The following is a 51,070-nucleotide window of genomic DNA, read 5'->3' as shown; positions in this document are numbered from 1 at the left end:
TACCTCCGGCAGTCCTGCCAGAGACGTAAGCAGGGATACCACCCCGGCCAGTGCTGCGGTTCCCAGAACCACCTGCCAGTCCACCGCTCCTATGGTGGCCGCCGCGGGAATCAGGGCCACCGCGCTCTGTGCCATGGTCTTGACTGCCCGGACCGCTGCCGCTTTCATCCATTCAATCTGTTTTCTGTTTTTCATACCATTTTCCTTTCTTATAAAATCATCAAAATTGCTGTTACTGAAGCACCCACAATCGCGCTTACCAAAGTTGTAACAATTGCAACTTTTATCTGGTTAAAAGTTTCTACAGGCTCGTCCTCTAATGCTTCCAGACGCTCTCCCTGTTTTTTGAGTTCTTCCACCACATTTCCCATACTGACTGCCATTTTCTCTACAGAAATGGTAATGTCATTTATGTGATTAATACTGCCTTCCAGAATATCAAGTCTTCTATTCTGTCTCCTGTCTTCCTCTGTCATCCGCTCTGCAAACTCTTTATGAAACCTGTCATGCTCCATTCTTGTTAATTCTTCCATAGGCACTTCTCCAAAAATTCATTTTTATTGATTATAGAACATTTCTCAACACCATTTGTACCATTTTAAAATTCACTAAACACGGATTTGAGCGGGATGATTGAAGGAGTCTATCAGAATGTAGATTTTCCCACCAGTTCTGAACGTGTTAAGATAAAAAATCTATATATCGCAAATGAACCATGCTTTGTTGTTGCATCTGCCTCGCAGGTGTATTATAACGCTCCTGCAAAAACTATAGAACTTAAGGCAGGCTCTAATATATATATTTCTGGTGGAGTTGATGGATTTGCGTCTGTAGCCGGAGTATTTTTTTTGGAAAAAGGAGAAGCCATTGAACTTTATGCAAGCTCAGAAAATGCTGGCCCTGGGCTTTTTAACCATATTGAATACCGTATTTTAAAATTTAAAGTTTAGCTCCGTTTCAGAGGATATTGGATAGTAAACGGTTCACCGGCATTCAAAGCAGCATCCAGCCATACATAAGCAGTCCCATTCTCTTTTATGCCGATACTTAATACTTTATTCAATATATCATTCCTGTTTACAGCAACGCTTATTGTGGTATAAGTTGTTGTGCGTGGTGCGTATTTTGATGGCAGAGAAAATAAACTTGTAAGTTCCGTTGGTGTATTTTTCATAACACTGGATGAAATAAACACTGTCCCATTTTCAATATAAGCTATACATGGAGTCCCCGGAAATAAAATAGTAACCTCGCTGGAAATATCCCTATAACCTAAATCCGTGTTTAACTTACTGACCGCCCCAGTCAGCGTCCCGTCTGCCAGCCCGGAAATGTCATTTGTCCCACACAGTTTCCACAGGTACCGGACATTCTTTGCAAGCAGCGAAACCTTCCGCCAGAGGCTGCTCTGCTTCTCTCCGCTTTTTATGGTATCGAAATCTGTATATCCGGTCGGTTCTTTTACATCTTCACTGGTGAATTTCATGGAAAAATCTTCAATATTTCTGCTTGTCTGAATTTCTTCCCATGACGTATAACCTGTATATTCACTTCCGGTTCTCATAAATTCTCTGCATATTCCATTTTCTTCCAAAATAGCAGTCTGCGCTTTGGAAGATAAATTTCCTGTTTCGTCGACATGTTCTGTTTTCAAAATAAAAGTGTAAGGAGTTTCATTTGATAATGGTAACTCTCCCCCTTCTATGTTGGAAGAATCACATATGCAGACATTATTTTTCGATATAGTGTCTATGTTTCCGGTAAAATATCCGGTTCCGATTTTTTCCTGGTATGTATCGGCTATATTATTTCCACTTCCATCATTTACTGCTCTTGAAGATTCAATAGCCCTTTCACAAGTTCCCTTTATAACGTCTTTTAATACCATAAAGTCACTCCTTAAAATATTTTTAAAAACGATATGATTATATCAGCATACACATTTTTATTTGAAATGTAATGATTAAAACATGCCTGCAGGCATGTCTCTTTGTTTTGATTTCCTCTGGTTCTTATAAAAAAACGAAGATCATCTGGGGTCTCTCCAGAAAAATTTAAAACCACTTCTTCTGTAAGATTGTAACCCATGACACTCTTCCAGCTCATGATTCCGGAATATATGCTTTTAAATTCCGTCTGAGCATAAAGACCTTCCGGGACATGAATACTGACAAAAGCCTTCACTGCATAGGCTCCGTCTTTTAAAAAAATTCCGGAACTTCCAGTGTCTTCCCATATGTTATCCAGAGTTTTTGTCAGGTTTATTTCTGTGATACTTCCTGATAAAATTTCTCCCGCTCTGTCTGCACTTTCTTTTGCCTGCCTGGCATACTCCATAGCGTTGTCCAGATCTTCTCCCGGCCTTGTCCCGGTACCTCCCCTGGCCCAGCTTTCTGCCTCTGCAGCACTGGAAGCAGCTCTTTCAGATTCTATATGTATATCTGCGAGATAATCCGGTCGCAGGTGCCTTTCCCCGATACTTCCCTCTTTAATAATAGCCGACACATACCCTTCGGCGCCGACGGAAAAAGCTATTGTGTCGCTGTCCAAAAACTCAAACTCTGTAATCAGACGTGATAAATCAACCCCCATGGTTGTCCCGTCAATCAGTGGCAACGTCAGCATTTCTGTCACCGGGTCATAGTAAATTCCTGTCTGTATTTTTTCCATTGGTGTGTCAATCGTGACGGTTGCTCCATTTTTTCGGGTAAATGTAATGATTCCAGTCTGATCATCATAAGACACATCCTTAAAAAGTGGAGACACCTCAATCTTCGTTGCTTTTGTGCTGTCAAGGACAATGACCCGGTTATCTATTTCGTCCAGAGCAACATCCCCTTTGTCTAAGTTGTATTTGTTTAATGGTGTTTTATCGCTGGGATAGTTTTCCCAACCATTTCCGTTATTTATACGATTGTATGCTTTGTTCATAGATATACCTCATTAAAATCTGAAAAAATCAAATCTGAATTCTATGCTTGTGGCAGATGGATTCGGATTGCTTTCCGTCGCTGATATATTTACTCCGGAATCACTTGCATTTCTTGCAACAAACTTTCCTTCCTGGTCCAAAACAAATACAAATGTTCTTTTTCCATAATAACCAACTGTTCTGACACTGTGAGAATTCGGGATAAATAAATCTTCTGATGTCCCAACCACAATACTTTTTGATTCTCCGGCAGGATGTGAAAAAGCATGGTACGACCCGTACACGCTGACAAATACGCCAGAAGTTCTGACTTTAAAATTTATCCATTCAGAACCATTTGTTATCGTTTCAAACTCTTTATATGTCTGCTGAAGGCTTTTGATAAAAGCGTGTTCTATCAATGCACCATTGGGGAAAAATGGAGTATCCTTTAAATAAAATCCATCATTCTGCTCACTGTATTGTCCAAGCCCAATCAGAATACACGGAGTTCCTCTCGGAGAATATATATTTACAAACCCATCGCCTGATATGCCGCCACCGGACGGGTTTTCATCCCCAGATTTTGCGAAAAGAAATCTTTTTATCGTATTCGGCCTTGTGGAACGATCTGTGTACTGTAAATAAAGACCGTCTTTTGCTGTTATGACAGCTCCCGTTATTTCTCCCCCTACTATTTTCTGACCATTTATTTCCCCTCCATTCAGGAGGCTGCAGTTTATTTCCCCGGTAGTAATATTATTGCCATTTATTATTGTCTGTCCACCGGTTTCGAGATTCGTAAACGAAACAAGCCCGGTAAGGTCTATCTTATCTGCCTTAACTTCATACTGCGTGCCTCCTTCATCCGTAACAAGAAGTTTTACTTCTGCTGTTTTCCCGGTTCTGTCATTTGAAACAGACATGGATACACTTTTTACAGTCTGCTCTATCCGTGAGGAAAGACCAGACTCCACGTCCTTTATTTCTGACCTTGTTTCTTCAACATTTCTCTCAAGAATGTTTGTTTTCCCTTTAAGCTGGATAATGGAATTCTGAACACCATTTACTTTTTCTGAGTATTTACGAACTCCGCTGGATGAAAAATTATCACGAAGCGCCTGTGTACCTTTTAGGGTTCGTTGCAGGACATAACTTTCCACAATATTATGAACTGTCAGAAATCTAACCGGGTCTCCAACCTCGAAACACGGATTGCCCATCACATCTGCTTCAAATGGGCGATAGGAAATATTGCAGATTTTTCCGTATAAATTTTTTGCAATAATGCGAAGTTCCTCTGCAGATTTTCCATATATCAGAAAATTATTTTCGATAACATAACAGTTTTCTTCCTGTTTTTTATCTCCTTCCGGCCATACCTGACCTATATCATTTTCTTCCTGGCGTATCTGAAGCCTGTCTATTGATTTTGTAATAAAATTCTCATAATTGCATTCTATATACTTACTTTTATCAATCCGGAATGATTTCGGATCCTGCGGATACAGATGTCCTGTTTTTGCCTGGGGAAGATAATCCGGTGCGTGATCTGGAAATAAATCATCTGACGGATAAAGTCCCTGCATATTTTTCTGAAGGTAAATATACTGAAACATTCCATCACGGCTGATATGACCGAAACATCCATTAATTTCACAGATTGCAGTTATAACATCAAGTCCGCTAAGGGAAGAATCTCTCAGTATACTGACCTGTTCCGTATCGTTGTCAATATTCACATCTTCTCCAACCTGGATTGTCTTTTCCACAATCATATCGTCATTTACCAGTGTTACTTCCTTTTGCTGCAATCCGAAATAATTCATAAAACTGTCCCGGAACTGACGCATTGTAACTTTACTGTCTTTTTCGGGAAGAATTGTATTATACCAGGTAATTACACTTGAATTTATAACATCGTACATTGCATCATAAGCTGTAATTTCTCTGTATTTTCTGTCTGCAGAAAGGTTGTCTGAATTAACCTTATATTTTCCGATAACAAATGGCATATCAGAATTTTCATTTATCACCATTTTTACATCCAGCCATTTTCTAATCATTGGAGTGAAAATATCAGAAATTTTAAATTTGAGAATCCCTGCCTCGCAGGAGCCAAAACGAAGCTCGCTTTCTGAGCACAGACTTTCTTCCAGTGCCATTTCCTGATTATATAAATCTTCATTGGTTAAAATCACATTATCAAATGAAATTATTATTTTTTTTGAAACACTGTCTTTAAAAAATAAATCTGAATATTCGTAATCAATCATGGAAGCCCTCCTAATACTCAATCAGTTCCACTGAAAAGGAATTGTATTCTATGTCTTTTGCGGCTTCATCCACGGTATGTATGGAATATGTGATGTCCGGCATGTACATAATTGCCGTTTTATAGTCCAGTTCCTCATCGTTCCAGTAAGTCACCGTCACCCTCCGCTGCCTTTTGCTTGTTATTTCTAATGTTGCCAGCCCTATCACGTTCTTGAATGCCGTCATTTCCGCCAAGTTCATGGAGCGGATATTGAGCGTCAAAGAAGTTTTAAAGTTTTCGCTTGTTTCTCTGTGAAGCAATACGTTTGCATCCCTGTATGCGTCTATTTCAATTCTTTGATTCGGTACAGACTCCCATCCATCTGCCAGAATGAAGCTGTTTGGGAGTACAACGTCTCCGAATTTTATCAGCCATCCGTTAAACATTTTCCTCCCCTCCTAATATGCAAATAACCCTTTCCCGGTTTTTTTGAAATATGTATCTGCCTCTGCCTTTACTGCTTTTGTTATGTCTTTTTCCCCAAGATAAACACGCACATTTATATCGCCGCCCATTCCGCCGCTTTCTTCCATGGCCTGCTTAAATGCTTTTAACATTACAGGAAGCGGTGTCTCAATGTTTGTCTGTCCGCGCCTCTGGTCTCCAAGAACCGCCATAAACGGGTCACCGCCTCGGATTACCGCACCGGAAGCCAGATATGGTATCTGAGGAACCTTTATGGTCGGAATCCAGGTAAACGGGCTTAATCCGAGAATATTCACAGACCTGAGCCTGTTAAGGGCGTCGTTAAGACCATTAAACGGAAGTGATATGGCTTTGTTTATTCCGCCGATAATAGCGTTTATAACTGCCTTTAGCCCGTTCAGAATTCCATCTTTGATACCGTCAAAAATCTGTCCGCCTGTGGAAAAGACATTCTTGACAGCCTGCCATGCTGCGGAAAACTTGCTTTGAAACCATCCGGAAATATTTCCAAATGCATTCTGTATCCCGCTCCATACCCCTGAGAAAAACTGCTTTGCCCCGGAAAAAGCATTCTTTATATTTTTGTAAGCGTCCTGGAATTTTCCCTGGAACCAGCCTGGAATATCACTGAGAGCGCTTTTTATTCCAGACCATACCCCGACAATGTGGGATTTTATCTGATTGAAAATATCTGAAATAACATTTTTAATTCCGTTGAATATACTGGAAGCCAGTGACTTCATCCCATTCCATACAGTAGATACAATGTTTTTTATCAAATCCCATATGGTGGAAGTTAATGACTTAATTCCATTCCATGCAGCACTGACTGTGTTTTTAACAAAATCGACACCGTTTTTTACAAGATTTTTCAGTATTTCCCATACTCCGGAAAAAACGTCTTTTATGGCATTCCATATACTGCTGAATATTTTTTTTATCCCGTCCCATGCTTTTTGCCAGTCTCCGGTAAACACACCTGTTACAAAGTCTATTACTCCACTGAGAACATCTGCTATGTCTCCTATCACTTTTGTAATCGTTTCAATAGCTGTTAAAGCTATATTTCCAATAAAGTCAAAAATTGGTGTAAGAACCGGAATAATATTGTCTGCTATCCAGGCGATAAACGGTACCAGGGCTTCTTCCCAGAGAAGTTTTACTGCGTTTGTCAGTTTTCCGATAAATTCTGAAATCTTGCCTATTGTCTCTCCGAACGGTCCTTCCATAATTTCTTTGAACCTGTCTCCAAGCCCCTGCAAAACCGGAACGATATAGGTGTTATATCCGTCCATTATTTTTCCAACAATTGTTGATATTCCATCTGCTACGGAATCAAATAGTGGTTTTAAATGATTGTCATAAACATCTGAAACAGCGTCACGAACGGTCTGTACTGCAATGAGAAGACCATCAGTAAAAGGTTTGATGGCTTCCAGGGTTCCGGCTATTGCGTCTTTTATTTTGTCCTTATTGTTAATGATTGGCTGAGTAATCATATTCAGGATATCCCGGCCAAGTTTTGCAGCATTTTCAGATATTAACATTCCAACTTCTGCAAAAATTCCAATCAGGTTTCCAGTTATCTGCTGTGCTGTATCGCTGCCAAATGCGGAAAAAATGTCTGCCAGAGCAACAGAAAAATTTCCGATTATTGCTGCTATTTCTGTTCCAATATCAAACATGGACACGATGTACTGCTTAATTCGCTCTTTATTTTGTGTCAGGTACTTTTCTATACCACCAATAAGATTCTGCGCTATAGTAAGCCCAATTCTTGCCATAGAACCAACAACCTGTCCCAGCGAATACGCCAACTGGTCCGCCAGCCTGTTTGCAGCTGCAATTACTTCCGGGTCTGTAAATATTTCTTTCAAAGTCTGACCAATAGATATCAGGTCTTTTTTTAATTCCGCAAAAATAGGTTTGTAGTCTCCGAGGCCTTCGAAAAATCCATTTACAAACAAATCCTTTAATTCCCTAAGCCTGTTAAGAACTCCATCAAGTGCGCTTCCGAGAGAGTCCGCCCCTTCTGTTTCTTCATTAAAGGAAAGTTCAGGAAGTTCAAATCCACTGCCTGCCGCTCCTCCACTACCTGAGCCGGAACCACCGCCACCGCCCGATTCCTTGCTCAGAACATTTAACTTATCAAACGGAGCCAGCGCCTTTCTTGCAGCTTTTCCGGCTTTTTCTGCCGCTGAACCGGCCGCGTCCATACCGTCTGCAAGCTCATCTGCTCCACCTGCCGCTGACGATAAATCCTGTGCAAACTGCCCGGAATCTGCGGTTGGAAGTGAAATTCCAAATAATTTTGAAAGCACAGAACCTATCTGCTTTGCAATGGCTATCAGGATAGAAAGAACTGTGTTTAAAAATTTAATAACAGGGGTTAATACGGTTATCAGACCGGAACCAATAACGGACAGAAGCTCTTTGAACTGTTCTGACAGGATTCTTGTCTGGTTTGCCCAGCTATCGGAAGTCCTGGCAAAATCTCCGGCCGAAAGCGCGGTCTGCTGCATGACATATGCATACTGTAATTCTACTTTTTCAGCCTGCGTCATGGCCTGTATGCTCTTGTTAATACCCTGCTGCCTTGCAAACTCCTGCATATTTACCTGTGTCATAACAACGCCATATTCTTTTAATGACTCTGTTTCCCCGGTATATATGGATTTTAAGGCATAAGAGGTTTCCTCTACGCTTTTGTTATAGAAGCTGGCCATATCAGCCGCACGAGCCGTCAGATTTATTGCCATATCGCTGGCTTCTTCTATGTTATCAAGCATGGAAGCGCCCATAGCCATAAATGTGGAGCCCAACTGTTTTGCAGATAACTGTGAAATTCCAAACTGTTTTACAGAGTTTCTGGCAAATTCCTCCATCTTATACGACATGCTTCCGAAAGCTGTATCAACGACATTTTGGACTTCCTGTATGTCGCTGGCAGTATCAATCGCCTGTTTTCCTAACGAAATAAGACCGGCAATCCCAAGGCCGAAACCAAGAGACCCGATAATTCCTCTTAGGCTTCCACCAATTCTTTCCATGCCGGAAAGAAGCCCTCTGGCACCTCTTTCAAATCCTCTTGTATCAAGCTGTGTATTTATCCGTATACTTCCATCGTATCCTGCCATATAAAAAGACACCTCCACATAGCAGAGATGTCTCTATTCCCTGCCCGTAGCTTTTTCAGGTTAGCGACACGCTCTGTTTGCGTGTCGGTGAATAATTATTTCTTTTTCTTTTCTTCAAATTCATCTATCTTTCTCTGGATAGTTGAACGTTTCATTCCTTTGCGAACTCCCTTAATTCCCATAGATTTTGCCTTTGACAGCAAATCATTATAAGATTTTGCACCAGACTCGAATCTTTTCTGCCTGTTCTGTGCATATTCTTTTTCTCTTTGGGTCATGCCAGAACCGAATTTTTTACCTTTGGAATCCTGCCAGGACATTACATAAGAACCTTCCTGGTCCTGTTTCTGTCCCTCAATCCATCTTGATGGTCTTCCATCTTCTGTAAGCTGAGATTTTGGAATCCAAACCTTTTTGGAATATTCTGCCCCTGTATCTCTCCGTTGAAAATTAGCCTGCAACTGAACCGCTTTTTCTGATTCCTTAAAATATGATGGCTTGCTCGCTTTGGCAGAACCTCCGCTCTTCATTCCGCTTTTTCCACCACTTCCTCCCATATTTGTACACATCAGCCATACACCTCCTTTAATTCCCTGAGCCAATTTACATATTCTTCATTGTTTTCCATCATTTCTGCAAAACTCCTGCTTTTTATTTGGTTATACCATTCCGTAGTCTGCCTTACACTCCTGAATGGCCTTGCAGTGGAGGGACGATTCATTGCTTCTGTTGGAATCGGAAAATTTACATCATAAGCCATGTGTGGCAAATTGTATTTATTTGGAATAAACCTGCCAAGCCCTGACGTTCCACAACAGGTCAAATCATCCCCAAGAAATTGCAGTCTGGTTTCACCACAAAAGAATTTAAGACCACATTTATGTGCCTCATTTTTTATTTCTTTAAAATTTTCCGAAAGAAGCTCAACCGGATACTGGTACCTGCTCCCGTTATATTCCATACCTTCTTTGCACTTATTTTTTCTTCTTGTAGAAAATCCCTCTATTATAATTCCATATGCCCCTGCTTCGGAAAAAACTTTAAGATTTTCTTTAATTTCAGAAAAATACATAGGGAAATATGGTTGAATCCTTATGTTTATTCTTTTTGCCTTATCTCTTAGTTTTTTAATTGCTTTTATGCGTTCTTCAAATTCTGGCGCGCCCATTTCCATTATGTCATATTCTTTGCAGGCAGCAGAAATTTGAACAACGCACTCACATTCCGAAATAAGGCTTATATAAGGTTCTTCTGCAATCAGCGTCCCCTTTGTACTGATGATGAACGGATATTTTGTTTCTGCAAGCAATTTCAGACATTCAAGGGTTTTGCACTCCGTCTTTTCTATCGGTTGGAATGGGTCGCTCGTCGAACCCCAGTGTATGGGTATACTCCAGTCGCAGAACCTCGTTTCACTTGTCCGTTTGCCACTGATAAATAGACGCAAAGCGTTAATTCCTCCGTTTGTAGGTGCAACAATGTTTTTATTCGGCTTTTCGTTTGCAAAGCAGTATGAACACGCAAAAGAGCATCCGGTGTATGTATCAAAGTGTATCGGATAATCACACCCGGTGCACTGTGTTCCACATTGCATGGTATATATTCCGTTTTTTTTATCTTTCAATGTCCCTTTACTCCCTTCGCATATCTCATAAATGCGTCATACTCTTCCTGTTCCTGTGCCGACATCTGCATATCTTCCACACTTTCAAGCGCATACCATTCTTTTACTTTTTTAAGTTCTGCCTTATCAGAAGGTTTCATCTTCGGGTCTATCTTTTTTGTTCGTATGTCCACAATTCTGGTAAATGCGCAATCTTCCAGTGTAGACAGCAACCCCATGAATACCCAGAAATGCATATCAGCAGTATTCAGATTTATACCGAACTGTGTCAGAAAAGCGGAATATATACGCCACTGGTCTATATCATAGTCCATATCTTTTTTGCGCTCTTTCTCGCTTCTGACAGGATTATCCATGTACCATCCAAACAAAAACCACCGGATACCTTCCTGCATGGTTGCAATGTCAGGGTATTCAGTCACGCTATCAACACCAAACAGCATTTCACAGGATACAGACACTTTTTCCATTTCCGACAGTTCACTGTCTTCAATAATCTGAAATATCTGTATCCCTATTCGAAAATCGCTGTTAATTGGATAACCTCTATATTCAGTTGGCAGCCTGTCCAGCATGATATTAAACATCAGCTTTTCGCGCCTTTCCGGTTTTTATTATACTTTTTACTGATGGTCTGATTTCGCTCTTTTGCATATTTCTCAATAAACGGAGAGATTTTCTCAAAAAACTCAGCAATTGAAAACATATCCGGGATAATTTTGCCAAAAATCTTTTCAGAAGCAAAATCTCCAAAAATATTATCAATTTTTTTACAAACTTCTTTGCTTAAATTTTCACGAATTATTACGACATTTCTCAGTGTTTCGTAATTTATCTCTTTTCCATCATATGAAACAACTTCATTTCCCTGTTCTTCTGCTTCTTTTATTTCCTGCTGTGTTTTCTGGTCGTCAAACCACTGCAATAATTCAGAAAATCCTTTAAAAAATCCTCCGTCTGATACAGAAAACTCTATGCAATCTCCGTTGTCATTTACCTCGATTTTTCTAATACCATTATCAACTCTTAAACTGTCCATACATCCCCCCTGTTTAATCGCTCAGTGCTTTGCTTCGTGAAGGTGCAGGAGCTCCCTCCGGCGTAAATTTCTTTGTTTCTGCATTAAAAGTTCCCTGGATTCCATCGCCTCGGCCCCCAAGTGTGATGGAGTTTGTAACATTGCTTCCAGCGTCCCCTCCGGTATTTCCAACAGTGATTGCGCACATCCGCTGTACTGCCGGATAAGACGGGCCAGCTCCTTTAATTCTCACACGGACGTAAGAGGTAACTGCCTTGCTGCCAGTTGGTAATGTGTCAATAAGGTTATTTATCCAGTCAACCAGGTCTGTATCGTCCTGGTCCACGTCCTGTATTTCGAGGGAAATGGAAGGGGTATACGATTTCACATCCGTCGTTCCGTTTTGCTGGTTAATCCACTGCTCCGATTCTTCTTCAGCGTTAAATTCCTCTGTCAGGGAAGTTATTCCTTCCCCAAGAAGGTGATAGCTCGGATTTGACATGGTCTTATCGTTGTTTATATCTACAAAATGCTGCAATTCATGTCTTTTCATTTTTACGCTCCTTTCTTTCGATATTCCATTACCACATTCGATACATATACAGTTGATTTGTCATTTCCGACTTCTTCAACAGCCGAAAAACTGTCGCCTGTGGTAAATTTCGTTATTTTTCTGTTTCCGGTCAGCTCTGGCAAATTTTCCACATCTTCCAGCCATCCGGCAATATTATCCAAAACCGCCTGCGCATTTATCATCTGTCCGTTTCCGGTCGGAAAGCTCTGGTAGGCAATCTGAATATTTAACTCTGCTGTGAATCCTCCTGAGATGTCCCATTTCTTTATCCCTCCGCCGCCGGATATGATATACACACACTTTCCAACATCTTTAGAGTTGTACTTAATCTTTGTGCCCTCCGGAATATACGGACACTCTGCAATCAGTTCCAGCAGCATTTCCCCGACTTTATCATATTCCGTTTTCGGTAATCTCTCTTTTATCTCCTCTGCCATAACTTACACCTTTAACAGTTCTACAGGAATTTCTCCCGTAGTGATTTTATATTCCCTCTTATCGCCTGTCTGTTCAATGTGTCTTAACTTTTCAAAATCTATCTTTCTAAAGTCCAAATTAAATCCCGTTTTTGACAGGCGTTCTTTGATTTCTTCGGGCATAGGCTAAATCCTTACTGCGCCAGAAGAAATAGAACTGGCAGAAATACAGCCATTTGAAACAAAATAGCTGTTCTCCATCTTGCTTTTCATCATGTGATACAAATTCACATACATTTCAGCCGGAAGTTTCAGAAGTTCCTTGTGCAGTTCATCAACATTTGCAGATAACTTCTCTCCGTTCTCAGGTATAATAAGTTTAATCTCTTTCATCTTCTTATCTTCCTCCAATCTCAAACCTCGGTATCAGCGTATAAATGTACTACTCATTTATCACTTCTCCGCCATATGTACCAAGCAAATCAGAAAAACCATTACGCCCATCATCACACTTGTGCCAGTTATATGGAGAGAAAAAAATTGGTGTTTATGTTTTCGCTTCGCATATCATCACATTTTTCTTCTTCAAATTGCATTCCACACAATCGGCATTTGTAAATATTCTTAGCCCTGATAAACACTATCTTCCTCCTATTTCAAATCTTGGTATTAAGGTATAAACGTCCACCGTATCAACGCTGAATGCATATCCGTACTTGGTTTTGATATACTCAAAAAAGCCGCCGGGGTACTTGGTTTCGTCTTGGTCTATCAGCCCGATAGGAACGTCAATGTCAATGCCTAATTCCGCTTTCTTCACAATTACGAAGAAATTTTTCCCCTCGGTGTCAAGCGTGAAACTCTCAAGCATATCCTCCGTTGTGAGGTCATTCCACACTTCCGGCGCTTTGTACGGCTTCGGCAGATTGCCATTGTTCGGGATTTTCACCACGCATACGCTGGCGTTTTCCATGCCGCTTGCCTTTTGGTTCGCCCCCTGCGTCAGTTCCACACGCACATTGTCAAACCGTGTGCCGAAATATGTTTCTGTTTCCATAAGTCCGTTTATGTACCGATTGTAGACAATCACGCTGTCAACATAGCCTATTCCCACGCAATCACCCCATTTCTGCAAATAAAAAGAAACTACCAACTGGATAGCTGATAGTTTCTGAATTTCTGTTATTTTCTTAGTTCTGCCGGAAACTCTTGTATGAGTGGTTCGCCCCATATATCCGCAAGGCTTGACTTCATAAAGATTGGGATGCCGTATTTTCTGCAATCTTCCACAATTTGTTCAATCCATTCTCTTTTAGGAATTACCTTGTCTTTTCTTCTTCCTGTTTCTGCGCCCACAATAAGCCATTTGCAACGTGGTACGTCTATTGGTTCTAAAATCGGCTCTACACTTGCGAATATGTTATAATCAGGATTCCACCATTGTTTACTTTCTTTTTCAGTGTAAGAATATCCGAACCACATATTCCCTTTTGTCTTTACAAAAAAATCTGTATTGTTTATCAGTTCGACATACCTCGCCGGATTCTTCGTCAGAAACAGATAATTATGCTGTGGTGCTTTCCCGCAAGCCTCAAACACTTCCTGAATCCATTCATCCGGCACCCACTTCCCAAACAAATCGGACATAGAGCACACAAAGATATTTCTGCCCTGCTTTCCTATGTAGTCATTCAATCGGTATCTGTGGAACGTAGGACTAAAGCTGTGAGGATATGCAAGTGCTTTTCCGTCACTTCCTCTTATCGGCTCCGATTCATCAAAAATATTTGCATACTTCTGTTTTCCTCCAAACCTTTCAGCAATACCCCTTGCATAGCAGTATTCGCAATCGTGAAAACACCCAGTAACCGGATTCCATGTTGAATCACACCAATCAATTTTTGTTTTGTTCATGCAAATTCCCTCCACAATTTATTTGATATGTATATTTTATCATGGAAAGAATCAGCGTTTGTACCAACTTAAACGCCACAGAACCCCACAAACTATCAGCTATTCAGTTGTCAATGTGCAATTCTTTTTAGCTTTCCTCCGGCTCCGTTGGCTTTTCCACTGGCTTATCCTCCGGCGGTCTGCTTATCGGGGCATTGCGGCGTGGGTAGGGGATTCCGGCATACAGAAGGTTCACACCGTTTGAATCCGGCACGAGTGAGAGATATTCTCTTACAGTATCGCGGTATAGCTTTTCACGCTTTTCAGGGTCTCTCGCCGCTTCGTCAATTTCTGTGGACTGCTCTGCCTTTGCTGTGTACGATATGGATTCAGAGCCGGAGGAAACAGAAGATACTACTTTACCGCGAAGCGCGCCGGATTCGTCCGTGATGTACCCCTGTCCCTCTGTCACACGCTTGTTTGCCGCTTCAATCTGCCCGGCAATCTCAATCAGCTTGCAGACGCACCGCCGGACGGCTTCTGCATCGTCCTCGTTGGTGGGAAATGCGAATTTCAGCTTATTTAGCGTAAGAGCGTCCACTTTCCGGCAAGCCTCCCATGACAGCCGGTTAAAGTCGGTTTCTGGTATAGAATCCTCGCCGTATATGCTTTTGTAGTAGTCGTAGGTTACATATCCCATAGTTACTCTGCTACCTCATAGGTCTTTTCAAATATGTCTGGCTTGTAAGGGTACAGTTCGCCATTTACACCCTTGATGATAAAATCACCAACAGAAGCGGTCATATCTCCCTCTAAAGTGTGGATAATCATTTCAAAAGGCTCTTTCACGCCCTTAATTGTCGCTTTATCTCCGACAAAAAGGCTCATGTTCCTGTCAAATTGTCCTGTCCATTGCATAGCCTCAATTACAACGGGTTTCTTTCTATACTTCATACTTCCTCCAATCTTTTTTCCGGCATGAAATACTTTACATATCCCATGCCGGTTTAATTCTTACTCCCCGGTCAGCTTACTTCCACCTTTCTTCTGCCCGGAATCTTTACCTTTTTCAGCAGCTTCACTTTTAGCAGAATCAGATTCTTTATATCCTCTCAATTCTGCTTCCAGTTCAGCGATCCGCTTATTGGCTGCTTTCAGTTCTTCTTCAACAGCGTGTTTGGTTTTTGTGCCTTTTTCCAGCACAGTGCCGTCCTCGTCGATTACACTGTAGCCCTTTTTCAGGTATTCATCTTTATTTGCTGGGGAAATCAGTGTTTCCTGATTCCCCTTTAATACTCTAAGCATATTTCCTACTGCCATGCTGCACCTCCTATGATGATAATCCGCCGGTTCCCTCGGTGACAAACCGCAGTCCGGCAATCCGCTGATTCAGGATGAACACATCACCATAGGATTCCTCATAGTACAGCCACTTGCCCTTGCTTTTTGCGTCCGGGGCAGACAGTCCAACGAAATCATACTTTTCCGGCGTAATCACGCAGGACGGGTGAACCAGAAACATCTGAATCTGTTTTGCGCTTGCTCCGACCTTGGAGCCAGTAGTGAAGTCATAAGCGGTTTTCATGTGCTTAGAAGGAACCTTTTCAATATTCACCTCGTCAAGCCTGGCAATCAGCCGGTTAATCTCTTCATCGTTCTGCCCATTGACGGAAATGCTGCGGCCAATCTTCTCCGCATTTTTCAGCATTTTGTAAGTCTTAGGATTGACGTATAACAGTCTGCCCGTTGCTGGAACGTCTCCCTCGTCCATATCCATCATCAACGTGTCGAACACTTCAAGGATATTTGCTGTTGTGAGTTCCGTGGTAATATCCTCGCCGCCAGCGTCCACCCAGTCAGAGTGCAGTTTAGACACCAGATAGTCGTCCATCTCCGGGAATTTCTGCTGCTCGTTGAATGTTCGGGTGATATTGGTGATAGACGCTACCTGATTCGTTTCGTCAATATCCATCGGGTGAACCAGGGTTGACCACTCACGATGGAATGTCAGGGTCTTGTCCTCCCAGTCATTTTCAAAGTTCCGGGAAAATCCCGTGATTTCGTCCCGGCTGGCATTTGTCCTGCCAGTGGTGGACAGAATCGGGATATGGATTGTCTTGGCGTTCAGGAACGTATAACGGCTGTCATTCTCCGTGCTGCGAAGTGCCGCAAAATGAAGCTGCTGCGGATATGCGTTTGCCAACGCCTGCTCATATTTTTCTGCATAGTTCAATGGTTCTGCCATTATTAATCTCCTTTCTTAACCTCCCTTATCGGGGTGAATCCGAAATTGAAAGTGGGCTTGTCATCGCCCCCAGCAGGTTTCCCGGTAGTGGGAGCCGTGAACTGTCCTTTCGGCGCACTGCCGGCAGCTTTCTCCTTGGCTTCGGCTTCTGCCTTTTCCGCTTCGGTCTGATAGAAATGGTCTTTTTCATTCTCCTTTGCCAGATAGTCCGACAGCCCCATAAATGCGCCGTCCTTCCACTTCAAGCCGTCCTCGCCCATGATTTCACGCATAAGCGAATCCCTGACACGTCCTGATTTGATGCCCAGATTGTCAAACTCACCTTTCAGATAATCCCTCTGGTCACGCTCCAAAATCTGTTTCGTAGCCATGTCCTGCGCTTCTTTCGCCGCCTGCTTATACTTCTGAATCTCCTCTGCCTGCTTCTCCGGGTCGATGTCCTTGAACTTTTCCAGGGTTTCATTCGCCGTGTCAAGCTGCCCTTTGTAATTGTCCCGGTCTGCTTCTGCTGCCGTCAGCTTCTTAGCCTGCTTGTCAAACTCTGCAATGGTCTTGTAGTTCTCCGTCACCGCAGCATTGACCGCCACTTTCTGTTCGTCCGTAACCTCGATTCCTGTTTCTTTCAAAATCTGTTCAATGTTTTTCATGTGTCATATCCTCCTAACATGGTTTTTAACAGCGTGTCCGCTGTATGGATTTAGGCAGATGAACCACTGCCGGGGTAATTCTTCACAGCGGAATCGAACCGCGCTTACTGCCAACGCCCCTACCTTTTCAAGATACTTTCGCTGCGCATCACGATTTTTCTGTCAAGGCGACTGGATTTGAACCAGATATGAAGAACTTGGCGCGTCTGCCAAACAGGAGATGAAGGAATCGAACCCTCGTACCGTAGATTTGGAGTCTAGGCGATTTCCAGTTATCATTAATCTCCCAGGAGTGCGCCCACCCACAAGGGGCAGACGCTAGGATAAGGGAAATACCGCCTGTCACGGTCAGCACTCCACAAAGTAACTGGGTTGATTTTCACATAATGCACCCATGCGGAATTGAACCGCCTTTACAGCACCATTACTGACGGATGCACCCTCATGAAAGGAGAGTTAGGAAATTTATCAAAAATTAGATAATGTCAAAATAAAAATGCCAGCAAACACGATTTCTCGTATCTACTGGCTCTTGCGTCAATGCGTCTTGGCTCTAAATTATCTACATCTTATCTTTTTACCTGAAAAGAAGTTCCTTAACGGTCTCTTTCCTATCTCTTTTGCCTGTTCTTCGCTTTCCCATGGTGCTATAATTTTATATGGACAGTTTTTACAGCTTTTACATTCATAATGGCGTTTTTCTGCCGAAGAAACATATTTTAACGGCTTTCCTATTGCCATGCAAGTTTTCAATTCTATCATTTTGCTTTTTCCACTTTCCCGTCCTTAATATCCACTACAACCTCATTCTTGCACAACCGACACAAAATAGGTAGGTTTTTCGCCTCGGTGTCCGGTCTGATTTTCGTTCGGGTTTTTCCTCCGCAGATGGGGCAGAGTACAAATTTTTCTGTCATGGTCGATTGTTCCATTCTTCAACAGCTCTCTTTCTATCATCATACAGCGGATTTATTCCTCCACTGCCTGTCAAGGAAAACTCAACTTTATACCTATTTGGCAATTTTACACCGCAGTCCTCACATTTGATTTCAAAATCAAATCCAACTCCATGATGTGCTGACGAATTACTGACCGTATTAAACACCGCTTTTCCGCCACAAAACGGACAGTTTTTCAATTCTTCCATTTCCCTATCCCTCCCGATTTCTATATAATAAAAAACATTAGTACCGCAGGAAACGCTTCACATTTGTTCCTGTCTTTGATTATATTCAGTGCCTACATATCGGTCTTACCTTATGTCGCGCCCATTTCTTAATGCTCTTTACTGCTTATATTGTACCGCAGTTTGGCGGGGGAGTTGTACCAAGTTAAAGGCTATTTCTTTTTGGAATCTCCGAAAATAGCATAGAAAATCAGAGTAAGCATTATGCCAATACTCCAAATCAAAACAACTGTTCCGCTGAACACCCAAAAACTGCTAAATATGTACTTCAAAATCTCCAACATTCCCATATCCTCCCTTTTGCGGTTTCCGACAGGGGAAAACTCCCCTATCAGAATGGAATCTTTGACAGTTTTACGTCCACCTTGCCATGCGGACGAGCCTTGTCCTACTGCCGGGTCACGCCCGTAGGTTAGTCAAGAGTCGTCATCTGACTTGACACAATCAGTTCCGTTCCTGCCCGGAACACCCCGTCGCACCTGTCCTCTGCTATTGAGACGGAATCGAACCGTCCTTAATCTGCATATCGGAATCGAACCGATAATAGTACGGAATCGCTTTTGGTTATTGCTGACCGTTTTCTCCCAGTGCAGAACCCATTTTCTTGTTGAAATGGATAGTCAATTCTGATTTTCAAGCCAAACAGTTTCCAAAACTCCGGTTTCTCTTTCTTTGATATGCTCTCCATATCTGCCTGAACAAGAAAACCTTAAAAAGAAATAGGCTCATGGATAGGCAGGAATCAAACCTGCATATTAGGCACACTATAGCCACGGAGATTTGCACTCCTTTTCGTTTCGGATTGCCCCCTACTCCGGCTCTTCCAATTAAGTTACTATCCACTGTCCATTTTCTGTCTGCAAGGACTGTGCAAGATTTTATGTCTTTACTGACAAATTTTCTCGATCTATTTTGTTTTTGTACGCCATATCTGCAATGTTTGATAGTTTTGTGGGTTCATTCCGATCATAATATTTTATACTTCTTGCAGATATGGCTTTCGCGGAACTTCATGCCTTGCCGGAATTGCATTGTATGAAAACCCTAACATACAACTGCATTTCCTTAAAACCGCTTCACTGGATTTTGAGACTATGGCAATCCGTTCCACGAGCTGAAAAACAACTATTCCATACATGGTAATAATCATCAAAACTCCCTCGCTTCTTTGGATTGCTTACATGATACCACAGCTTCAAAAATTATTTGTACCAAAGTTATACGCAAAAGAGCGGCATCACTGCCGCCCCTTTTTATCGTTGGATATTTTCAAGGTTCTTCGTCAAATATATTTCTATTACTTCGTAACCATTCAAGAAATGGCAAGCTGTGATATTCCAAAGAATCGTTGTCCCTTAATTTGTGTAAGTTATTGAAGATATATCCGCAAATCAAATCTGCCATTTCGTATTCGTCTTCACAATTTTTAATTCGGTCGAAATTTCTCATAAAACACCTCCTGAATTATATTATACACTTTCTTTCACCGCTGCCCCTTGTCATTGGAGATTTTTTCTTCGATTGCCTGAACAATATAAGCGTTCATACTTTTATCGTCCATTTCTGCATACTGCTTTATTTCGTCACGTTTCCCTTTTGGCAGTGTCAAAACCACCCTATCATAATTATTCTTGACATACTTCTGCACCGCCCTCTGCTGTGCCTTGCTCACTTTATCGGACATACCGTAACACCTCACTTTTACAGTATTGTACCATAGCGGATATATTGCTATCAATATACAAATTGCACAATTAACGGACATATTGCTAGTAATATATTTGTGAATTATTCCGTCTTGTATATTGCTAGCAATAGTGTTAAGATAGACTTATCAAAGGAACGGAGGATATGGTAAATGAAGAATAAATGGGAAGTTATACACGAGATGGACGGAGAAAATGGAGAACCTACTTCATGGGCAAGAGAAATAAACCATTCAAAATACGGAAAGTTTGTTTGGATAACAGAAAATGAAAATGGTTTGTATGATGTTGAAGTTGATAGAGGCGGTTTTACAACTCTTGTTACATGTAAAACCGTTATTAGCGCAAAGCGCTGGGTATCAATGAATATAGCTTAACCACCACCCACCCGGCGGGGTTGCGCCGGGAGAAAGAAGGGAAGATATGAAAGCTGAATTAAAGGACTTATTCAGGGCAATACAGAATGAAAGAACAATGATATTGCGCTTCTGCAATATGCGAGACCGCGAAACGATGTTAGACCACAGGCATGACGCTCTGAGAATGATTCATGAATTTGAATGGGATAACGAACTTTCCGCAAGCGCAAAAAGATTTCTAATGCGCAGAATTTGCAGAGCTGCAAGAGAAACCGGTCTGATGTAATTTCTATCCCGTCCCTGCCGGGTAATGCAGGGAGAAAGTGAGAAGGATATGACAACTTATGATATGGAATTTGATTTTTACAGTGATGAACCGCCGAAATACTTTAGCCGTCCGGCTAACGAATTTGACGGTTACGACCCACAAGAAAATAGTGAAGAACAGGCGGCAGGATAACACCTACCGCCCTTTTATTATCTTCTCAATCTGTCATACAGATTTTTAACATGTTTGAAAATAATATCCCTCTCGTCAACGCAATCACAATCTCTGTCAATCTGTACCACCATATCGCAGACATTTGCAACAAGAGTTTCAAGAGAATCAAGCATCCGATTCTTGTCTCCTCCGTCTCTACTGTTACTGTACTGTTTCTTATCCTCTTTGTACCTGTCCATGTCCGTATCATCACCAGACAGGCGGGAATAGTTCGGGCGATGGACATATCTACCAGTAGTCGCGCTCCTGCCGCGGCGATAGGAATTGCCATTATCGTAATCATTGGAGTAGTTCCCCTCCCGGCTGTAATCGCCGTTACGGGAATACCCGCCACGCTCCCGGCTGTAATCTTCCATATCCCGGCTGTAGCCCTCCTGCGAATATCCGCCGTCCTGCATCATGTTGATTTTGTCAATCTTTTCAGTAATGCAAACAAGCTTATAGGCATTGTCAATGTTGGACTGGGATAAGCCTTTTTCCTCAATCGCTTTCAACTCTTTTTCTGCGTTTTCTCTCAATTTATGCATAACTTAACCCTCCCTGTTAATCGTGATGTTTGCGTTCTGCATATCAATCGCCTGAGTGGAGGTGTTTTTGATTGATACCTGTACGCAGCAGCCCTTCGGAATCCATACATCTGTAGCCATAGCCACGTTGAAGTAATCGCCAACTGCTGCCGGAGTTACGATTGCATTTGTGGATAAGTCTGCTTCTCCGTTGATTGCGATTGCAACGGATATCGGGCCAGCCGTTCCGCCAGTAGCAACAGCGATATTGCCAGAAAAGATTACCCTGTATTTTGCTCTGCAATTCTGCGTACACCCACGAACTGTAAACTGTCCGCTGCCTGTCCTATGTAATACAAGACCTTTATTGCAGCATGATGTTTCACCAGAAAACAAAGCGTTCTGATTTTCCTGTATTGTCTGCACAGGAACATTTACAAATTCTGCCATGTTATTTTCCTCCAAATAAAAAACTACCAACTGTTTATAGTCGGTAGTTTCTGGATTCCTATATTATGTTCTAACCCTCTAACAAAAATTGCTTTTCTTCCAATCTCTCATAGACCGTTTGACCGTTATTTGTTTGGATATACGGTAGAAATATTTCCTCGAACCGCACCATCTCAATATCCAATAAGGCCATTTGCACTTCAACCCAATCTTTCAGTATGCGCCACGCCACACGTTCTGCCTGTTCTCTTGTGTCCTTAATTTGTTTCCGGGGATTCTCTCTTTTCTCCTTTTTCAGAACTTTCAAGCACTCGTCCACCTTAACCGGGAGCCTAACCGGAATCTGCTGTACTCCGGTATCAATCAGAAATGACAATCCTGTTATAGATTCACCCTCATAATTTTTCATAATAGATTTTGCTTTGTGCTTCATTAATATGTATTCTATTTCTGATACTGTTTTAAAGCTGTCAACGGTTGTTGTGTAATTTAATATTGCCATTTTGCACCTAGCCTTTCTGTGCGCCTATTTAAGAATTGTGGCAGACAGATAGGCTTTTCTGCTTTTCGGGTGTACCTCCCTAGCCACAAATATATTATCTCATAGTTTAGAAAAATATTTGTACCAAAGTAACAGCAAAAAGAAACCCACAAACTACCGACTATATTCAGTTATCAATGTCCAGTTAATCGCAAAAGGACAGAATCCATGTTCTGCCCTCCCACGTTGTAATAACGGCTCATGCCGAACATTTCCGATGTTTCACGGAAAAGATACATTTATTATTCTGTTAGTGCTGCTAGAAATAGCAGCTACTTTTAGCAGCTACCGCAGCCGCCACACTGCCCGCATCCGTTATAGCTGCCGCATCCATTCCAGTTTCCACAGCCATTGACCGGGAAAGTAACGGGCGTACTCGGCTGAACCACCACGGCATTGACCGGGTAATCCTTGCCAAGTCTGCGGATAAGTTCCGCTGTCTGGGCTTCCTGATTTGCTGTAATAAAGGCGTTCTGCGCTGTCTGGCTTGCCTGGAATGAAAGTTTCTGATTTTCCAGTTCGAGTGCATGGATCCGCTCTGCCTGTCTGTTAGCCTCCATCTGGTCAAGTCTTGCAATTACCCTATCCGTGTCGTTGTGGGTAGACTGGATAATGTCGCAAGTGTTCTTTGCGCCGGAATACATCAGGTCTTTAATGTCCCCGCGAACATCACAGCAACACTGCTGCGCATTGAACATCATGGTTGTAAGCTGCTGCATAAGAGCCGCCTGCTGATTGCACCGGGACAATTCAGCCTGTGAGAATCCCTGCATTACGGTAGTGCCAAGGTTGTTTACTGCGCCGGTAACTGCGTATGTGCTGTCACAGATTCCATTGCTGATTCCGTCCAGCTTAGAGATGATAGACTGCGTGTCAAACCCTCTCTGCAGGTCTGCCTGTGTAGCAAATCCCATCATTGCGCCGCCGGCACCATTACCGCCGAAGCCACCGCCCCAGCCGCCGAAGCCGCCCCAGCCGAACATGGAGAACAGGAAGAAAAGCGCAAGCATTCCTAACATGTCTCCACCCCAGCCGCAATTGTTGTTTCCGTTGTTGCCGCTTAACAGAGCAACATCAGAAGCTGATAATCCGTCCGAATTCATGTAACATATACCTCCATATGTGATTTATTTACAAAACCGCCAAAACGGTTATGTAGCGATTTAAAACATTCCTTTAAACAATCCTTGTGCCATCTGCGCCATTTGGTTCGCCTGTTCGATCTGCTGCTGATTTACCTTGCCGGAGCGCAAAAGCTCATTCATTTTATCCTGCGGATTTACACCCTGCATTTCCTGCCGGAACTGCTTAAATTCATTCATCATTTGGGAGAATTTATTTCCCCCTTGCGCCGGAAGTCCTCCCTGTGCCTGTTTGTTTCCCATCATTCCCATTAACGGATTCGCCATTGCTCGCAACCTCCTTATTCGCCTTTACAGGCTGTTTTTCCTGTGCATTGGTAAATTGTTCAATCATTGCCTTTAACTGCTCAAATTCGCCACGCCGGACGTATTGAGAGAGGTCTATTTGCGGTTGCTCTGTTGGCATTGTCCTCTGATTGATTTCAGATTCCGAAACCTCCTGAAAGAAAAATGCATGAAATTCAGGACTGCCAATTTTATCAACAGATTTAACGTAAAAATATGGCTCATTGTTGTCCATCATCCAAACAGTTTGTCCCGGCTGTACAATCTGGTTTTTTGCTCCGTCAATGCCAGATACTCTGATCCAGTCTACATTCTGCGTGGGGGTTGGTGCGCTCTGCTGTCCCCAGCCACCGCCTTGCGACTGATTATAATAGCTCTGCATAATGTTTGCCTTGCGCTGTTCGTATTCCCGTTCCAACTGCGCCATCTGCTGATTTAGTGCCGGATTCATTGTCAATGCCATCTGAACGCCCTCCGATTTCTTTCTATGGGTAAATTTTCGCATAAAAAATAGACAGGTACAATTTCATGTATCTGTCTAAAAAAACTCTCAAAATATTCAAAAACCTGTCACAAAACTCTCAATATCTTTTTCTTCATGCTCTTGTTTACCCGGTTCACCGTTGATATGCTACAATTCATATACTCTGCACATTCTTCAAGGGAATACTCTTTATTTCTCAAAGAGAAAAGCTGCTCTTCTCTCGGTGTCATATTCGCATTTTCTTTGATAAAGTCAATTTCGGATTTTACAAAATCGGGTATTCTCAACATAGCACCTACTTCTTTTTAATTCTGGTTCCCTTTGATGGTTTCTTGCCCTTCTTCTTTTTGTGGACTGCTACCCTCGCCATAATTATTCACATCTCCATCATTTCCAACATATCCAGCATTGCCACCGTCGCCGCTGTCAACCACTACAGTATCAAATTCAGACCACTTATAATCATGGTAAAAGCTTTGGGCTGCTATGATAAGAATCAAAACACCTATAACAATCCATTGAAAAAACAAAACTCTTTTCAGTGTTTTAAATATTTCCATAGCAATTCCTTTATCTTCTTTTTCCTTCACATTATCCCTATTTTCCATTCCCGCACCTCCGCTCTGTATTTCCCTCATTATAGCAATTTTAGGGAAATAATTCAATACCACACAAGACAATCTCCCGGCTGATAATTCTCTGCAAACTCATTTCTGCGCTTTATCTTATCTTTCCATTTATCCATAAGTGCTTCGTTGTGCAACGTCTCAAAATGTAATTCCGGCAGAAGGATTGTTAATTCCTCTTTGGATTTATCATCTCTGTTCAGAGTTGGCTTATATTTGTTTATGTAATAAATTTCATACAGAAACATATCCGCTTCGGTTTTGCACTCTGCTACCTCGATATGGCTTACTTGCAGTACATCAATCAGCTTGTGAAATGGCTTTTGGAAGAAATGGCCGTTAAGTCTTGCATTTATAGGCTGTTTTGTCCTACCAAGATAAGCGATAAACTCGCCAGTCGGACTGTCATAAAATATCTTGTATATCGTATATTTGTTTTTAGACATTATCCCCTCTCCCAAAAATAAATAACACTCTTCCCGGACGAATCCCAAGTGTCATAGAACCGCCCGTCCACCACCGTCACCACATGCCCGTCAAGCCCTAAAACGTATGTTCCATGCGGAAAATTGCAACAGAATTTGTAAACGTCCATAGGGTAATCCGGCTCATAGCGTACATATCCATTGTCTGCCAGGTATTCTCCCCATACCTTATTTGCTGATAGAACATCCTTTTGACGGTATGCAATCTGTACAAGGTCGTCAAAGACTTCATTCCATGTGCGCCCCGTAGCCTTGCAACACGCACGGATGGCGCAATCGCCGACACGCCTTTCTTTGGGGTTTGGGTTGTATTTTATCCATTTATCCATGATATTCAGCTCCCGTTATTCCTAAAAACAATATATTGAGGTTCTAAATAGAAACAACCATCATGTTCATATGTTCTGCTGTCCCAATCCTTATCAAATCCTTCTCTATCGTTAATAAAAACTCCCGTCACGCTGTCCTGCTCCATCATATAATACAGTTCTTTATTCTTCTTTTCGTTTTTCAATCCAAGAAAAACATATTGACCGTCAACCGCGCTACTCTCAATCACAAATGCGGTCTCTCCGTTCATATACTCCGCAATTTTCCTCCACAAAGGATAGTCGCTATTATCTATGTTTTCGTTTTCAAACATATGTAATGTATTCAGTTTAACTTCTCTAATCATCTTCCCTACCTCCTGCCACAATTTTACAACAGATTCGGGCGGGGGTTGTACCAATTATTCATCGTATTTCTTCCCCAACAATATTAACTTTGAAATATTCAGAACAGCCTTCACGTGATATTCCAGCAAGGTAACATTTCAAAGGAATACCACAGTCGAGCAATTTTCCATCAAAAAACATTTTCTTTTTCATGAAATCACTCACAATTTCAATATCAGTAATAACATGGAATCTTGCCAATAGATAACCAAATTCCCTTGTATAGTCATCTAACCGGAATCCGAACTGAATACCATTGAATAAAAATGTTGTTTCCTTTTCGATTTTCTTATCTAATTCAGTTTTCATTCCTTCTCCTTTTTATATCTTCTTGCGCCCTGATTCGCTTGCTTTATTTTTGCTTCATCTATTTCTATCCCATATTTTTTAAGAGCATCCGTAATACCGATGCCCCTCACTATATTATCGTATTGCTCATGAGAAACTCCATAAAATTCACAAACATCTCTTTCTACTTCATTTTTTACTCCGCAATCACTCATTGTCTTTTTTATACCTCTTTGCTCCACTATTTGCTCTTTTTGTCTGCTCCCTGCCAAAATCAGCTACCTTTATGCGGTCATTACTTCTGATTCCCCACATATAGACGCTCTTGGTCGATATGCAATCCGTTTTGTTTACAAAAACTCTCATACTCCCCAAACTGCCTATCAAACAACGCTTTAACCTCTGATAATTCCTCTTTCATAGCAGAAATAGCGTTTTCATCATGCAGAGTTTTGATAGAGTGCTTAATATTATACATTCGCTTCTTAGCATCTCTGATACGCCGCTCCATTGCCCGCTGTTTCTGGAATAAGTCATATTTCTGCCTGTTTTCCTCATTGTCGTAGTCTTTGTATGGATTACTATTTCCGGGATAATGCATGTGCATTGTGTGTCGGCAATTCGCGCCGCATAGCCCCGTAACCGTTCCGTACCCGGTAACTTCCACCAAATCAGGGTATTTTTTCTGTCTCTTGAATCGTTGAAAAAAATCTTTTATCTTGCCAAAAATATTCTTTTTTGGTTCTTTATATCCCATCTTTTCTAATAATGAATCAGATATAGAATATATTTTTCCTTGCCAGCTCTGGTGGTTCGCCGGCTCCTCTTTGTCAGTATATCTTGCTCCAATATGGCTACTAACAAGAACCGTTCTTAATCCTGCGTTGGCACATTCAGTCAGCGTTATTTCTGCATTTGCCTGATTTATCCCGGTCAACACGCACATTCTAACAGCGGCTTCAACGGTCATTTTTCTGCCACCCTCATACACAACATGCGTTCCGTATTTTGATACTTCTGTTACAGCTTCTCTGATAGCCGTGTTTCTGTCAACTCCATGCGTGGCTTTCCACCATGCCGCATCACAAGACTTATTAAACTGCTGGTTAAGGTCTGCCGCTGTTGTCCTTGTCAAGTTGCGGATTTCTCCCTTTGTCCGCTTATATGCCGCATCTAACAGCTTCTTTTCACTCTCTGTCAGATTTTCAAGGCGCGGTGCTTTTCCAACAAAGTCCTTTAATTCTTTGTCAGATTCTACCATATCAGCCACGGATTTATTTATGTCCTCATTGATTTCATATCCGGCTTGTAGAAATGCTTCTCGGATTTTTTTTTCAACACCTGGCAGACGCTTTCTGATTTCCTTTTCAATATCAGATGCTAATATGCCGGATTGTTCATTTAACAGCTTTAATCTTTGCACATTGGACGGAATAATCTTGATTTCTCCCTCTGATTCAAAGAGATTGACAATAGAATCAATGACTTTGTTTGTCAGGTACATATTAAATTCAGATGCGACGACGTGGCTACTTTCCACTAATTCATTGAGATATTCTGGCGTAAACATACAATATTCCTTTCTACACTTCTATTAAGGGATTGTAATACTTTTCTTCTCCCTCTATTCTTGCCTTTATAGCTTCTTCCTTTGTTTTGTATGTTCCCAAATGAATTGTTTTCCCAAGAACAGTGACGCGGGCGTTCCATGTTCCATATCTCTTATCACAGTAAACACCTTTATGCCCAGTTGTATTATTCGGTTGCAACTCTCTATTTATCGTATTTATTCTTTTATCTGCAATCCTTAGATTTATTTTCCTATTATCGAGTTTGTTTCTGTTTATATGGTCGATTATTTCTGATTTAGTTCCAGTTACTTCTTTGTGAAATAATAATGATTTGTCAGATGTTCCACTTACCGCATACCCAACAGCGTTTAAGTGTCAATGGTGGATTTTAAGCCTTTCCCAGTCTTCAATATCGCAGAGCATATGAGTATTATCGTTCAATTTTACCTTTACATATCCGTCAACAATCGAATACTCGTTTTCTTTTCTTTGTTTATGCCTTGTTTCTTCTCTCAAACAGCCGCAACTTTTTGTGTGTCCATTCCTAAGTTTATTGCCGTCAACAGAAACAATATTCCCACATTTGCATTGACATTTCCAATAACGCCTATTTCCCTCTTTCCTATCAAATTCAATAACTTTCAGCCTGTTAAATTCCCTATGTAACATATCAATCTTTTTCATATTGCACCGCCTTTCATGCGCCTATAATAAAAGCGTGGCAAGCAGATAGGCGTTTCTGCTATTCGGGAGCTACCCTAGCCACACTTATATTATACACTATAAATTTATTCGGCTTGTACCATTTTACTCTTTATTGAATCCGTTCTTAGCCGCCTCTATAATTGCCTCTTTTTCATGTTCTGCAGCGTACCTTGCCCAGTCTCTTTTAGCGTCTGGATTTTGATATTGTAACAATCTTGTTGAAGGAATTTTTTCTACTCCGGGTCTACTCCAGAAACCATAGTCTGGAGAATAAAAAGCACCCTTTTGAGTTTTGGGGTCTACATATACAATTCCGCCATGTTGGTATCTTCCATATGGTACGCCGTTCGGATTATAGGCATATATAACTCCCCTCTCTCCGTTTGTTTCGTTATACGCCTTTATATCCGCCCGTAAGGCTCCGCCATCTTCACCAGGAACGTGTTGGAGCATTCGGGTAAGAAATTCATTGTCCAGAGCGTCCTGCGCCTTATCCAGCTTGATTCCGAATCGCGTCATATTGATATTTACGGACACGCCGCCCTCATTAACATTGATATTCAGTTTTTTGAATAGGTTTTTGAAATAATTCTTTCCGATAGCCACCGTATCACGCCCTTTCAACATTCCCTATGTGCTGTCTGATTCTCATAAAATCACCTCACAAGCCGAAACTCTATGGTTCTTTCAGAAACATCTAACTGTTTTGCCCTGTCCTTTGTCAAAACATGGACGCACCAATCAGAAATAACAACAAATTCTCCTGGTCTATTCTTATGCAGATATTCCTTGATTTTTTTCTGCAATATCCCCATGGCTTCACCAATGATATTGTGGGAATAATCATCCTCATATTCGCTTTCGTCCATGTATGCACCGAAAATATATCCGCTGTCTTTTATGTCCTGAAGAAACTGCTCAAATTCTTCATCAATTTCTAACTGCATTTCCATTCCCTATTCCTCCCCAAACAATCCTTCCTGTGGCTCATTCGACCGGCTTTCCTCAACAGCCTCCTGAACCATCTGCTTCGCTTCTTCTTCCGTATATCCCTTATGCAGCACAAGCCATTTCCACTTTGCCATATACCCCTGATTGGCAAGCTGCAGATCCATAGCCGCATCCTCTTCTTCGTTTTTCAGCAAGTCAGCAAAAGAACAGAACAACTCATAGTTCTCATTTTCTGTTGGTGCAACATCACCATTGATAACGAGCATAGCATTGATGATATACGCTATGTCATGGATTGCTCCTGTGCGCCCTTCTCCGTTGGAATTAGGCTTGTCCAGTACATCACGGTAGGATAATGCTGTGTCCGCGGTTCTTTTCTGTGTAACACGAACCTGTGTTGCTGTGGTTGCCTGGATAGATTGCCCGTCAAAGACAAAATATCCGGGGTCAAAACCACATTTAAAGCCTATAACTGACAGATAGAAATTAATTCCCTCTTTCCGGCTCGTAACCTGTAATGTTGGCTGCCATTGTTCAACGGGAGAGCCACCAGTTCCGTTTCCTGCGTCCAGATTTCCCACATCAGCGACAAACTCCGGCAACTCAATCCCATTCATGGTTGCATACTGGATAACAGACTGGTCAACAATCATCATAGGAGAAGAATTCTTTGTTTCTTTCCCTAGCGTTGACATTGCAATATCTAACGCCCGAAATTCCTCCATGCAGTTCGCAAAACAAGGCGCTCCCAGGGGACTGTCAGAATCAATGAAATTGTAAACCGGGCATTTTATGTACCTGAACAGCGGCTTTTCAAGGTTCTCCGCCCAAAACTCCGGCTCAATGTCCGCCCACTTGGTCTGTGATAATGGTATTTCTCTACCAACATCATCCTGATTGTCAGATTTAAAAGCCTTGGTTGATACATGGTATATCCTTACTGTTTCGCTTTCCCCGGCTTCGTTCTGCCTTGTGGATTCCTCGAACCTGTGCCACTCTGCTTTTGTATAAAATTTCTTACCTTTGGAGTAATAGGAGAAGAAGATTGCTGCCTGGACTTCTTTGCTGCTGTCAAACTCTGTGACAAGGAACATATCTGGCCGGAGAAACTCAATGCCACTCCCATCCCATTTAGCCATCACTCCACCAAAGAAAACCATCGCATGAATATCATCTTTTGCGTTCTGGAGAAAATACTTATCAATGATTTTCTGCATCTTCTCAGGCATATCCCCGCTACGAATTCCCTGCGCCTTAATATCAATATTCTGTGTTATCAGCTTCGCCCATTCCTCGACTATGGTGTTCCAGAAAGCGACCGTGCGACCGTCACTCTCTTTTAACCATGGCGGCTTCCCACTCTCCAATTGCCCCCACAGCTTAATAGCAGCGTCCATTTCCGGCGACAGGTATGTTTCCACACCGAAAGCCTTTTCAGCGTCCGTTTTAAATAACATCTTTATCTTCTCCTTAAACCATGAAATCAAGCCCATTCTTGCCACTCTCCAATTACTTCCACCGTCTTTTACGCTTATACCCTCTGTATCGTTTATGATGGCGATTTAAAACTTCTGCAACCGCAAAATACTGCTCCCATTCTTCATCCGTTCTTTCCTTCGGTTCTTCTGTGACAAATTTCCACATCAGCTTAAATAGATTTATCAGTTTCTTCATTTCCGTCCTCTCCCTCTACTGCTATTTTTCCGGCATTATAATACGAGCAATCCGTAGGTTTGTGAACTGTATTATTTTTTACAGATTGTTCGTATGCTAAATCCGCTATACTTCTGCACACTTCCAAATGTGTCATTATTTCAATCACCGCCCCTCTCATATTCTTCCAACTCCTGCACCTGCCAAATCATGGTTTCGGCTTCTCCATCCACTTTACGCAGTTATACATATACTCGTGGCTATTCTCTGCTGAAAATCCTGTTTGCTCACTTTCGTATGTTTCGTGTATGTACCCGATAATGATTTCTCCACAAACATCACAGCATATAACTTCTTTATCTGGAAGTTTTCCGGATTCACATTCAATCCACCCGCCGCCGCAATCCTCTGACCGTTCCATATCTTCCAACTTTGCGGATAGGGATTCTATGGTTTCGGCGGCATTGGATATTGTGTCATAAAATCTGTTGTATTCCCATTCGCTAAAGTTTTTTTGCAATTTCCCTCAATTCCTTTACCTGTTCGCTAATGCTCATTCTGTCAATCCTCCACATCCACTTGTCCGCTTTCCTCTAACCATTCTTCTATACATGGCAAACATATATAGCAGTTCCTCCATCCCTCGCCCTCAATAATCGCACTTTGCATAACCATTTCTGTTCTTTTTGGAAATTCTTTTCCGCAAACACAACATTCATGCGGCTTTCTTGTTTTTACAATCTTTTCAGAAAAATTGCTTTCTGAACCGTCCATATCTCCCGAAAAAATTTGACTGTCTATATATAATTCCTTTTCGTATTTCATTTCCCTATCCTCTCCTTACCGCATTGGTAGATGCTTTATATTCTAATCAATAATACCTGTTACAAGAAAATAAATCATCCCTACGACCATAAATAACGGATATACGATATGTGAAGCCTTATATGCGTTATTTACTTTCTTATGAACTGATATGTCTATCCCCTCTAGCAAGTACAGAAAAGAAAAACATAATATAAGAATTGCTATACTTTCATTCATTTATCTTTCCCTTTCTACCACATAGCCAGTTTCTTCATGTAATGCGTAAAGCTGTAATTAAATCCGTCCCAGTAATCATTTATCGAACCAATATTCAAATCCTCTACTTCGTCCTCTTTTTCATCGTCCCATTTTAATTCTGATAATGCCTTGATAAGTCCGGGACAGTTCCGGGATATTTGCAGCCGCCCACTCCGAAGCAGATTATCCACAAGCCGGATTCTGTCAAGAATAGTTTCCTTGTCGCAACCGTTCATTCTGGTATTGATTCTGTTTTCCAGAATGATTTTTTTAAGAGTGTTTATCAGTGTTGGAGAAGCATTGTCCCCAAAGGCTTCTTGAATATACCCATATTTTGATTCTGAATAGTGATGGAATTCCACAAACTTGTCCGTAATCTGCTTTGTGTCCACTTCCTCATGGATTGGCAGCTTGTCCTCTGCCAGTACAATCATTTTCTTAAATCCATTCAGGAACCCAGTGGTATAATATGTTGTTCTGGACTTATTACCTCCAAAGTCAATGCCAATCGTCCGCATGGTAAAGTTGAACCGTAGCACTCCATTTTGATTGAACAACTCTGAATCGTCTATCAAGTACGGGTCTGGATTATCTGCAAAGTATTTGAATATCAATCCCTCTGCCGCTGTCCGATTCCCCAGAATGTCACGCTTGTACCAGACTGTACCCTTGTCATAGGTTGCCAATATCTCCCGGAGCTTCTCGCCGCTGATACTCATATTATCAGCTATGGTAAAGTGTCCATAATTGTACCCATAGGACGGATTTTCTTTCTTCTTTTCCTCATGGAAATCCAGTATTTCTTCATAGTACCAGTTAGACGGCGCTTTCGGGTTTAGGTCATGGAACACCTTTCTATCATCGCTGGAAAGAGTGCGGTCGAACACTTCTTTGATGAAGTTCGGGTGGCACTCGTTGGCTTCGGTTATGTAAGCCATGCCATAAGTGTTACCCTTAATCAGTTTCTCGTCCCCATCCTTGCCGCCGCCAGACACAAGCACTATCTTTTCCCCGGCCTTGGTCTGGACATAGACACAATCCCGATTTTGATATTTTCCTGTGCGGTATCTGCCCTCGAAGTAGTTAAACAGTCCGTAGCCATCACAGTCAAGGATATTAAGCCGGGCGGTAGCAGTGGACACGCCTCCGGCAAGATGAATGTGATTCTTATGAATCTCCAACATCATGCAGAATATCATGGTCTGCAAGACGTTTTTTGACCCTCGTTTACCTCCTTCGGCTACATTAAACCATGCAGTAAAGCACCGTTGCATATATTCATGTTGTCTTTGGGTGAATGGCGCGGGGAAATTCATTTAATGACTCCAATCAATAAATTCGTTCTCGCTTCGTGCATTTCTAAGCTAATTTCTCCGGCACACCGTTCGCACAAATGAAGTCCGAGAGTGCGGCAATTAATATCGTTAAACGGATAGCCATAATTCAATTTGCCAAGTCTGTAATACTCTCTTTCAATTCCAAAAATATCTTTTTTCTTCACTTTTGGAATTTCTTCTCCACAACAATCACAAACAATTTTTTCTATCTTCATTTTTATACTCCAATCCAAGACCAGATTAAAAATCCAACAAAAGCAAATCCATGAATAATCATCCAAATGATAGAGAATATCTTTACTCTTGTATCATCATTTTTCTTGTCCAAAAAAGCACCAGTTGCAACCCATCCTGTACAATAAAAAATTCCAATTACAAAAATCGAAATCATTTTTCCTATATTTGCTAATTCTTCCAAGTTTCCCATCCTCCGCTACTCAAAATCCTCAATATCCCGGTTCGGCACTGGCTTTCTGATAAGGTCAGCCAAAGCGTCACGATTTTTAAGCTGCTGTTCTATGCTGCTTACGTCTGTCGGCACATTCTTTGTAAACTTATCCACCACAATCCCAAGTGCTGTTGCAATCTCCGACAGTTTCGCGGCTTCTATCTTCTCCGGATTTGCCAATGCTTTCAAGTAATCATCTATCACGCCCTGGGCCTGCTCTTTCCGGCTGTCCATATATGCAAGCATATCAAGGGTGTTTTGTTCTTTTTTTTGTTGGCATTTTGTGGCATTTTCTTTATCTGCCATAACGATATTTTTGACGGTGTTCCTTGATACTCCATTCATTTTAGCAGTTTCGTTATAGCTGCCGCACTCCACATAATCAGCCAATATTTTTTTCTTTTGCCTGTCCGTCAGCCTGGCAGCCACTTTCTATCACCTCAATCATAAATGTTGATTCATAATTTCCCACTGTGCCTGTTGCGCCTGTTTAATATCTTCACTGCCAACACCATACTTCAATATTTCACAGTTTGCAGAATCACAAGCGCAATGATTCAAGCAACAATATGGCCCACGTTCTGTATCTTCCACAAAATCACAGTCTATTCCACTCCACATATCCTCACCTTTGCTTTCTGCTTTGGAGTTAGCTTATCCATGTTACACCGCCCATACGCTCACCGATTTCATTCAATGCCGCCGGATTTTACAATGCTTTTTGCTTCCTCAATCTCAACTGCTAAATTGCAAGGATAAAGATCATCCTCATACTTCGCTTTTTCCAATTGCTCCACAACCTTATCCAAGTTATAGGCGACAGGCTGTTCTTCAACCGCCTGTTCCAAATTTGGTGTCACGTCAACCAACACATTGTTTCTCAAAGACTGCATCAATGCACTTCTGCTAATCAAATCATTACTCATTATCCATTACCCCTCTCCAATTCTTTCAATGCGGCTTCGGCTGCTTCCTTTGTAGAAAACCACTTTTCCCCAAAATCCGCAATATCCATATCAATTTTCAGAAACTCATATTCTTTCATTTTGCTTGAAAGCCTTGCGTCTATTCCATCTGTGTAAATCACAAAGCTATCAACGCAAAGAGTAAGAATTTTTTCGAAAGAAAATGAATACACCGTATCCCCCACCGCACAAGGCAGCTTCAGAAGTTTTCCTTGTTCCTCTAAGTCCTCATATTCTGCTAGTTTATCAATTATATCCGTTTCGTTCACATATCCTTTTCTTCTATCAATGACATAAACTGGACGAAATAACTCCCCGTCCGCATGTCTTCTTGTCAATCTCTCCATATTTCCCTTTCCCTCCAAAATCAACCTCTTAATGGAAATCTTACTTCCACAACTTCTTTATGGTTTCCGTGGGAAAAATATTTCTTGCCTCCCACAATAGGACAGCAGTGAGGATGTGTTTTACCCTTGAATATTGGAACATCTTTACATTCAGGATTTCTACAAGTGTAAGAATCAAACACATTTAAGTACTCTCTATATTCGCATTCAGAACATTTTATATTCCTTTTCTTCAATATTCTCCTACCTTTTCACAATCCCCCTAAATCCCCTGATGACTTTAAAATTGGCTTCATGCGGCGTTGCCCCGACACCTTTACAACCGGATGGGAATGAGGGCATTATTATTCTTTGCCATCGGTCACACTCTATTTCCCGCCCAAGGTCTTAACGGTTGCCAATTTTATGCCTAATGATATTGTACAGGAGATTTTAGGGGGAGTTGTACCAAGTTAAAATTGATTAGACAATACTTTTATACTGTTCTGTCTTTCTTCCCTCTTTTTGCTTTTCTTTCAGTTTCATTTCAGCGTCAGCAAGGGCATTTTGCAGTCTTTCCAATTCGTCATCAACTTTTTTATTGACACTCACCCTTTCGGAATACTGAAACATTTCATTTGTGGTATTGATTGCAAAAGCCATAGATTCTGCAAAGTGAACCGCCGCTTGATGGGCGGCAAGCCTTTTCCTCGCTTTTTTAACTTCCATCTTTTCATCAAAACAATACCATTTCAGATAATCCCGCCGTTTCTTTGCTTTTTCCGCTTTCCGTTTCTTCTCCTGCTCTTCTTTCCACTTTCTGTCAAGATATTCCTCATACCGTCTTTGGCTGTCGTAATAATCACTTATCCATTGGTCTAAGTCTGTATCATCATCAAAACTATAGCAGGGCGGCTCTATTGGTGTTCCATTCGGAGAAGATGTCATACCTCCAGGACAAATTTCTTCTGCCAATAATGGGCAGTTTTCACAATCTTCTATTTCCGACGCTTTCATTTCCCTATCCTCCTTAACTCCTTATCAAACAAACTAAGATAGTATTTCGACAATCTTTACCGCCTTATCATAAGGCAATGTTTTCTTGTTAAATTTTCCCATAAGCGACAACGCATTTGAAATAACAGAATTTTCCTCTATGCGCTTATAATCTTCCTCTGTCGGGATTGATAGGTTTGCGCCACCTCTCCACGAATCACCGCCCATTTCCCGACCGTATTTGTCAAATTGAGAACTGCTACCATCAATCCGTATTCTACCAGTCGGAGTAACTCTCGTAACGGTTTCAATCCGTTCTACCACTCCTGATAAATTCCAAAGCCTATAAAGAACTTCATCCCCTACTTTTACGTTTAATTCTTCATACATTCTTCTTTCCTAACCTCCAAATCGAATAAATAATAAAAATATCTCCTAATCCCATAAAAATCCGTCCGGCAGTACGGAATCTGCTCCATTTCTTTCAGCTCCCATTTCACTCTAAGAGCGTCATATGACTTGTTTTGTGTGACAGACAGTAAAATGTACTCTGCAATCGTTTCATTCGCTCTATGAGCCGCCTGTGAAGCGAGAGAGGCATATCTGCCGGACTGTATGTACTCTGTAAGCTGCATGTACCTCTCTTTGGTGATTCCGTAATGCTGCCATGAGTGCCTGTGGACTGAATGGTATTGCAGCTCTGTCGGCTCGTCTACTTTCCCCCACTGCTCCGCCATAGCCTTAGCGATTCCTAGGAATGTTTTTGAGCGTTCCTTTGCCCTTATCTTTGGCGGCAGACTATATGTATCATAGTGCCATTTGCTGTCAACAACTTCGTTTCCACAGATATGCAGTTCTGGCTCAACAATATTTGTTGGGGTCAAGAACGGCAATCCTTTCAACCATAGACATGTCCTTTTCCTTTCTGTATGTCCGTATTCATAAGGCTGTATTATCTGGTCTGGCTTTTGGTAATTGCTACTCATGATTCCCACCGGGTTCTCTATGGCGATTTTTTCACAATCCGCATGAACAAACCGCATAAAAAATTGAATTGCTTTTTTTCGGTCTTCCTCTCGTTTTATCGCTTTATCTCCGTACTGTTCAACATTAAACCAACGATTTCCGGTCACCGTCAGATATGTACAAGGTGGAAAAGCGATAATCATATCCCATTTTCCGTCAATCCTATGCTCCATTCCGTCCACTGTCTGAAATTCACAGTTTCCATTCAAAATCGGCAGCACATCATTCTGTATATGCCATTCTTCGTGTCCTCCGCTACACGGTTCTATGTCGCATGAATACGCTTCATGCCCTAATTTTCTGAACTCTATACAAACACGCTGGCTTTCCTCACAAGCTGCCAAAACACGCATATTCCGTTTTGGCGTAGGCTCGAAAAGTCTCATCTGCCAAAATCCGCTGTATCGCTTGCATTCTGCTTTCTTCCCAGGACATTCCTTATGGTCGCAGCATGTGTTTAAGCATGTCCGGCATAGGCAGGTGTGGCATTTTCTGTGCATGGAATCACCTCCCTGAAATTATCCATGCCATTATTCTGTATTTTTTCCATAATCCTGATTTTTGCGTCAAGTTTATCAATATATGCAAATAAAACTTTTTCATAATCAGATTTTTCCATCCTCATTTCATCTGCGATTTTATCATGCGTCCATTTAACCTTACGAAGGGCGATTATTTTGCCAATATCTATATTTTTCTTCATTTTCTGCCTTAATCTTTCAATAATTCTTTTTCCAGTTTGTCAAAATCATATTTTCTTTGCGGAAAACTGTTAAATCCGTTCCTGTTTTTTTTGGTTTCCTGCTCAGTATAATTTGCGTCCAGATAATCTACATACCCGCTGTTAAAAAACGTGCTTCCATTCTGGTACTGCAGATATTCAACACTGTCAACGTACCGTTTATATCGCTCTATCGCCCTTGACATTTCATCAAAACCGATTTTAAGCAGTTTCATTTTGCCGGAGTCAGACACCTGCCCTTTCCCTTTCTTCACCGGATACAATTTCCAGAGCTTTTCAAACAGTGCCAAAGCGTCAGCTTTGCACATATTGTTTTTATTTACTTTACTTTCCTTTACTTTACTTTCCTTTATAGAGCGGAAATTGGCATTTCCCTCTTTGTAATTAGCATTTCCTGCCGGGTAATTGGCATTTCCTGATGATAAATTACTATTTAATGGTGTCTTTAATAAACCTTTGCACTCATCATCCTGCAAAAGCCAGTAGTCGGAAATCACGATCCGCACGTCCCTTGTCTTAACGACTTCCCAATATCTTCTTTGGATACCTCTACTGGTCAAGACTCCCCACCTGTCAAACAGCCCTTTGTCAAAAAGACCAATCTGCAAGCAGTAGCCCACTGTCTCCCGGACAGTACCGGAACCAATGCCGCCGCCCATCTTTCTTGACGTGGATGCACAATCGTCATAGCCCCATTTATAGAAATATCCTTCACCGCCATAAGCCCTCTGGCACAGATAGAAGTAGATTCCAAATCCATCCCATCCATGCGCATCCAAGAGCTTATCTATTTTAGTATCATTATCAAAAACATCAACCGACCACCCGGCATAGTCTATCCCTTTTTTAGGTGGTCTTCCTGCCATGTCGTTAAACCTCTTTTATTAAAACTTCAATTCGTGGATTTTCCTTATCCACTTTGAACCTGTCGGAAAATCCGACTACATGTTTCCATCCGTCATCTTTTAACACTCCGCACTGGACAAGCGCATCCTGGATTACTTTACGACCAAACGACGAAATATTATCCTTATCGCGCCGCCTACTCGGTTCAATCCATGTGTACTCCATGAATACCGGACTATCAATCCTCACGCCCTTCATGCACTGCCTTATCGCCGCCGCAACGATATTTCCGCTGTCCGCTTTCATCTTCGCACCTTTGTGTCGGTTTGTGCGTTCTGCGGCTATGTAATCATTTAGGTTTGGCAACGCGCCAGGGATTATCAGATTGTACTCCACATAATCCTCCTTTCTGGCGGCAGAGACCAATCCGCCGCCGATTCCGTGATATATCGCATGAACAAATACTACGGTTGATAGTTACCTAATTTGGCAGCTCTATCTTTACCATGATTGCTTTAATCCACGGCAAAGAAGATACTGCATCCTCTATAAACTGTTCTTCCTGCTCTTTTGGTAAATCAACAGGAAATTCAAAAAGGTTTTCAAAAATTTCTTCTTTTCCATCCGACAAATACCAAACCCTGTCGTCCCTAAGTATGTAGCTATCAATCCTTGCCTTGCCCCAGCTTGCCATCCAGTACATAGCGCAGTCGTCAGCGACGATTTCATAATTCACCATTGGAATAATGGGCAAGTCTGGATTCTGCTGTATCAATTCAAACAGGGAAAGCAAATTCTTTTTCTGAATTTCTATTACTTTTTCCATTCTGACCTCCTAATCTAATTCCCTTTTAAGAAGCCTTAAAAGGGCTTCCATAGATATTCCATACAAAATCTCCTGCACTTTATGACATTTAGTTATATATGGGCAATCATCGCAATCATACTTTTCACACTCATGTCCTAATTCTTCTACCGTCATAACGCCTCCTAATTCTCCAAATATTCCTCCAGACAAGCCGCATAATCCACGCTCTCACGCTCTTTCGACCATTCATCCCAGAAATCTATAGTCTTACTCTGCGGACGCTCCTTTGCAAGCTCCACATGGATTTTAAGCGGTATCGGGCAGGCATCCCCGACCACAAGGCAGTCACCGGGAGAAAACATGGTAGTTGTTTCAATAACATCCGCACTCCCAGAAGGCATAATGCCCTTAATCATACTTTTGTCATTTTCGTTATTCAGCTTCATCACGATATAGTTTGCACACTGTGCTATGATAGTCTTATTAAGCTCTGACGGGCGCTGTGACGCTACAAACAGAGTTATGCCAAACTTCCTGCCCTCTTTAGCGATGTTTTCAAAAATCTCCACCATGCGCCGATGTGCCGCCGTAAGCTGAAAATCTGTCGGTATGTAAACATGCGCTTCGTCGCAGACAAGGGTAATCGGTCTTACGTCCTTCTGCATAATCTGGATATTGTAAATCAGCTTCGTAATCGCCCCGATAATCAGCACCGCTATGTCATGCGGTATGCCGGATAAGTCAATGTTCTTTATTGGCTTATCGCCGCCCATGATACGGTTTAGAAAGTCCGCAAGGTATGACTGCGGCTCTCCATTGAAGAGGAATGAATACCTCCTGTCACTCAAAAGGTTCTGCATGGAATTTACCACGCCGGACAGCTTACCGTTGTATTCTCCTTTCGCCATTTTAGGGTTGCCATCCTTTGTATATCCGGTCGTTACCATCTGTTCATGTAAAGATTTCAAGACCTCCTTAATTACAGCAAAATTAAATTGTGTAGGCTTACCCTCATTCCCATTCGGGCACTGCGCGTAATACGCTTTTCTAAGGGCCGACATAATCACTGTGCTGTCCTCTTTCACTTTCAGCACATTCGCCGCCATATCCGAAAACCCAAGCATCCAGATAGGGAACGAAACCTCGCCCATTTTGATACTATCCACATAAGAAAGCCGGCTGTACTCCCCGTGGATATCAAATATGACAATGTTGGCGCCTGGCAGTTTTGCAGTTTCCTCAATGATCTTTGTAACTGTTTCAGATTTTCCACAGCCAGTATTTCCCGCAATGCAGGAATGCCGCTGGTAGAATTTGTTGCCGTCAATAAAAGCTGGCATAAGGTGTTCTGCATAATATCCAATCTGAAATTTGTCGTCTAAACTGTCATTTACCATCATTTTGGCAAATTCCATAGGAAATACCATTTTTATCTTTGCCGCAACAGACGGATATTTGTTAATTTGCTGTCTAAATCTACCGTCAATCACGCTCCCTAAAATCGAACACTCAATCACTTTCAAAGACGGCTGCTGCAATTCCTCCATGATGGCATTATCATCCATCTGCGTCTCCACGTCATTATCCGTTATGGCGGTTATCATGGTCACAAGTTCCACTTCGCCATCCGATACGGATATGAGGTCATTAAGGCGGGAATTTGCAAACTCTGCATCGTCTGTCCTGATTTGTATTTTGCCTGGTAATATTTTTACTAATTTCATTCCGTCACTCCATTTCATCAATAAGACTTTTCAACTCTTTTTTTGCCGCATCAGACAGTTTTTCAGAATAAGCATCATACCACCGTAAAAACCTATCCTTTAATGTCATTCCCGTACCGCATGGAATTTTTACCAATTCCTCAAATCTCTTTTCTGTTTCGTTTTTTAAAAGACTTGCCACCTTTGACGGAACAACAACCGGATTTCCTCCATAAGCCTTGACTTTCTTTATTTCATCCTGTGAACTAACAGGGATTGAATAAGGCTGTGGATTCTGCTCATCAAACGATTCTACAAGCATTTCCTGCACCTTTTTCACATCCCCAAGATAAGTATTAAATTCCAAATGGTACACATCATCTTTGTTTGACTCCACCATCTTCCTTACAATCTCAAACGGAATGCCCCCGTTCACCATTCCCTCTGCAATCATCCTGGAAGTAACATCCTCAACATTCCATGTATCACCGGTTTTGCGGTCACGTTCCAAATTTATGTATTTTGGTTTGAAATTGTACCCATACTGCAAATCGCTGTTACAATTCACAAATAATCCATTTACAAATACCTGTCCTGCAAATTCTTCATCTGTAAGAATTTCTCCATATTGTGTTTCAACTTTTTTGTAGTCAAAATCACACATTCCAATCCAAACATCAGACAGGTTATTGTATTCGCTCCAAGAAACGTTTCCCACCTCAATGCAAAGCCCCATATCTTCCGTTTCTCTCTTGCTAACATAAAAGGCAAGTATCTTTTCAAGCCACTTTTCGGAGTTCTTAAACCTTGATTCCCATACCTCATTTTTTTCATTGTTCAGCACTGTAAAGGTCTTTCCGATACGGTTCAGGACAAGGGCGGCAATCTTATACCCCTCGCCAAACTGCCCGACAGTATCATCATTTCCTGCCTTACTGCTTCTGCCAAGCAAAAGAGTGTTGATTTTGAGTGCAGATTTGCTGTTTTTTAACTGCAAAACCTGTCTTTTTCTGTCATACTCAATGCTGAAATGTTTTTCTTTATCCAAAACTTCTTGGTCTATACCGTTCTGAATTAACTCCCGAATTGCATCGTTAAAAGTCCAGTCTGACACATAATTCGGAGTTAATGTCAATTCATAACATTTTGCATTTTCCATTTTCTATTTTCCCTATCCCTCCAACAATTCCGAATAATTCCTTATCCTTGCCTTTTTCACGCTCTTGCAGTAGTCGCACACACCACAGTAATGTGGCTCTTCGATTCCCGATTTAACAGCGATAAACCGTGGCATGTTCCTTTCGATTTCCCGTAATGCCAAGTCTAGGGTGGCTTGGTCTATCTGGAAGATGTCGAAGTTTGTGACCGCCTCCTTTGTGGCGGCCTCCAAATAAAATGGCAACTTTCCGTAGCTATTGGCGGTGCATCCAGCCTGATAAACAGCCCCCTGCAGGTCATACCGCCAAAACGCAAGGCTTTTGAAGTTCTGCACCACCTTTAAATCGGTGATGCAGATACCTTCAACAAAACTGTCCATCTTCATTTTCCAGGGAGCGCCAAACATTTCAAAAGTAAGGATTTTCTGTTTCTCTCCGCTCATATACTGCATAAATCGTTCGTCCTGCTTAACCCTTTTGATTATCTGGTCAGCTTTGCGGAAATCTGCCCGGAGTGCACCGTTGCGGCAATAGAAGATGTTTGGGGATTCTTCCCTTAGCTTGTCCAGCGTTCCTTCAAACCAACGGTCCACAAGCGTCCCGATCAGCATAGCTTTGGTTGTAGGTTGCTCGTATTCTCCTTGTATCTTAGCCATAGCCATAGCTTCGCATTTGCAGAAATCTTTGTACTGGCTCACGCTGAAAAAGGCTTGATTACTCTCTTTTGAGTAGTAATTTTCATCATTTAGCTTCTGCATCAGAACCACCCTCAAGATTTAACTCCTGCTGCCCGCCAGACGACTTTTCTTCCTTCTTTACCTTATTTTCTTTTCCGGCAAAAGCATCCTGTGCCTCTTTCTTCTCTGCTCCTGGTAAACCAAAAACTTCCTCACACTTTGCCATGCCGTCCTTTAAGGATGTGTATACTCTCTTGAGACGCACAAGGTCATTCATGGAAAATGCTGACGCTTTACAACCTATATATTTTTCAATAGCTTCCAAAGGTACGGAAAACTCTTTTTCAAACAATGCTGCCATGTCATTAACAAGATACTCGACAGAGTTTTCGTTGTTTGTAGGATTGCTTTTGTCATTATGCATGTCTTTGTTTCTGGTGTGTTCCTGCATACATTTGATAAGCGTTTGATTACACTGCTCCGCGGCATCTTCCACTACATCTCCTGGAATAACCCCAAGTATACATGCCCTAAGCCGCCGCGCTCCTTGATTAGCTACCATCTCATAAATATCCCGCGGATCTGTCAAAGGAACATTTCCTTTTTTAGTGCTGCGGATATGCGGCACGCTGAAAATCTTTTCCTGCCGGGTGTTGGTTTCCAGGTCCCAAGCGTAGGCCATTACCTGACTTTCCCCAGCTTTCTGTTCTAACTCCACAATACCAAAACTCATGTTTCCCCAGTTCTGCGCCAGTGCTTCTGCTAACCGAATTGAGGGTCCTACCACTTTTGTCCCACCACGCGGGTATTCATACATGGCCTTTTCTGCAAGTCCCTTACGCTGACATGCCTGCATAATACGGTTGCAGCTTGCCACATAATCCCGCGGGAACTTTTTAGCCATAATAATCTGCCCCTGAACCTCCTGCGTCTGCCTGCTTGTGACCATCTCTGCGGTTACGCTTCTTCCTGTTGCCATTTCAAATCCTTCCATTTCCTAATCCTCCTTAATCCAATTCCCGGAGTAAAACCACTCCACAAGCATATCTTTAAACTCCTTTGTCCATTTCAATCTATGAACAAAATTCGGAACCACTTCAAAACACCTTTCCAGCGCGTAATCAAACGCATTGTCTTCTGGTACAAAAACCCCGGTTCCGATTTCCTCCCACCCGGATCCTTTCAGTTTTTCTTCAATCGAATTATTTATTCTTTCCAGTTTCATTCACCTCAAATCCCAGAAAAATTCCACACATTCTCCTGTCAACAGAAAATCCTTCAGCATTTACATACTCCCTGAAAGCCTCTATCCTTGCTGATTTCTCAATCAGTTCTTTATATTCTTCAACCGAAACTGTTAATTCTGCAATTTCCTTCCTCCAAATCAAGTTTTATCTGGAAAAAGCCGATTTCTTCCAGCTTTCCCAAAAGTTCATATCTTTCTTTTCTTTTTTTTCTTCTTTCTCCCGGCATTCCGGGCATATACCCTGCACCAGTTCTCCATGGTCACAGTTTCCGCCACAGATTTCACACACTACCATAAGAATCCTCCTCCGTCTCTCCATTCGATACCAGACCGTCGTTTATAACAACGGTGGCCCCGTAAAGCTCGTAATCCCTCTGGCACTCCTGAACCGTTTTTTTGTAATCCATTCTGATTCCTTCCTTTCATTTCCCTGCCTCCATCCACTTTTTAAGCCCTTCCGTATCAAACATAATCGGGCTCCTGTCTTTCTTCGGGTTAATCTTCCATGAAATCCCGTTTCCTTTCGTCCTGAAAATTCTCATAAGATATGCTTCCGGGATTCCAAAATCCCTGACCAAAGCGGTTTTTCTCATGTATCTTTTTGGAAATTCCATCCTGTCACCTCCCTGCAAAATAGATAATCATATAAAGGGCGATAAAGCCCATCACCATCGCCACCATTCCTGCGATAAAATAGCAGACAAATTTGAATTTCTCAAAGCTCATTGGCTCCCGGTTTTTCTTCCCGGAACGTAAAATAATTTCATTCATAAAAAATTTTCCTCCTTTTTGAACATTTGTTCTTGAAATCGCAGGAAAATTATGATATTATAATCCTGCGAACGGAAGCGTACAGAAGTTCGCCCCCTGCCCCGGTGGTGCTCCCACACTTCCGGGGCCCTTTTTTTAAACATCATCATATCTTACCAGATGGGATTCAAATCCGGATAAATCTGCATATCCATCAGTGAATATCTGGTAAAACAGTTCTTCTGCCTTATCTCCCGTCAAAAACTCACGTGTTTTCATACCAATTCCAGGTTCTCTTGCTACAAGATTTCCTGTTTTTCCAATCACCACCTCAAGAACCTCTTTCAATCTGATTTTACCGTCCTCTTTTATGATAATTCTCATGGCTTCCTCCTCTTCCTGTTATCCCTTCTGGACAGTGCCAGCAAAACAATAAAAAGCACTGCCAGTATTAAAATATATTCCATTTTCCTATCTCCCGTATTTCTCAAGAGCCTCCATGTAAGGAAGCTCCTCCTCCGACTCAACAATCTCAGTGCATTCTTTACAACCGAGCATATTATGCCTTTTTTTAAAAATTTCCTTCGCTTCCTTTTTCGTAAAGGCTTTTATAATATCAATGGCAACTTCTCCTTCCACTCCCTTGCAGGACCTGATAAGGCAGGAGTGATAACAGAAATATCTTTTTAATGTTTTTCTCAATTTTCTTCCTCCAGTTCAATCTTCGATTCAATCCGTTTCATGATTCTGCGGATTTCTTCAAATTCAATCCGAATCCTTTCCTCACTGAACTCCATGTCTACAATGTGCTCCACTATCTTCCATTCAGTGAAGCTCAGACCTGAAAGCAGGGCCGGAAGTTCCTTCAGTTGCTTTTTTGTCAACTTTTTACACCTCTTTCACGCCAGAATCCTGTCCGGCTCCTCCTGCTCTTTCTTAATATGTAACTGCCCGGCTTCACTGGCCTTACTCTCTGCCACTCCGAGAAAATACCCCTTTTCAAAAGGGGACATCAAGGGGAGTGCTGCTGCAATTGCCCTCATGATTTCTTTTTCTTTTTCTGTCACAATTTCCACTTCCTTTCTATTTGTGATATAATTCCTTTATCAAAAATAAAGGAGAAATGATATGAATTTTTCAAACATGACAAACGTTATTAATTCGACTATCAGAGAATCCGGCAAACTAAGAAATCTCGAAAAAGAAATTGAGCGCGGCTTAGATTATGAAAATCTCGAAGCGATAAAACGCATTGCAGGCAGTGCGGAATTCCAGGCTAAATCCTCCGCTGTTCAAGCAGAATTAGCTATAAAACAATCTCAAAAAGCTGACATAAAAAGCTGGGTCGCTATTTTTATATCCATATTTGCCTTAATTGTTGAGTTCATGGCTTATCATGAAGAAATATTCTCTTTTATGTTAAAAATTTTCAACTAAGCAGCTTTATAATTGCCGGGATTACACCAGTAATTGCCGCAAATACCGAGAACCCAAGGGCAACGTCGGAAATGTCTATGGGTTTTCTTTTTTTTATTTTTCACTTCTTCACCTCCCATCTCGTGATTATGCAACTATTATATATCGCATAATCACTATTGTCAAGAATATTTTTGTTGACAATATCACTTTTTTTTGATATGATAATTTTGCAAGGAGGTGGAAACTTGAAAGACAGGCTGAAAGAGCTACGGAAAGAGCTTGGACTTACACAGGAAAAGTTTGCTGAGCGGTTGAGTATGAAGAGAAATACAATAGCGACATATGAAATAGGAAGAAACGAACCTATCGACGCTGTCATAGCTCTTATCTGTCGGGAATTCAACGTCAATGAAACCTGGCTCCGTACAGGGGAGGGGGAAATATTTAACCCTTTGACAAGAAATCAGGTTATAACTGATTTTGCCGGAGATTTAATCAAGGAGGATGGTACATTCAGAAAGCGGCTGATTGAAGCACTTGCAAAAATGGATGAATCGGGATGGATTGCACTGGAAAAGCTGGCGAATGAAATCATAAAAAAGGACTAGGAAAAGTCCTAGTCCAGCAGCTTTTTGATAAACCGGTATATTAATTCCAGAAATTCTTCATCATCGGAGTTAGAAATAAGTCCGATGATGAGTTGTTTATAATTCATAACCGTACCCCCCCCCCCTAAATTTTAGAATGTATGTTCTTGCTATATATTAGTACATATGTTCTTATTTGTCAATAAGATAATTTTTAGCGAAAGGATATGTGTATGAGAATTTGGAAGAAATTAACTATCCCGTCTAAAATTACTTTTATCTTCTGGACAATATGTGCTTTGTATATGATTATTTCCGGAGAATCAGGAACCGGGATTCTGGAAGGAATATGTATCTGGATGTTAGGATATATTTTTCTGGTTGGAATTGTGCAGTTTTTATCAACCAGAAAAACAAATAGTGCTCCAGCGGAAAATTATGAAATTCCAGAAAGTTTTTCTAACGAAATCACAGAACCGACGGAATATTATCAGAATTATGATTTGATGGACGGGCACAGATTTGAACATTTCTGTGCTGATATTCTGAAAAAGAATGGATTTGAAAATGTGGAAGTAACTCGCGGAAGTGGAGACCATGGAATTGACATTCTGGCAGAAAAAGATGGCGTATCATATGCAATCCAGTGTAAATGTTATTCTTCCAATGTAGGTAATTCTGCAGTACAGCAGGCGCATACAGGAAAAAGCCTGTATAGAAAAGACATAGCTGTCGTGCTCACAAACCGGTATTTTACATTACAGGCAAGGGAAGAAGCTGGGGAACTTGGTGTTAAACTCTGGGACAGAGATAAATTAAACGAGATGATTAATAATGGTTAAAACGCTACTATAGAGTTTTAATAAAAAATACTGAAGAAAGGGGGAATAATTTATGAAAACATGGAAACTTGTATCAGGTATTTTGTCGATTGTTTTATTTCTTATTGTTACTTACCAGTCCTGTGCAGCCGGACTGGTAAACACTCTGGAAGAAAACGGTGAATCAGGCGGTAGTGCTGGAATCATAGTGGCAATTATGATGTTGGCTGGCGGTATTGTTTCTATCGCAACCAGAAAAGGTTCCAAGGGCGGGAATATTGCACTTGTTGTACTTTTTGGAATTGCCGCAATCCTTGGGTTCGCTCTGGCTGGAAGCTATGCAGACCTTAATATCTGGGCTGGATGGTGTACAATAAACGCTGTGGTTGCAGTAATATTCTTAATCACAGGAAAGAAAAAAGAATCAGAATAGGTAATACTGATTGTGTTTATTGAAACAGTCAGAACAGGAAATGTATTAAAAATAAAAACCGCCCCTGCGCCAACAGGAACGGTTTAAACAGATACCGAAGATGATACCTGCAACTCAAAGATATTGTATCATCTTCCGGGACAGCCTGCAACCAGAACATCTATTTGTTTGCGCTGGCTGTTATTTTTATACAAATTTTTAAGGAGGATGGCTTTGTGGCAACAGCAAAATACAAAAAAAATTATCGTGGAGAGTATGAAGCACGAATATGGGATGGGACTTTTAACCCGGATGGGAGCAAGCATCGGAAGCGCCTTGTGTCAAAAAAGTCCAGCGCAGACCTGGAACGACAGGTAAACCGATTGAAAAATGAAGTTGAAAACGGAAAATATGTGCAAAAAACAGATATATACTTTACAGATTATGCCAGAGAGTGGTTGAGTGTGAAAAAAAGTGTCCGGGAGAAAAACACGCAGGCCATGTATCATAATATCATCGAAAAGCACCTTTCTTTTCTTGAGGATGTGAAACTTTCAGAAATCAGAAATCATCACTTTCAGCTTGCTGTAAATAACGCGCTGGACAAGCCGCGCACATGTCAGCAGATATATATAACATTCAGGCAGATTATGAAAATGGCTGTTACAGATAATTATATCGGATCCGGTATGTTTAATATGATTTGCTCAGATATAAACCTTCCAAAAATTGTTCGAAAAGAAAAGAGGCCTTTGACAGAAATTGAAAAATCTGCATTGCAGAAAGCGGATTTTTCAAACCGGGAAAGAGCGTTTATCTATATTATATATTCCTGCGGATTGCGGCGCGGGGAAGCTCTGGCACTGTCTGTATTCGATTTTTCCTTTAAAAGCGATAAAACTACCATATCTGTCACAAAGTCTCTTATTTTCGACGGTAACGCGCCTGAGATAAAGAATATGCCAAAGACAGACCATGGATTCCGGGAGCTTCCGGTTCCGGACAGCACAGCACGATTTCTGAAAGAATATATCAGGGGGATTTCCGGGACTTATCTGTTTACATGCAGAGACGGAAGCCTGATCACGCACTCTTCTTATGTTAAGATGTGGAGTTCCATTGTTTCAAAAATGAACCGGTCCGCAGAAGGAACAGAAGCATTCCCGGTCATAACCGGACTGACCGCACACATCTTCAGACACAACTACTGCACCAATCTATGTTATAAAGTGCCTGCTATCAGCATAAAGAAGATTGCCCAACTTATGGGCGATACGGAGAAGATGGTTCTGGACGTTTATAATCATATTATGGAGGAAAAGGAAGATCCTGCTGCTGTCGTAAATGATGTACTGGCGATATGATTTTGCGGACATCCGGCGGACATTGGCATTAAAATCCTGACTTGCGGACGCTCTGCGGACATCCAGAACCATTTAAAAAAGTACAGGATAAGTTACATTGAAAAACAGCGGAAACCATTGATTTTTCTGGCTTTCCACTGTTTTCAAACTAATGAGACATCGGGGATTCGAACCCCGGACAACTTGATTAAAAGTCAAGTGCTCTACCAACTGAGCTAATATCCCACGATATAATTATCAATTACAAATATTTTATCTGACAAGTGCCCAGTTCCGGAATCGAACCAGAGACACGAGGATTTTCAGTCCTCTGCTCTACCAACTGAGCTAACTGGGCATTGACTGAAAAATTGCGGGGACAGGATTTGAACCTGTGACCTTCGGGTTATGAGCCCGACGAGCTTCCAGACTGCTCCACCCCGCGATATTAAATATGATAAACAGAAAAATAAATTGTTCCCATTCTTCTGTTTTAATGGATGGAGAAGGATTCGAACCTTCGAAGGCGTTGCCAACAGATTTACAGTCTGCCCCCTTTGGCCACTCGGGAATCCATCCATAATATGAAACTATAAAGTTTTCAAGAGCCGATGATCGGACTCGAACCGATAACCTGCTGATTACAAATCAGCTGCTCTGCCAATTGAGCCACATCGGCCTGTAATCATAAGATTACGGATTTATCAAGATACAGTATCCTGATAAACATGAACAATGGGACCTACAGGGCTCGAACCTGTGACCCTCTGCTTGTAAGGCAGATGCTCTCCCAGCTGAGCTAAGATCCCATATTCAAACGACCCAGAAGGGACTCGAACCCTCGACCTCCGCCGTGACAGGGCGGCGCTCTAACCAACTGAGCCACTAGGCCATCTACAAAAGTATAACAAAAACATTACATTTTGTAAAGTAATAATTCCTTATACCCTGAAAAACCCATACAGTATACAGCCATCCATCTTCTTCCTTCCCGTCTTCCTGAAGGTCAAGCCCTCGACCGATTAGTAGCAG

Annotated in this window: 84 protein-coding genes and 8 tRNA genes; 9 read left to right on the top strand and 83 right to left on the bottom strand. The window is 41.6% G+C overall.

Annotation, left to right across the window (positions count from 1 at the left end; translation table 11 throughout):
• Together C805_RS07530 and C805_RS07525 are read right to left on the bottom strand one after the other, a co-directional pair.
• A partial coding sequence (locus C805_RS07530) for a holin (RefSeq protein WP_016213200.1) occupies nucleotides 1-195 on the bottom strand: 195 nt, incomplete at its 3' end.
• A gap of 14 nt (nucleotides 196-209) precedes the next feature.
• Nucleotides 210-533 carry a hypothetical protein gene (locus tag C805_RS07525; RefSeq protein WP_016213199.1) on the bottom strand — a complete coding sequence of 108 codons (324 nt, stop codon included), beginning with the start codon at nucleotides 531-533 and terminating at the stop codon, nucleotides 210-212.
• A gap of 96 nt (nucleotides 534-629) precedes the next feature.
• Here C805_RS07525 and C805_RS07520 point away from each other — a divergent pair, with 96 nt between their 5' ends.
• Nucleotides 630-950 carry a hypothetical protein gene (locus tag C805_RS07520; RefSeq protein WP_016213198.1) on the top strand — a complete coding sequence of 107 codons (321 nt, stop codon included), beginning with the start codon at nucleotides 630-632 and terminating at the stop codon, nucleotides 948-950.
• Here C805_RS07520 and C805_RS07515 read toward each other — a convergent pair.
• The 26 genes from C805_RS07515 to C805_RS07430 form a co-directional block, all read right to left on the bottom strand.
• Entirely contained in the window at nucleotides 947-1,888 is a 942-nt protein-coding gene (locus C805_RS07515) for a hypothetical protein (protein WP_016213197.1), read from the bottom strand. The genes C805_RS07520 and C805_RS07515 overlap by 4 nt on opposite strands.
• Nucleotides 1,889-1,899: 11 nt before the next feature.
• Nucleotides 1,900-2,931: a hypothetical protein gene (locus C805_RS07510; RefSeq protein ID WP_016213196.1), complete on the bottom strand. Its 1,032-nt coding sequence runs from the start codon at nucleotides 2,929-2,931 to the stop codon at nucleotides 1,900-1,902.
• Nucleotides 2,932-2,943: 12 nt separating this feature from the next.
• Nucleotides 2,944-5,187, bottom strand: coding sequence for a hypothetical protein (locus tag C805_RS0103940; RefSeq protein ID WP_016213195.1), 2,244 nt, complete (start codon nucleotides 5,185-5,187; stop codon nucleotides 2,944-2,946).
• A 10-nt stretch (nucleotides 5,188-5,197) separates the two neighbouring features.
• Nucleotides 5,198-5,614: a DUF6711 family protein gene (locus tag C805_RS07505; RefSeq protein ID WP_016213194.1), complete on the bottom strand. Its 417-nt coding sequence runs from the start codon at nucleotides 5,612-5,614 to the stop codon at nucleotides 5,198-5,200.
• A gap of 12 nt (nucleotides 5,615-5,626) precedes the next feature.
• On the bottom strand, nucleotides 5,627-8,791 hold the full coding sequence (locus tag C805_RS0103935) for a phage tail protein (RefSeq protein WP_016213193.1): 3,165 nt from the start codon (nucleotides 8,789-8,791) through the stop codon (nucleotides 5,627-5,629).
• A 95-nt stretch (nucleotides 8,792-8,886) separates the two neighbouring features.
• Nucleotides 8,887-9,360 (bottom strand): hypothetical protein, encoded by a 474-nt coding sequence (locus tag C805_RS07500; RefSeq protein ID WP_016213192.1) that lies wholly within the window; start codon nucleotides 9,358-9,360, stop codon nucleotides 8,887-8,889.
• Nucleotides 9,360-10,415, bottom strand: coding sequence for a radical SAM family protein (locus C805_RS07495; RefSeq protein ID WP_022750830.1), 1,056 nt, complete (start codon nucleotides 10,413-10,415; stop codon nucleotides 9,360-9,362). The genes C805_RS07500 and C805_RS07495 overlap by 1 nt, the downstream gene beginning before the upstream one ends.
• Nucleotides 10,412-11,002 carry a Gp15 family bacteriophage protein gene (locus tag C805_RS07490; RefSeq protein ID WP_016213190.1) on the bottom strand — a complete coding sequence of 197 codons (591 nt, stop codon included), beginning with the start codon at nucleotides 11,000-11,002 and terminating at the stop codon, nucleotides 10,412-10,414. The genes C805_RS07495 and C805_RS07490 overlap by 4 nt, the downstream gene beginning before the upstream one ends.
• Nucleotides 11,002-11,454 carry a hypothetical protein gene (locus C805_RS07485; protein WP_016213189.1) on the bottom strand — a complete coding sequence of 151 codons (453 nt, stop codon included), beginning with the start codon at nucleotides 11,452-11,454 and terminating at the stop codon, nucleotides 11,002-11,004. The genes C805_RS07490 and C805_RS07485 overlap by 1 nt, the downstream gene beginning before the upstream one ends.
• A 13-nt stretch (nucleotides 11,455-11,467) precedes the next feature.
• The gene (locus C805_RS07480; protein ID WP_016213188.1) at nucleotides 11,468-11,986 is read right to left on the bottom strand and encodes a phage tail tube protein; all 519 of its coding nucleotides are present in this window, start codon (nucleotides 11,984-11,986) and stop codon (nucleotides 11,468-11,470) included.
• Nucleotides 11,987-11,988: 2 nt separating this feature from the next.
• Nucleotides 11,989-12,444 (bottom strand): hypothetical protein, encoded by a 456-nt coding sequence (locus tag C805_RS07475; protein WP_016213187.1) that lies wholly within the window; start codon nucleotides 12,442-12,444, stop codon nucleotides 11,989-11,991.
• Nucleotides 12,445-12,447: 3 nt separating this feature from the next.
• Nucleotides 12,448-12,606: a hypothetical protein gene (locus C805_RS26185; RefSeq protein ID WP_016213186.1), complete on the bottom strand. Its 159-nt coding sequence runs from the start codon at nucleotides 12,604-12,606 to the stop codon at nucleotides 12,448-12,450.
• A gap of 3 nt (nucleotides 12,607-12,609) precedes the next feature.
• Nucleotides 12,610-12,816, bottom strand: a complete 207-nt coding sequence (locus C805_RS07470) for a hypothetical protein (protein WP_022750829.1) — start codon at nucleotides 12,814-12,816, stop codon at nucleotides 12,610-12,612.
• A gap of 247 nt (nucleotides 12,817-13,063) precedes the next feature.
• Complete coding sequence (locus C805_RS0103925) at nucleotides 13,064-13,537, bottom strand: hypothetical protein (RefSeq protein ID WP_022750827.1); 474 nt, start codon at nucleotides 13,535-13,537, stop codon at nucleotides 13,064-13,066.
• Between the two features lie 68 nt (nucleotides 13,538-13,605).
• Nucleotides 13,606-14,337, bottom strand: coding sequence for a DUF5131 family protein (locus C805_RS07465; RefSeq protein WP_016213183.1), 732 nt, complete (start codon nucleotides 14,335-14,337; stop codon nucleotides 13,606-13,608).
• 127 nt (nucleotides 14,338-14,464) lie between these two features.
• A complete protein-coding gene (locus tag C805_RS07460; RefSeq protein ID WP_016213182.1) occupies nucleotides 14,465-15,016 on the bottom strand; it encodes a head-tail connector protein in 552 nt (183 codons plus the stop codon).
• Between the two features lie 2 nt (nucleotides 15,017-15,018).
• Nucleotides 15,019-15,270 carry a hypothetical protein gene (locus C805_RS07455; RefSeq protein ID WP_016213181.1) on the bottom strand — a complete coding sequence of 84 codons (252 nt, stop codon included), beginning with the start codon at nucleotides 15,268-15,270 and terminating at the stop codon, nucleotides 15,019-15,021.
• Between the two features lie 60 nt (nucleotides 15,271-15,330).
• Nucleotides 15,331-15,636: a hypothetical protein gene (locus C805_RS07450; protein ID WP_016213180.1), complete on the bottom strand. Its 306-nt coding sequence runs from the start codon at nucleotides 15,634-15,636 to the stop codon at nucleotides 15,331-15,333.
• A 10-nt stretch (nucleotides 15,637-15,646) separates the two neighbouring features.
• The gene (locus C805_RS07445) at nucleotides 15,647-16,561 is read right to left on the bottom strand and encodes a hypothetical protein (RefSeq protein WP_016213179.1); all 915 of its coding nucleotides are present in this window, start codon (nucleotides 16,559-16,561) and stop codon (nucleotides 15,647-15,649) included.
• 2 nt (nucleotides 16,562-16,563) lie between these two features.
• Entirely contained in the window at nucleotides 16,564-17,208 is a 645-nt protein-coding gene (locus C805_RS24940; protein WP_016213178.1) for a phage scaffolding protein, read from the bottom strand.
• Between the two features lie 214 nt (nucleotides 17,209-17,422).
• Nucleotides 17,423-17,496: transfer RNA gene (locus tag C805_RS26180), tRNA-OTHER, on the bottom strand.
• A gap of 270 nt (nucleotides 17,497-17,766) precedes the next feature.
• On the bottom strand, nucleotides 17,767-17,970 hold the full coding sequence (locus C805_RS0103915) for a hypothetical protein (RefSeq protein WP_022750826.1): 204 nt from the start codon (nucleotides 17,968-17,970) through the stop codon (nucleotides 17,767-17,769).
• Complete coding sequence (locus C805_RS25640; protein WP_016213177.1) at nucleotides 17,967-18,125, bottom strand: cysteine-rich KTR domain-containing protein; 159 nt, start codon at nucleotides 18,123-18,125, stop codon at nucleotides 17,967-17,969. The genes C805_RS0103915 and C805_RS25640 overlap by 4 nt, the downstream gene beginning before the upstream one ends.
• Nucleotides 18,122-18,355 (bottom strand): Lar family restriction alleviation protein, encoded by a 234-nt coding sequence (locus tag C805_RS07440; RefSeq protein ID WP_016213176.1) that lies wholly within the window; start codon nucleotides 18,353-18,355, stop codon nucleotides 18,122-18,124. Before C805_RS07440 ends, C805_RS25640 begins: the two co-directional genes overlap by 4 nt.
• Before the next feature lie 1,308 nt (nucleotides 18,356-19,663).
• A complete protein-coding gene (locus C805_RS07435) occupies nucleotides 19,664-19,843 on the bottom strand; it encodes a hypothetical protein (protein WP_016213174.1) in 180 nt (59 codons plus the stop codon).
• Between the two features lie 34 nt (nucleotides 19,844-19,877).
• A complete protein-coding gene (locus C805_RS07430; protein ID WP_016213173.1) occupies nucleotides 19,878-20,078 on the bottom strand; it encodes an Arc family DNA-binding protein in 201 nt (66 codons plus the stop codon).
• Nucleotides 20,079-20,252: 174 nt separating this feature from the next.
• Here C805_RS07430 and C805_RS07425 point away from each other — a divergent pair, with 174 nt between their 5' ends.
• The 3 genes from C805_RS07425 to C805_RS27295 are packed head-to-tail and all read left to right on the top strand — an operon-like array spanning nucleotide 20,253 to nucleotide 20,919.
• Nucleotides 20,253-20,477, top strand: a complete 225-nt coding sequence (locus tag C805_RS07425; RefSeq protein ID WP_016213172.1) for a hypothetical protein — start codon at nucleotides 20,253-20,255, stop codon at nucleotides 20,475-20,477.
• Between the two features lie 46 nt (nucleotides 20,478-20,523).
• Entirely contained in the window at nucleotides 20,524-20,745 is a 222-nt protein-coding gene (locus C805_RS07420) for a hypothetical protein (RefSeq protein WP_016213171.1), read from the top strand.
• Nucleotides 20,746-20,793: 48 nt separating this feature from the next.
• Nucleotides 20,794-20,919, top strand: a complete 126-nt coding sequence (locus C805_RS27295; RefSeq protein ID WP_022750823.1) for a hypothetical protein — start codon at nucleotides 20,794-20,796, stop codon at nucleotides 20,917-20,919.
• 17 nt (nucleotides 20,920-20,936) lie between these two features.
• On the opposite strand, the gene C805_RS07415 is transcribed toward C805_RS27295, so the two are convergent.
• The 48 genes from C805_RS07415 to C805_RS26150 all read right to left on the bottom strand — a co-directional run bounded on the left by C805_RS07415 (nucleotide 20,937) and on the right by C805_RS26150 (nucleotide 46,523).
• Nucleotides 20,937-21,488 (bottom strand): hypothetical protein, encoded by a 552-nt coding sequence (locus C805_RS07415; RefSeq protein ID WP_016213170.1) that lies wholly within the window; start codon nucleotides 21,486-21,488, stop codon nucleotides 20,937-20,939.
• A 3-nt stretch (nucleotides 21,489-21,491) separates the two neighbouring features.
• Nucleotides 21,492-21,917: a hypothetical protein gene (locus tag C805_RS07410; RefSeq protein WP_016213169.1), complete on the bottom strand. Its 426-nt coding sequence runs from the start codon at nucleotides 21,915-21,917 to the stop codon at nucleotides 21,492-21,494.
• A 70-nt stretch (nucleotides 21,918-21,987) separates the two neighbouring features.
• Nucleotides 21,988-22,419, bottom strand: coding sequence for a hypothetical protein (locus tag C805_RS07405; RefSeq protein WP_016213168.1), 432 nt, complete (start codon nucleotides 22,417-22,419; stop codon nucleotides 21,988-21,990).
• A 317-nt stretch (nucleotides 22,420-22,736) separates the two neighbouring features.
• Nucleotides 22,737-23,561 carry a hypothetical protein gene (locus C805_RS0103900; protein WP_016213167.1) on the bottom strand — a complete coding sequence of 275 codons (825 nt, stop codon included), beginning with the start codon at nucleotides 23,559-23,561 and terminating at the stop codon, nucleotides 22,737-22,739.
• Between the two features lie 60 nt (nucleotides 23,562-23,621).
• A complete protein-coding gene (locus tag C805_RS27290) occupies nucleotides 23,622-23,750 on the bottom strand; it encodes a hypothetical protein (RefSeq protein WP_256379629.1) in 129 nt (42 codons plus the stop codon).
• Nucleotides 23,751-23,793: 43 nt separating this feature from the next.
• Nucleotides 23,794-24,348, bottom strand: coding sequence for a hypothetical protein (locus C805_RS07395; RefSeq protein WP_016213165.1), 555 nt, complete (start codon nucleotides 24,346-24,348; stop codon nucleotides 23,794-23,796).
• Between the two features lie 326 nt (nucleotides 24,349-24,674).
• Nucleotides 24,675-24,977, bottom strand: coding sequence for a hypothetical protein (locus C805_RS07385; protein WP_016213163.1), 303 nt, complete (start codon nucleotides 24,975-24,977; stop codon nucleotides 24,675-24,677).
• Nucleotides 24,978-25,030: 53 nt separating this feature from the next.
• Nucleotides 25,031-25,441 (bottom strand): GIY-YIG nuclease family protein, encoded by a 411-nt coding sequence (locus tag C805_RS07380; RefSeq protein WP_016213162.1) that lies wholly within the window; start codon nucleotides 25,439-25,441, stop codon nucleotides 25,031-25,033.
• On the bottom strand, nucleotides 25,441-25,809 hold the full coding sequence (locus tag C805_RS07375; protein ID WP_016213161.1) for a hypothetical protein: 369 nt from the start codon (nucleotides 25,807-25,809) through the stop codon (nucleotides 25,441-25,443). Before C805_RS07375 ends, C805_RS07380 begins: the two co-directional genes overlap by 1 nt.
• Before the next feature lie 5 nt (nucleotides 25,810-25,814).
• Nucleotides 25,815-26,156, bottom strand: a complete 342-nt coding sequence (locus tag C805_RS07370) for a hypothetical protein (protein WP_016213160.1) — start codon at nucleotides 26,154-26,156, stop codon at nucleotides 25,815-25,817.
• A 58-nt stretch (nucleotides 26,157-26,214) separates the two neighbouring features.
• On the bottom strand, nucleotides 26,215-26,505 hold the full coding sequence (locus C805_RS07365; protein ID WP_016213159.1) for a hypothetical protein: 291 nt from the start codon (nucleotides 26,503-26,505) through the stop codon (nucleotides 26,215-26,217).
• Nucleotides 26,502-26,756 carry a hypothetical protein gene (locus C805_RS0103885; protein ID WP_022750820.1) on the bottom strand — a complete coding sequence of 85 codons (255 nt, stop codon included), beginning with the start codon at nucleotides 26,754-26,756 and terminating at the stop codon, nucleotides 26,502-26,504. The genes C805_RS07365 and C805_RS0103885 overlap by 4 nt, the downstream gene beginning before the upstream one ends.
• A gap of 23 nt (nucleotides 26,757-26,779) precedes the next feature.
• Entirely contained in the window at nucleotides 26,780-28,054 is a 1,275-nt protein-coding gene (locus tag C805_RS07360) for a phage minor capsid protein (RefSeq protein WP_016213157.1), read from the bottom strand.
• Between the two features lie 376 nt (nucleotides 28,055-28,430).
• Nucleotides 28,431-28,739: a hypothetical protein gene (locus C805_RS24935; protein ID WP_016213156.1), complete on the bottom strand. Its 309-nt coding sequence runs from the start codon at nucleotides 28,737-28,739 to the stop codon at nucleotides 28,431-28,433.
• 123 nt (nucleotides 28,740-28,862) lie between these two features.
• Complete coding sequence (locus tag C805_RS07345; protein WP_155957598.1) at nucleotides 28,863-29,366, bottom strand: hypothetical protein; 504 nt, start codon at nucleotides 29,364-29,366, stop codon at nucleotides 28,863-28,865.
• Between the two features lie 50 nt (nucleotides 29,367-29,416).
• Nucleotides 29,417-29,713: a hypothetical protein gene (locus C805_RS07340; RefSeq protein WP_016213154.1), complete on the bottom strand. Its 297-nt coding sequence runs from the start codon at nucleotides 29,711-29,713 to the stop codon at nucleotides 29,417-29,419.
• Between the two features lie 3 nt (nucleotides 29,714-29,716).
• Nucleotides 29,717-31,168, bottom strand: a complete 1,452-nt coding sequence (locus tag C805_RS07335; RefSeq protein WP_016213153.1) for a phage portal protein — start codon at nucleotides 31,166-31,168, stop codon at nucleotides 29,717-29,719.
• 52 nt (nucleotides 31,169-31,220) lie between these two features.
• Nucleotides 31,221-31,385, bottom strand: a complete 165-nt coding sequence (locus C805_RS26175; RefSeq protein WP_016213152.1) for a hypothetical protein — start codon at nucleotides 31,383-31,385, stop codon at nucleotides 31,221-31,223.
• A 540-nt stretch (nucleotides 31,386-31,925) separates the two neighbouring features.
• Complete coding sequence (locus C805_RS07320; RefSeq protein WP_016213149.1) at nucleotides 31,926-32,189, bottom strand: hypothetical protein; 264 nt, start codon at nucleotides 32,187-32,189, stop codon at nucleotides 31,926-31,928.
• A 233-nt stretch (nucleotides 32,190-32,422) separates the two neighbouring features.
• Entirely contained in the window at nucleotides 32,423-33,616 is a 1,194-nt protein-coding gene (locus C805_RS07315) for a phage terminase large subunit (protein ID WP_196811059.1), read from the bottom strand.
• Between the two features lie 125 nt (nucleotides 33,617-33,741).
• Entirely contained in the window at nucleotides 33,742-33,981 is a 240-nt protein-coding gene (locus tag C805_RS07310) for a hypothetical protein (RefSeq protein WP_016213146.1), read from the bottom strand.
• A 2-nt stretch (nucleotides 33,982-33,983) separates the two neighbouring features.
• Nucleotides 33,984-34,184: a hypothetical protein gene (locus C805_RS07305; protein WP_016213145.1), complete on the bottom strand. Its 201-nt coding sequence runs from the start codon at nucleotides 34,182-34,184 to the stop codon at nucleotides 33,984-33,986.
• Nucleotides 34,185-34,199: 15 nt separating this feature from the next.
• Nucleotides 34,200-34,643: an RNA polymerase sigma factor sigma-70 region 4 domain-containing protein gene (locus C805_RS07300; protein ID WP_016213144.1), complete on the bottom strand. Its 444-nt coding sequence runs from the start codon at nucleotides 34,641-34,643 to the stop codon at nucleotides 34,200-34,202.
• A gap of 260 nt (nucleotides 34,644-34,903) precedes the next feature.
• Nucleotides 34,904-35,140: a hypothetical protein gene (locus C805_RS07295; RefSeq protein WP_016213143.1), complete on the bottom strand. Its 237-nt coding sequence runs from the start codon at nucleotides 35,138-35,140 to the stop codon at nucleotides 34,904-34,906.
• Nucleotides 35,140-35,526: a hypothetical protein gene (locus C805_RS07290; protein WP_207636999.1), complete on the bottom strand. Its 387-nt coding sequence runs from the start codon at nucleotides 35,524-35,526 to the stop codon at nucleotides 35,140-35,142. The genes C805_RS07295 and C805_RS07290 overlap by 1 nt, the downstream gene beginning before the upstream one ends.
• Nucleotides 35,527-35,546: 20 nt before the next feature.
• Entirely contained in the window at nucleotides 35,547-35,762 is a 216-nt protein-coding gene (locus tag C805_RS26170) for a hypothetical protein (RefSeq protein WP_155957597.1), read from the bottom strand.
• A gap of 226 nt (nucleotides 35,763-35,988) precedes the next feature.
• Nucleotides 35,989-36,522, bottom strand: coding sequence for a hypothetical protein (locus C805_RS07285; RefSeq protein ID WP_016213141.1), 534 nt, complete (start codon nucleotides 36,520-36,522; stop codon nucleotides 35,989-35,991).
• A gap of 33 nt (nucleotides 36,523-36,555) precedes the next feature.
• Nucleotides 36,556-36,891 carry a hypothetical protein gene (locus C805_RS07280; RefSeq protein WP_016213140.1) on the bottom strand — a complete coding sequence of 112 codons (336 nt, stop codon included), beginning with the start codon at nucleotides 36,889-36,891 and terminating at the stop codon, nucleotides 36,556-36,558.
• Nucleotides 36,876-37,880 carry a hypothetical protein gene (locus C805_RS0103870; RefSeq protein WP_196811058.1) on the bottom strand — a complete coding sequence of 335 codons (1,005 nt, stop codon included), beginning with the start codon at nucleotides 37,878-37,880 and terminating at the stop codon, nucleotides 36,876-36,878. Before C805_RS0103870 ends, C805_RS07280 begins: the two co-directional genes overlap by 16 nt.
• 104 nt (nucleotides 37,881-37,984) lie before the next feature.
• On the bottom strand, nucleotides 37,985-38,230 hold the full coding sequence (locus tag C805_RS07275) for a hypothetical protein (RefSeq protein WP_016213138.1): 246 nt from the start codon (nucleotides 38,228-38,230) through the stop codon (nucleotides 37,985-37,987).
• A gap of 8 nt (nucleotides 38,231-38,238) precedes the next feature.
• Complete coding sequence (locus C805_RS24930) at nucleotides 38,239-39,135, bottom strand: DUF4373 domain-containing protein (RefSeq protein ID WP_016213137.1); 897 nt, start codon at nucleotides 39,133-39,135, stop codon at nucleotides 38,239-38,241.
• A 4-nt stretch (nucleotides 39,136-39,139) separates the two neighbouring features.
• Nucleotides 39,140-39,511, bottom strand: a complete 372-nt coding sequence (locus C805_RS07265) for a RusA family crossover junction endodeoxyribonuclease (RefSeq protein WP_016213136.1) — start codon at nucleotides 39,509-39,511, stop codon at nucleotides 39,140-39,142.
• A gap of 85 nt (nucleotides 39,512-39,596) precedes the next feature.
• Nucleotides 39,597-39,941, bottom strand: a complete 345-nt coding sequence (locus C805_RS07260; RefSeq protein WP_016213135.1) for a hypothetical protein — start codon at nucleotides 39,939-39,941, stop codon at nucleotides 39,597-39,599.
• Nucleotides 39,942-39,950: 9 nt separating this feature from the next.
• A complete protein-coding gene (locus C805_RS26165; RefSeq protein ID WP_016213134.1) occupies nucleotides 39,951-40,097 on the bottom strand; it encodes a hypothetical protein in 147 nt (48 codons plus the stop codon).
• Between the two features lie 8 nt (nucleotides 40,098-40,105).
• Nucleotides 40,106-41,647 (bottom strand): ATP-binding protein, encoded by a 1,542-nt coding sequence (locus tag C805_RS07255; protein ID WP_016213133.1) that lies wholly within the window; start codon nucleotides 41,645-41,647, stop codon nucleotides 40,106-40,108.
• A gap of 4 nt (nucleotides 41,648-41,651) precedes the next feature.
• Nucleotides 41,652-42,785 carry a hypothetical protein gene (locus C805_RS07250; protein WP_016213132.1) on the bottom strand — a complete coding sequence of 378 codons (1,134 nt, stop codon included), beginning with the start codon at nucleotides 42,783-42,785 and terminating at the stop codon, nucleotides 41,652-41,654.
• A gap of 12 nt (nucleotides 42,786-42,797) precedes the next feature.
• Nucleotides 42,798-43,541, bottom strand: a complete 744-nt coding sequence (locus C805_RS07245; RefSeq protein ID WP_016213131.1) for a PD-(D/E)XK nuclease-like domain-containing protein — start codon at nucleotides 43,539-43,541, stop codon at nucleotides 42,798-42,800.
• Nucleotides 43,525-44,454 (bottom strand): hypothetical protein, encoded by a 930-nt coding sequence (locus C805_RS07240; RefSeq protein WP_016213130.1) that lies wholly within the window; start codon nucleotides 44,452-44,454, stop codon nucleotides 43,525-43,527. Before C805_RS07240 ends, C805_RS07245 begins: the two co-directional genes overlap by 17 nt.
• Before the next feature lie 3 nt (nucleotides 44,455-44,457).
• Nucleotides 44,458-44,685, bottom strand: coding sequence for a hypothetical protein (locus tag C805_RS07235; RefSeq protein WP_016213129.1), 228 nt, complete (start codon nucleotides 44,683-44,685; stop codon nucleotides 44,458-44,460).
• Nucleotides 44,663-44,848, bottom strand: coding sequence for a hypothetical protein (locus C805_RS0103855; RefSeq protein ID WP_022750813.1), 186 nt, complete (start codon nucleotides 44,846-44,848; stop codon nucleotides 44,663-44,665). The genes C805_RS07235 and C805_RS0103855 overlap by 23 nt, the downstream gene beginning before the upstream one ends.
• Before the next feature lie 3 nt (nucleotides 44,849-44,851).
• Nucleotides 44,852-45,001, bottom strand: a complete 150-nt coding sequence (locus C805_RS26160; RefSeq protein ID WP_016213128.1) for a hypothetical protein — start codon at nucleotides 44,999-45,001, stop codon at nucleotides 44,852-44,854.
• Nucleotides 44,988-45,113 carry a hypothetical protein gene (locus tag C805_RS27285; RefSeq protein ID WP_016213127.1) on the bottom strand — a complete coding sequence of 42 codons (126 nt, stop codon included), beginning with the start codon at nucleotides 45,111-45,113 and terminating at the stop codon, nucleotides 44,988-44,990. The genes C805_RS26160 and C805_RS27285 overlap by 14 nt, the downstream gene beginning before the upstream one ends.
• 15 nt (nucleotides 45,114-45,128) lie before the next feature.
• Nucleotides 45,129-45,320 (bottom strand): hypothetical protein, encoded by a 192-nt coding sequence (locus C805_RS07230; RefSeq protein WP_016213126.1) that lies wholly within the window; start codon nucleotides 45,318-45,320, stop codon nucleotides 45,129-45,131.
• A 4-nt stretch (nucleotides 45,321-45,324) separates the two neighbouring features.
• Nucleotides 45,325-45,477, bottom strand: a complete 153-nt coding sequence (locus C805_RS26155; protein ID WP_016213125.1) for a hypothetical protein — start codon at nucleotides 45,475-45,477, stop codon at nucleotides 45,325-45,327.
• A 135-nt stretch (nucleotides 45,478-45,612) separates the two neighbouring features.
• Nucleotides 45,613-45,840: a hypothetical protein gene (locus tag C805_RS07225; protein ID WP_016213124.1), complete on the bottom strand. Its 228-nt coding sequence runs from the start codon at nucleotides 45,838-45,840 to the stop codon at nucleotides 45,613-45,615.
• Between the two features lie 87 nt (nucleotides 45,841-45,927).
• Nucleotides 45,928-46,158: a hypothetical protein gene (locus C805_RS07220; RefSeq protein WP_016213123.1), complete on the bottom strand. Its 231-nt coding sequence runs from the start codon at nucleotides 46,156-46,158 to the stop codon at nucleotides 45,928-45,930.
• Complete coding sequence (locus tag C805_RS07215) at nucleotides 46,155-46,340, bottom strand: hypothetical protein (RefSeq protein WP_016213122.1); 186 nt, start codon at nucleotides 46,338-46,340, stop codon at nucleotides 46,155-46,157. Before C805_RS07215 ends, C805_RS07220 begins: the two co-directional genes overlap by 4 nt.
• A 15-nt stretch (nucleotides 46,341-46,355) precedes the next feature.
• Nucleotides 46,356-46,523: a hypothetical protein gene (locus tag C805_RS26150; RefSeq protein WP_016213121.1), complete on the bottom strand. Its 168-nt coding sequence runs from the start codon at nucleotides 46,521-46,523 to the stop codon at nucleotides 46,356-46,358.
• A gap of 61 nt (nucleotides 46,524-46,584) precedes the next feature.
• On the opposite strand from C805_RS26150, the gene C805_RS07210 reads away from it, so the two are divergent.
• From C805_RS07210 to C805_RS07190, 5 genes are all read left to right on the top strand, one after another.
• Nucleotides 46,585-46,893, top strand: a complete 309-nt coding sequence (locus C805_RS07210; protein ID WP_016213120.1) for a hypothetical protein — start codon at nucleotides 46,585-46,587, stop codon at nucleotides 46,891-46,893.
• 227 nt (nucleotides 46,894-47,120) lie between these two features.
• Nucleotides 47,121-47,483 (top strand): helix-turn-helix domain-containing protein, encoded by a 363-nt coding sequence (locus C805_RS07205; RefSeq protein ID WP_016213119.1) that lies wholly within the window; start codon nucleotides 47,121-47,123, stop codon nucleotides 47,481-47,483.
• Between the two features lie 212 nt (nucleotides 47,484-47,695).
• Nucleotides 47,696-48,304 carry a restriction endonuclease gene (locus C805_RS07200; RefSeq protein WP_016213117.1) on the top strand — a complete coding sequence of 203 codons (609 nt, stop codon included), beginning with the start codon at nucleotides 47,696-47,698 and terminating at the stop codon, nucleotides 48,302-48,304.
• A 52-nt stretch (nucleotides 48,305-48,356) separates the two neighbouring features.
• Complete coding sequence (locus C805_RS07195; RefSeq protein WP_016213116.1) at nucleotides 48,357-48,716, top strand: hypothetical protein; 360 nt, start codon at nucleotides 48,357-48,359, stop codon at nucleotides 48,714-48,716.
• 215 nt (nucleotides 48,717-48,931) lie between these two features.
• On the top strand, nucleotides 48,932-50,059 hold the full coding sequence (locus C805_RS07190) for a tyrosine-type recombinase/integrase (protein WP_016213115.1): 1,128 nt from the start codon (nucleotides 48,932-48,934) through the stop codon (nucleotides 50,057-50,059).
• A 152-nt stretch (nucleotides 50,060-50,211) separates the two neighbouring features.
• Here C805_RS07190 and C805_RS07185 read toward each other — a convergent pair.
• The 7 genes from C805_RS07185 to C805_RS07155 all read right to left on the bottom strand — a co-directional run bounded on the left by C805_RS07185 (nucleotide 50,212) and on the right by C805_RS07155 (nucleotide 50,930).
• Nucleotides 50,212-50,284: transfer RNA gene (locus C805_RS07185), tRNA-Lys, on the bottom strand.
• Between the two features lie 39 nt (nucleotides 50,285-50,323).
• Nucleotides 50,324-50,396, bottom strand: a tRNA-Phe gene (locus C805_RS07180).
• Nucleotides 50,397-50,409: 13 nt separating this feature from the next.
• A tRNA-Met gene (locus C805_RS07175) sits at nucleotides 50,410-50,483 on the bottom strand.
• A gap of 52 nt (nucleotides 50,484-50,535) precedes the next feature.
• A tRNA-Tyr gene (locus C805_RS07170) sits at nucleotides 50,536-50,617 on the bottom strand.
• A gap of 27 nt (nucleotides 50,618-50,644) precedes the next feature.
• A tRNA-Thr gene (locus C805_RS07165) sits at nucleotides 50,645-50,717 on the bottom strand.
• A 57-nt stretch (nucleotides 50,718-50,774) separates the two neighbouring features.
• Nucleotides 50,775-50,847 (bottom strand) — tRNA-Val (locus tag C805_RS07160).
• A gap of 9 nt (nucleotides 50,848-50,856) precedes the next feature.
• A tRNA-Asp gene (locus tag C805_RS07155) sits at nucleotides 50,857-50,930 on the bottom strand.
• Nucleotides 50,931-51,070: the final 140 nt, after the last annotated feature.

This window comes from Eubacterium sp. 14-2 (assembly GCF_000403845.2).
Classification (GTDB): domain Bacteria; phylum Bacillota; class Clostridia; order Lachnospirales; family Lachnospiraceae; genus Petralouisia.
This window is presented reverse-complemented; position numbering and strand designations above follow the sequence as displayed.

Excerpts from the sequence above, each read along its gene's own strand:
- C805_RS07415 (WP_016213170.1), bottom strand. The coding sequence starts at position 21,488 with ATGCATAAATTGAGAGAAAACGCAGAAAAAGAGTTGAAAGCGATTGAG.
- C805_RS07420 (WP_016213171.1), top strand. The coding sequence starts at position 20,524 with ATGAAAGCTGAATTAAAGGACTTATTCAGGGCAATACAGAATGAAAGA.
- C805_RS07395 (WP_016213165.1), bottom strand. The coding sequence starts at position 24,348 with ATGGCATTGACAATGAATCCGGCACTAAATCAGCAGATGGCGCAGTTG.
- C805_RS07200 (WP_016213117.1), top strand. The coding sequence starts at position 47,696 with ATGAGAATTTGGAAGAAATTAACTATCCCGTCTAAAATTACTTTTATC.
- C805_RS07275 (WP_016213138.1), bottom strand. The coding sequence starts at position 38,230 with ATGAAGAAAAATATAGATATTGGCAAAATAATCGCCCTTCGTAAGGTT.
- C805_RS26175 (WP_016213152.1), bottom strand. The coding sequence starts at position 31,385 with ATGAAGAAACTGATAAATCTATTTAAGCTGATGTGGAAATTTGTCACA.
- C805_RS07485 (WP_016213189.1), bottom strand. The coding sequence starts at position 11,454 with ATGGACAGTTTAAGAGTTGATAATGGTATTAGAAAAATCGAGGTAAAT.
- C805_RS24930 (WP_016213137.1), bottom strand. The coding sequence starts at position 39,135 with ATGGCAGGAAGACCACCTAAAAAAGGGATAGACTATGCCGGGTGGTCG.
- C805_RS27295 (WP_022750823.1), top strand. The coding sequence starts at position 20,794 with ATGACAACTTATGATATGGAATTTGATTTTTACAGTGATGAACCGCCG.
- C805_RS07280 (WP_016213140.1), bottom strand. The coding sequence starts at position 36,891 with ATGTATGAAGAATTAAACGTAAAAGTAGGGGATGAAGTTCTTTATAGG.
- C805_RS27285 (WP_016213127.1), bottom strand. The coding sequence starts at position 45,113 with ATGGATTACAAAAAAACGGTTCAGGAGTGCCAGAGGGATTACGAGCTT.
- C805_RS07240 (WP_016213130.1), bottom strand. The coding sequence starts at position 44,454 with ATGGAAGGATTTGAAATGGCAACAGGAAGAAGCGTAACCGCAGAGATG.
- C805_RS07410 (WP_016213169.1), bottom strand. The coding sequence starts at position 21,917 with ATGGCAGAATTTGTAAATGTTCCTGTGCAGACAATACAGGAAAATCAG.
- C805_RS27290 (WP_256379629.1), bottom strand. The coding sequence starts at position 23,750 with ATGCAGGGTGTAAATCCGCAGGATAAAATGAATGAGCTTTTGCGCTCC.
- C805_RS0103935 (WP_016213193.1), bottom strand. The coding sequence starts at position 8,791 with ATGGCAGGATACGATGGAAGTATACGGATAAATACACAGCTTGATACA.
- C805_RS07440 (WP_016213176.1), bottom strand. The coding sequence starts at position 18,355 with ATGGAAGAATTGAAAAACTGTCCGTTTTGTGGCGGAAAAGCGGTGTTT.
- C805_RS07380 (WP_016213162.1), bottom strand. The coding sequence starts at position 25,441 with ATGTCTAAAAACAAATATACGATATACAAGATATTTTATGACAGTCCG.
- C805_RS07475 (WP_016213187.1), bottom strand. The coding sequence starts at position 12,444 with ATGGCAGAGGAGATAAAAGAGAGATTACCGAAAACGGAATATGATAAA.
- C805_RS07245 (WP_016213131.1), bottom strand. The coding sequence starts at position 43,541 with ATGCAGAAGCTAAATGATGAAAATTACTACTCAAAAGAGAGTAATCAA.
- C805_RS07490 (WP_016213190.1), bottom strand. The coding sequence starts at position 11,002 with ATGTTTAATATCATGCTGGACAGGCTGCCAACTGAATATAGAGGTTAT.
- C805_RS07500 (WP_016213192.1), bottom strand. The coding sequence starts at position 9,360 with ATGTGTACAAATATGGGAGGAAGTGGTGGAAAAAGCGGAATGAAGAGC.
- C805_RS07520 (WP_016213198.1), top strand. The coding sequence starts at position 630 with ATGATTGAAGGAGTCTATCAGAATGTAGATTTTCCCACCAGTTCTGAA.
- C805_RS07225 (WP_016213124.1), bottom strand. The coding sequence starts at position 45,840 with ATGAGAATTATCATAAAAGAGGACGGTAAAATCAGATTGAAAGAGGTT.
- C805_RS07405 (WP_016213168.1), bottom strand. The coding sequence starts at position 22,419 with ATGGCAATATTAAATTACACAACAACCGTTGACAGCTTTAAAACAGTA.
- C805_RS07285 (WP_016213141.1), bottom strand. The coding sequence starts at position 36,522 with ATGAAAGCGTCGGAAATAGAAGATTGTGAAAACTGCCCATTATTGGCA.
- C805_RS07465 (WP_016213183.1), bottom strand. The coding sequence starts at position 14,337 with ATGAACAAAACAAAAATTGATTGGTGTGATTCAACATGGAATCCGGTT.
- C805_RS26155 (WP_016213125.1), bottom strand. The coding sequence starts at position 45,477 with ATGAATGAAATTATTTTACGTTCCGGGAAGAAAAACCGGGAGCCAATG.
- C805_RS25640 (WP_016213177.1), bottom strand. The coding sequence starts at position 18,125 with ATGACAGAAAAATTTGTACTCTGCCCCATCTGCGGAGGAAAAACCCGA.
- C805_RS07385 (WP_016213163.1), bottom strand. The coding sequence starts at position 24,977 with ATGGAAAATAGGGATAATGTGAAGGAAAAAGAAGATAAAGGAATTGCT.
- C805_RS07370 (WP_016213160.1), bottom strand. The coding sequence starts at position 26,156 with ATGATTAGAGAAGTTAAACTGAATACATTACATATGTTTGAAAACGAA.
- C805_RS24940 (WP_016213178.1), bottom strand. The coding sequence starts at position 17,208 with ATGAAAAACATTGAACAGATTTTGAAAGAAACAGGAATCGAGGTTACG.
- C805_RS07460 (WP_016213182.1), bottom strand. The coding sequence starts at position 15,016 with ATGGGATATGTAACCTACGACTACTACAAAAGCATATACGGCGAGGAT.
- C805_RS24935 (WP_016213156.1), bottom strand. The coding sequence starts at position 28,739 with ATGAAAAAGATTGATATGTTACATAGGGAATTTAACAGGCTGAAAGTT.
- C805_RS26165 (WP_016213134.1), bottom strand. The coding sequence starts at position 40,097 with ATGACGGTAGAAGAATTAGGACATGAGTGTGAAAAGTATGATTGCGAT.
- C805_RS07525 (WP_016213199.1), bottom strand. The coding sequence starts at position 533 with ATGGAAGAATTAACAAGAATGGAGCATGACAGGTTTCATAAAGAGTTT.
- C805_RS07365 (WP_016213159.1), bottom strand. The coding sequence starts at position 26,505 with ATGAAAACTGAATTAGATAAGAAAATCGAAAAGGAAACAACATTTTTA.
- C805_RS0103940 (WP_016213195.1), bottom strand. The coding sequence starts at position 5,187 with ATGATTGATTACGAATATTCAGATTTATTTTTTAAAGACAGTGTTTCA.
- C805_RS07425 (WP_016213172.1), top strand. The coding sequence starts at position 20,253 with ATGAAGAATAAATGGGAAGTTATACACGAGATGGACGGAGAAAATGGA.
- C805_RS07230 (WP_016213126.1), bottom strand. The coding sequence starts at position 45,320 with ATGGAATTTCCAAAAAGATACATGAGAAAAACCGCTTTGGTCAGGGAT.
- C805_RS07515 (WP_016213197.1), bottom strand. The coding sequence starts at position 1,888 with ATGGTATTAAAAGACGTTATAAAGGGAACTTGTGAAAGGGCTATTGAA.
- C805_RS07360 (WP_016213157.1), bottom strand. The coding sequence starts at position 28,054 with ATGTTTACGCCAGAATATCTCAATGAATTAGTGGAAAGTAGCCACGTC.
- C805_RS07290 (WP_207636999.1), bottom strand. The coding sequence starts at position 35,526 with ATGGAGAGATTGACAAGAAGACATGCGGACGGGGAGTTATTTCGTCCA.
- C805_RS07470 (WP_022750829.1), bottom strand. The coding sequence starts at position 12,816 with ATGAAAGAGATTAAACTTATTATACCTGAGAACGGAGAGAAGTTATCT.
- C805_RS0103870 (WP_196811058.1), bottom strand. The coding sequence starts at position 37,880 with ATGCGTGTTTTGGCAGCTTGTGAGGAAAGCCAGCGTGTTTGTATAGAG.
- C805_RS07455 (WP_016213181.1), bottom strand. The coding sequence starts at position 15,270 with ATGAAGTATAGAAAGAAACCCGTTGTAATTGAGGCTATGCAATGGACA.
- C805_RS07210 (WP_016213120.1), top strand. The coding sequence starts at position 46,585 with ATGAATTTTTCAAACATGACAAACGTTATTAATTCGACTATCAGAGAA.
- C805_RS07450 (WP_016213180.1), bottom strand. The coding sequence starts at position 15,636 with ATGGCAGTAGGAAATATGCTTAGAGTATTAAAGGGGAATCAGGAAACA.
- C805_RS0103900 (WP_016213167.1), bottom strand. The coding sequence starts at position 23,561 with ATGAATTCGGACGGATTATCAGCTTCTGATGTTGCTCTGTTAAGCGGC.
- C805_RS07295 (WP_016213143.1), bottom strand. The coding sequence starts at position 35,140 with ATGAGTAATGATTTGATTAGCAGAAGTGCATTGATGCAGTCTTTGAGA.
- C805_RS07320 (WP_016213149.1), bottom strand. The coding sequence starts at position 32,189 with ATGAAATACGAAAAGGAATTATATATAGACAGTCAAATTTTTTCGGGA.
- C805_RS07445 (WP_016213179.1), bottom strand. The coding sequence starts at position 16,561 with ATGGCAGAACCATTGAACTATGCAGAAAAATATGAGCAGGCGTTGGCA.
- C805_RS07510 (WP_016213196.1), bottom strand. The coding sequence starts at position 2,931 with ATGAACAAAGCATACAATCGTATAAATAACGGAAATGGTTGGGAAAAC.
- C805_RS07315 (WP_196811059.1), bottom strand. The coding sequence starts at position 33,616 with ATGATGTTGGAGATTCATAAGAATCACATTCATCTTGCCGGAGGCGTG.
- C805_RS07375 (WP_016213161.1), bottom strand. The coding sequence starts at position 25,809 with ATGGATAAATGGATAAAATACAACCCAAACCCCAAAGAAAGGCGTGTC.
- C805_RS07435 (WP_016213174.1), bottom strand. The coding sequence starts at position 19,843 with ATGAGAAATTTCGACCGAATTAAAAATTGTGAAGACGAATACGAAATG.
- C805_RS07335 (WP_016213153.1), bottom strand. The coding sequence starts at position 31,168 with ATGTTATTTAAAACGGACGCTGAAAAGGCTTTCGGTGTGGAAACATAC.
- C805_RS07195 (WP_016213116.1), top strand. The coding sequence starts at position 48,357 with ATGAAAACATGGAAACTTGTATCAGGTATTTTGTCGATTGTTTTATTT.
- C805_RS26185 (WP_016213186.1), bottom strand. The coding sequence starts at position 12,606 with ATGCCCGAAGAAATCAAAGAACGCCTGTCAAAAACGGGATTTAATTTG.
- C805_RS07340 (WP_016213154.1), bottom strand. The coding sequence starts at position 29,713 with ATGGAAATGCAGTTAGAAATTGATGAAGAATTTGAGCAGTTTCTTCAG.
- C805_RS07260 (WP_016213135.1), bottom strand. The coding sequence starts at position 39,941 with ATGGAAAAAGTAATAGAAATTCAGAAAAAGAATTTGCTTTCCCTGTTT.
- C805_RS07255 (WP_016213133.1), bottom strand. The coding sequence starts at position 41,647 with ATGAAATTAGTAAAAATATTACCAGGCAAAATACAAATCAGGACAGAC.
- C805_RS07310 (WP_016213146.1), bottom strand. The coding sequence starts at position 33,981 with ATGAAGATAGAAAAAATTGTTTGTGATTGTTGTGGAGAAGAAATTCCA.
- C805_RS0103915 (WP_022750826.1), bottom strand. The coding sequence starts at position 17,970 with ATGATAGAATTGAAAACTTGCATGGCAATAGGAAAGCCGTTAAAATAT.
- C805_RS07505 (WP_016213194.1), bottom strand. The coding sequence starts at position 5,614 with ATGTTTAACGGATGGCTGATAAAATTCGGAGACGTTGTACTCCCAAAC.
- C805_RS07250 (WP_016213132.1), bottom strand. The coding sequence starts at position 42,785 with ATGGAAAATGCAAAATGTTATGAATTGACATTAACTCCGAATTATGTG.
- C805_RS07480 (WP_016213188.1), bottom strand. The coding sequence starts at position 11,986 with ATGAAAAGACATGAATTGCAGCATTTTGTAGATATAAACAACGATAAG.
- C805_RS07430 (WP_016213173.1), bottom strand. The coding sequence starts at position 20,078 with ATGTCCGATAAAGTGAGCAAGGCACAGCAGAGGGCGGTGCAGAAGTAT.
- C805_RS26160 (WP_016213128.1), bottom strand. The coding sequence starts at position 45,001 with ATGGTAGTGTGTGAAATCTGTGGCGGAAACTGTGACCATGGAGAACTG.
- C805_RS07235 (WP_016213129.1), bottom strand. The coding sequence starts at position 44,685 with ATGAAACTGGAAAGAATAAATAATTCGATTGAAGAAAAACTGAAAGGA.